The organism is Planomonospora corallina (assembly GCF_042650625.1).
Taxonomy (GTDB): Bacteria; Actinomycetota; Actinomycetes; order Streptosporangiales; family Streptosporangiaceae; genus Planomonospora_B; species Planomonospora_B corallina.
On record NZ_JBHSBM010000011.1, the window covers coordinates 233,659 to 279,724 of the forward strand.

39 protein-coding genes and 1 pseudogene are annotated in these 46,066 nt (G+C 73.5%); 24 read left to right on the top strand and 16 right to left on the bottom strand.

Annotated features, from left to right (window positions below; all coding sequences use genetic code 11):
- Positions 1-366 precede the first annotated feature (366 nt).
- The 8 genes from ACFOWE_RS06000 (at position 367) to ACFOWE_RS06035 (ending at position 13,071) form a co-directional block, all read left to right on the top strand.
- Positions 367-1,377 carry a class I SAM-dependent methyltransferase gene (locus ACFOWE_RS06000; protein WP_377285938.1) on the top strand — a complete coding sequence of 337 codons (1,011 nt, stop codon included), beginning with the start codon at positions 367-369 and terminating at the stop codon, positions 1,375-1,377.
- Positions 1,374-3,344, top strand: a complete 1,971-nt coding sequence (locus ACFOWE_RS06005) for a glycosyltransferase (RefSeq protein ID WP_377285940.1) — start codon at positions 1,374-1,376, stop codon at positions 3,342-3,344. The genes ACFOWE_RS06000 and ACFOWE_RS06005 overlap by 4 nt, the downstream gene beginning before the upstream one ends.
- A 41-nt stretch (positions 3,345-3,385) precedes the next feature.
- Complete coding sequence (locus ACFOWE_RS06010) at positions 3,386-5,017, top strand: glycosyltransferase family 2 protein (protein ID WP_377285941.1); 1,632 nt, start codon at positions 3,386-3,388, stop codon at positions 5,015-5,017.
- A gap of 113 nt (positions 5,018-5,130) precedes the next feature.
- Positions 5,131-8,580, top strand: a complete 3,450-nt coding sequence (locus ACFOWE_RS06015) for a bifunctional glycosyltransferase/CDP-glycerol:glycerophosphate glycerophosphotransferase (protein ID WP_377285943.1) — start codon at positions 5,131-5,133, stop codon at positions 8,578-8,580.
- 237 nt (positions 8,581-8,817) lie between these two features.
- Positions 8,818-9,768 carry a CDP-alcohol phosphatidyltransferase family protein gene (locus ACFOWE_RS06020; protein WP_377285944.1) on the top strand — a complete coding sequence of 317 codons (951 nt, stop codon included), beginning with the start codon at positions 8,818-8,820 and terminating at the stop codon, positions 9,766-9,768.
- 60 nt (positions 9,769-9,828) lie between these two features.
- The gene (locus ACFOWE_RS06025) at positions 9,829-10,884 is read left to right on the top strand and encodes a sulfotransferase family protein (protein WP_377285945.1); all 1,056 of its coding nucleotides are present in this window, start codon (positions 9,829-9,831) and stop codon (positions 10,882-10,884) included.
- Positions 10,885-11,017: 133 nt separating this feature from the next.
- Positions 11,018-12,028: a sulfotransferase family protein gene (locus ACFOWE_RS06030; protein ID WP_377285946.1), complete on the top strand. Its 1,011-nt coding sequence runs from the start codon at positions 11,018-11,020 to the stop codon at positions 12,026-12,028.
- Positions 12,029-12,030: 2 nt separating this feature from the next.
- Positions 12,031-13,071, top strand: coding sequence for a sulfotransferase family protein (locus tag ACFOWE_RS06035; protein ID WP_377285947.1), 1,041 nt, complete (start codon positions 12,031-12,033; stop codon positions 13,069-13,071).
- Here the strand turns inward: ACFOWE_RS06035 and ACFOWE_RS06040 are convergent.
- Positions 13,061-14,353, bottom strand: coding sequence for a glycosyltransferase (locus tag ACFOWE_RS06040; RefSeq protein ID WP_377285948.1), 1,293 nt, complete (start codon positions 14,351-14,353; stop codon positions 13,061-13,063). The genes ACFOWE_RS06035 and ACFOWE_RS06040 overlap by 11 nt on opposite strands.
- Complete coding sequence (locus ACFOWE_RS06045; RefSeq protein WP_377285949.1) at positions 14,350-17,190, bottom strand: bifunctional glycosyltransferase/CDP-glycerol:glycerophosphate glycerophosphotransferase; 2,841 nt, start codon at positions 17,188-17,190, stop codon at positions 14,350-14,352. The genes ACFOWE_RS06040 and ACFOWE_RS06045 overlap by 4 nt, the downstream gene beginning before the upstream one ends.
- Before the next feature lie 267 nt (positions 17,191-17,457).
- Here ACFOWE_RS06045 and ACFOWE_RS06050 point away from each other — a divergent pair, with 267 nt between their 5' ends.
- Both ACFOWE_RS06050 and ACFOWE_RS06055 read left to right on the top strand, forming a co-directional pair.
- Positions 17,458-17,718 (top strand): CopG family transcriptional regulator, encoded by a 261-nt coding sequence (locus tag ACFOWE_RS06050; protein WP_377285951.1) that lies wholly within the window; start codon positions 17,458-17,460, stop codon positions 17,716-17,718.
- Entirely contained in the window at positions 17,715-18,110 is a 396-nt protein-coding gene (locus tag ACFOWE_RS06055; protein ID WP_377285952.1) for a type II toxin-antitoxin system VapC family toxin, read from the top strand. The genes ACFOWE_RS06050 and ACFOWE_RS06055 overlap by 4 nt, the downstream gene beginning before the upstream one ends.
- 7 nt (positions 18,111-18,117) lie before the next feature.
- Here ACFOWE_RS06055 and ACFOWE_RS06060 read toward each other — a convergent pair whose 3' ends face one another.
- The 7 genes from ACFOWE_RS06060 to ACFOWE_RS06090 all read right to left on the bottom strand — a co-directional run bounded on the left by ACFOWE_RS06060 (position 18,118) and on the right by ACFOWE_RS06090 (position 25,280).
- The gene (locus tag ACFOWE_RS06060) at positions 18,118-19,035 is read right to left on the bottom strand and encodes an SRPBCC family protein (RefSeq protein ID WP_377285954.1); all 918 of its coding nucleotides are present in this window, start codon (positions 19,033-19,035) and stop codon (positions 18,118-18,120) included.
- Positions 19,036-19,283: 248 nt separating this feature from the next.
- Entirely contained in the window at positions 19,284-20,198 is a 915-nt protein-coding gene (locus tag ACFOWE_RS06065) for an FAD binding domain-containing protein (RefSeq protein WP_377285955.1), read from the bottom strand.
- Positions 20,195-22,612: a xanthine dehydrogenase family protein molybdopterin-binding subunit gene (locus ACFOWE_RS06070; RefSeq protein WP_377286456.1), complete on the bottom strand. Its 2,418-nt coding sequence runs from the start codon at positions 22,610-22,612 to the stop codon at positions 20,195-20,197. Before ACFOWE_RS06070 ends, ACFOWE_RS06065 begins: the two co-directional genes overlap by 4 nt.
- A gap of 140 nt (positions 22,613-22,752) precedes the next feature.
- A complete protein-coding gene (locus ACFOWE_RS06075) occupies positions 22,753-23,238 on the bottom strand; it encodes a (2Fe-2S)-binding protein (protein WP_377285956.1) in 486 nt (161 codons plus the stop codon).
- 93 nt (positions 23,239-23,331) lie between these two features.
- Complete coding sequence (locus ACFOWE_RS06080; RefSeq protein WP_377285958.1) at positions 23,332-23,775, bottom strand: nuclear transport factor 2 family protein; 444 nt, start codon at positions 23,773-23,775, stop codon at positions 23,332-23,334.
- A 14-nt stretch (positions 23,776-23,789) separates the two neighbouring features.
- Entirely contained in the window at positions 23,790-24,806 is a 1,017-nt protein-coding gene (locus tag ACFOWE_RS06085; protein WP_377285959.1) for a pyridoxamine 5'-phosphate oxidase family protein, read from the bottom strand.
- Between the two features lie 30 nt (positions 24,807-24,836).
- Positions 24,837-25,280 carry a VOC family protein gene (locus ACFOWE_RS06090; protein ID WP_377285960.1) on the bottom strand — a complete coding sequence of 148 codons (444 nt, stop codon included), beginning with the start codon at positions 25,278-25,280 and terminating at the stop codon, positions 24,837-24,839.
- Positions 25,281-25,430: 150 nt separating this feature from the next.
- Between ACFOWE_RS06090 and ACFOWE_RS06095 the strand changes: the two genes are divergently transcribed.
- From ACFOWE_RS06095 to ACFOWE_RS06110, 4 genes are all read left to right on the top strand, one after another.
- Positions 25,431-26,546, top strand: coding sequence for a sensor histidine kinase (locus tag ACFOWE_RS06095; protein ID WP_377285962.1), 1,116 nt, complete (start codon positions 25,431-25,433; stop codon positions 26,544-26,546).
- Positions 26,543-27,205, top strand: coding sequence for a response regulator (locus ACFOWE_RS06100; RefSeq protein ID WP_377285964.1), 663 nt, complete (start codon positions 26,543-26,545; stop codon positions 27,203-27,205). Before ACFOWE_RS06095 ends, ACFOWE_RS06100 begins: the two co-directional genes overlap by 4 nt.
- 193 nt (positions 27,206-27,398) lie before the next feature.
- On the top strand, positions 27,399-27,611 hold the full coding sequence (locus ACFOWE_RS06105; protein WP_377285965.1) for a hypothetical protein: 213 nt from the start codon (positions 27,399-27,401) through the stop codon (positions 27,609-27,611).
- Positions 27,608-28,591, top strand: coding sequence for a hypothetical protein (locus ACFOWE_RS06110; RefSeq protein WP_377285966.1), 984 nt, complete (start codon positions 27,608-27,610; stop codon positions 28,589-28,591). The genes ACFOWE_RS06105 and ACFOWE_RS06110 overlap by 4 nt, the downstream gene beginning before the upstream one ends.
- A gap of 27 nt (positions 28,592-28,618) precedes the next feature.
- On the opposite strand, the gene ACFOWE_RS06115 is transcribed toward ACFOWE_RS06110, so the two are convergent.
- Genes ACFOWE_RS06115 through ACFOWE_RS06125 form a run of 3 tightly spaced genes read right to left on the bottom strand, consistent with a single transcriptional unit; the run spans position 28,619 to position 31,129 of the window.
- Positions 28,619-29,194, bottom strand: a complete 576-nt coding sequence (locus tag ACFOWE_RS06115) for a CGNR zinc finger domain-containing protein (RefSeq protein WP_377285967.1) — start codon at positions 29,192-29,194, stop codon at positions 28,619-28,621.
- A 56-nt stretch (positions 29,195-29,250) separates the two neighbouring features.
- Positions 29,251-29,475 carry a hypothetical protein gene (locus ACFOWE_RS06120; RefSeq protein WP_377285969.1) on the bottom strand — a complete coding sequence of 75 codons (225 nt, stop codon included), beginning with the start codon at positions 29,473-29,475 and terminating at the stop codon, positions 29,251-29,253.
- Positions 29,465-31,129, bottom strand: a complete 1,665-nt coding sequence (locus ACFOWE_RS06125) for a PspC domain-containing protein (RefSeq protein ID WP_377285970.1) — start codon at positions 31,127-31,129, stop codon at positions 29,465-29,467. The genes ACFOWE_RS06120 and ACFOWE_RS06125 overlap by 11 nt, the downstream gene beginning before the upstream one ends.
- A 142-nt stretch (positions 31,130-31,271) precedes the next feature.
- Here ACFOWE_RS06125 and ACFOWE_RS06130 point away from each other — a divergent pair, with 142 nt between their 5' ends.
- Both ACFOWE_RS06130 and ACFOWE_RS06135 read left to right on the top strand, forming a co-directional pair.
- Complete coding sequence (locus ACFOWE_RS06130) at positions 31,272-32,552, top strand: ATP-binding protein (RefSeq protein WP_377285971.1); 1,281 nt, start codon at positions 31,272-31,274, stop codon at positions 32,550-32,552.
- Positions 32,553-32,622: 70 nt separating this feature from the next.
- Positions 32,623-33,261: a response regulator gene (locus ACFOWE_RS06135; protein WP_377286458.1), complete on the top strand. Its 639-nt coding sequence runs from the start codon at positions 32,623-32,625 to the stop codon at positions 33,259-33,261.
- A 75-nt stretch (positions 33,262-33,336) separates the two neighbouring features.
- Here the strand turns inward: ACFOWE_RS06135 and ACFOWE_RS06140 are convergent.
- Positions 33,337-33,465: pseudogene (locus tag ACFOWE_RS06140) on the bottom strand (IS481 family transposase); the annotation flags it as partial.
- 70 nt (positions 33,466-33,535) lie between these two features.
- Positions 33,536-34,093: a TetR/AcrR family transcriptional regulator gene (locus ACFOWE_RS06145; RefSeq protein ID WP_377285972.1), complete on the bottom strand. Its 558-nt coding sequence runs from the start codon at positions 34,091-34,093 to the stop codon at positions 33,536-33,538.
- Between the two features lie 68 nt (positions 34,094-34,161).
- On the opposite strand from ACFOWE_RS06145, the gene ACFOWE_RS06150 reads away from it, so the two are divergent.
- From ACFOWE_RS06150 to ACFOWE_RS06180, 7 genes are all read left to right on the top strand, one after another.
- Complete coding sequence (locus tag ACFOWE_RS06150) at positions 34,162-35,097, top strand: alpha/beta hydrolase (RefSeq protein ID WP_377285974.1); 936 nt, start codon at positions 34,162-34,164, stop codon at positions 35,095-35,097.
- A gap of 215 nt (positions 35,098-35,312) precedes the next feature.
- Positions 35,313-37,109 carry an ABC transporter ATP-binding protein gene (locus tag ACFOWE_RS06155; protein WP_377285975.1) on the top strand — a complete coding sequence of 599 codons (1,797 nt, stop codon included), beginning with the start codon at positions 35,313-35,315 and terminating at the stop codon, positions 37,107-37,109.
- Complete coding sequence (locus ACFOWE_RS06160) at positions 37,106-38,821, top strand: ABC transporter ATP-binding protein (RefSeq protein WP_377285977.1); 1,716 nt, start codon at positions 37,106-37,108, stop codon at positions 38,819-38,821. The genes ACFOWE_RS06155 and ACFOWE_RS06160 overlap by 4 nt, the downstream gene beginning before the upstream one ends.
- Before the next feature lie 184 nt (positions 38,822-39,005).
- On the top strand, positions 39,006-39,689 hold the full coding sequence (locus tag ACFOWE_RS06165; RefSeq protein ID WP_377285978.1) for a helix-turn-helix domain-containing protein: 684 nt from the start codon (positions 39,006-39,008) through the stop codon (positions 39,687-39,689).
- Between the two features lie 170 nt (positions 39,690-39,859).
- Positions 39,860-40,765: a sterol desaturase family protein gene (locus tag ACFOWE_RS06170; RefSeq protein ID WP_377285980.1), complete on the top strand. Its 906-nt coding sequence runs from the start codon at positions 39,860-39,862 to the stop codon at positions 40,763-40,765.
- 146 nt (positions 40,766-40,911) lie between these two features.
- Positions 40,912-41,169, top strand: coding sequence for a WhiB family transcriptional regulator (locus ACFOWE_RS06175; RefSeq protein WP_377285981.1), 258 nt, complete (start codon positions 40,912-40,914; stop codon positions 41,167-41,169).
- 81 nt (positions 41,170-41,250) lie between these two features.
- On the top strand, positions 41,251-42,090 hold the full coding sequence (locus tag ACFOWE_RS06180) for a CPBP family intramembrane glutamic endopeptidase (protein WP_377285982.1): 840 nt from the start codon (positions 41,251-41,253) through the stop codon (positions 42,088-42,090).
- On the opposite strand, the gene ACFOWE_RS06185 is transcribed toward ACFOWE_RS06180, so the two are convergent.
- Both ACFOWE_RS06185 and ACFOWE_RS06190 read right to left on the bottom strand, forming a co-directional pair.
- The gene (locus tag ACFOWE_RS06185) at positions 42,079-42,828 is read right to left on the bottom strand and encodes an ABC transporter permease (RefSeq protein WP_377285983.1); all 750 of its coding nucleotides are present in this window, start codon (positions 42,826-42,828) and stop codon (positions 42,079-42,081) included. The two genes, ACFOWE_RS06180 and ACFOWE_RS06185, sit on opposite strands and share 12 nt — an antisense overlap.
- Positions 42,829-42,935: 107 nt before the next feature.
- Positions 42,936-43,655, bottom strand: a complete 720-nt coding sequence (locus ACFOWE_RS06190; RefSeq protein WP_377285985.1) for a PIG-L deacetylase family protein — start codon at positions 43,653-43,655, stop codon at positions 42,936-42,938.
- Between the two features lie 66 nt (positions 43,656-43,721).
- Between ACFOWE_RS06190 and pcrA the strand changes: the two genes are divergently transcribed.
- Positions 43,722-45,986 (top strand): DNA helicase PcrA, encoded by a 2,265-nt coding sequence (gene pcrA, locus ACFOWE_RS06195; RefSeq protein WP_377285986.1) that lies wholly within the window; start codon positions 43,722-43,724, stop codon positions 45,984-45,986.
- Positions 45,987-46,066 lie beyond the last annotated feature (80 nt).

Genomic DNA, 46,066 nt, shown 5'->3' on the forward strand with positions numbered 1-46,066 from the left:
TCGGCCGATAGATGGGGTAGCGATGAGTCGAACACCTCGGAGCTGCTCATGGAGATTTGCTCGAATTTGGTATTTCTGTTCTGGGCCGCTTGTCGGGAATGAGTGGATGTCTGTTGCGAGTGTGGTTTCCTGGGGCGTTCCGATGTGCGGGCAGAGGGCTAGTTATTGATCGTGAATCGACGTGCCGTCTCATCCCGTCGGGGAGGGGGTTGTGGTGAACTATATTCGATCATTTGTGTCGATGTGTCATACGGGAATGATCGACAATTTGTCTTTGATGGGCATCGAATTATTTTCCGGTCAATTTCTGGGTGATCCTCTCTGTCGTTCGCATGTGCGGGTCGCTAAATATCCACGGAGGCGCCCATGTCATTGAAGGTGTTAAGAAGCAGGAAACACATGGCGGTGGCGCTCTACGGAACGGCAGCGTCGGCGCTGGTGCTGGCCTACGGGTTCGAGGTCGTCGGGGAGCGGTTCTTCGTCCCCGCCTTCTCCGCCGTCTCCGTCTCGGCGGGTCTGCTGGTGTTCCTCCGGATGGACTCCCTTCTCAGGGACTGCCTGCGGAACACGGAACGGACGAGGCGGGTGCGCGGAGAGCTGAGGCACGTCAGGAGAAGGCTGGACTCGCTGGAGAGGGCGGAGGAGAGCCGGCACCACGGACAGGTCAAGGCCGCAGCCGCCTCCCAGGCCCGTATGGAGCGTGAGTTCACCCTGGTGGACAGGAAGTTCCGCGCGCTGGAGCGCACCGTCCGCGACACCTATGCCCAGACCGAGGCGTTCGTCGACCTGCGGGCGCTCATCAGCCCCAGAGCGCCGCTCCCGCCGCTGGTGAACTGGGCGGCCTCCGCCGACGCGCTCCGTCCGATGATCGAGTGGATCCTCCGGACCGAGCCGAAGGTGATCGTGGAGTGCGGCAGCGGATCGTCCAGCGTCTGGATGGGCTATGTCGCGGAGCGCACGGGATCGACGATCATCGCCCTCGAGCACGACCCGCACTACGCGGAGCTGTCCCGCGCTCTCGTCGAGGCCCACGGCCTGTCGGACGTCGTCGACGTGCGGCTCGCCCAGCTGCGGGAGTGGAGAAACGGCGAGGAGAGCTGGCAGTGGTACGCGCTCGACGCCGTGGAGGATCTGGCGGAGATCGGTCTGCTCTTCGTCGACGGCCCGCCCGGCGCCACGGGACCTCTCGCGCGTTACCCAGCTCTTCCGATCCTCCTGCCCCGCTGCGCCGACCAGGTGGCGGTCTTCCTCGACGACACCAGGAGGGAAGAGGAGAGCGCGGTGAGCGACCGCTGGGCGGCGGAGTTCCCGGGGCTGGTCCGCTCCGACAACAGGGGGAACAAAGGGCTGGACATGTTCGTCAGGAGCTCCGGATGAACGGCAGGTCCGTCTGCCCCTCTCTCTTCCAAGGCTGCCATATCGGGTTCGGAGGGCAGGCCGGCCTGCTGACGCGGCTGGCCGGCGATGCCGTCGGGCACTGGACGGACCTGGACCGCGCGGCGACCGACGCACCGCTCGCGCCGGCTGAGACGGAACGCCTCACCCTCATTGCGCGGACGCCCGCCGATCTGCGACGGGCGGTCCCCCTGGCGGGACTCCTGCCCCATGCGGCCACGGTCACCGTGGCCATCGCGGAGTCTCCCGACTGGCGGACGCCGCCGGTGCCGGTCCCCGGCAACGCGCGGTGCTGGAACGGGTTGCTGGACGTCCGGCTCCGCCGCGGGGACGACGGCTCGTGGTGGGCCGAAGTGGGATTCGGCACGCGTGCTCCGGCGGGGGAGGTGCTCAAAGCGGTCTCCCGAGGCCTGACGGGCCGCTCGCTGAGCACGCCGTACATGCCGGTGGTCGCGCTGGCCGGTGCCGGCTCGTGCCACTGGCGGCCGGGAGACCCCAACGTCACACTCGCCTCCCTGCTGGGACCGATCCCCGGCAGGAGAGCGGCACCGGGCTCAGATCTCTTCCTGAGGACGGTGGGAACCGGGGCCCCGCCGTGGCGGATCCCGGACGTTCACCCGATCGACCGGGCAGGCATCCCGGACGGCGTCGCCGGGAATGCCGGGGTGGACGCCCGGAACGGACCGGCGCCCTCGCTCGCTCCGGACGATCTTCCTCCGGTCGACGAGATCTCGATCTGCCCCATCGGCTTCACCTCGGCCGTCGGCGGCCCCGTCGGCGAGATCCACGACGGCGGTGAAGCCTACGAGATAACCGCTCACGGTGACGTCGTCGCCCGCGTTCCCCGGTCCGGGGCATTGACGGAGGTGGACGTCGCCCGGACGCGGGGGCTCCTGGGCGTAACGGTGGATCTCGGTCGGGAGCCGTGCGGGCCATCCGCCGGTCTTGCCCGGATCGTCTGCGGTCTGGCCGCCGCGGGCGTGCCTGTGGTGGCCGATCCCGGGCCGGAATGGCGTGCTGTGCTCGGGCCCGGACTGGTGGAGGCGATGAGCCGCTTCGGTCCGGAGGACCTGGCCGACCCGCTGTCCCGGGAGGAGTTCAGCATCCGGCTGCGGCGCGCGGCGCTGGCGTCGCACGGCACGGTGGCCAGGTGGCGGGCGCTTGCCCGGACGAGGAACGTGCCGGTGCCGGAGCGGCCCGCGGTCTCGGTGCTCCTGTGCACCCGGAGACCGGAGATGGTGGAGTTCGCGCTGGGGCAGGTGGCCCGGCAGCGAGGGGTGGAGGTGGAGGTCGTGCTCTCCCTGCACGGCTTCCCGCGGGATCTCCCCGCGGTCGCGGGGGCGATCTCCTCGTACGGGGGCGAGATCACCGTGATCGAGGAGGACGGGGACCGGGTGTTCGGCGAAGTGCTCAACCGGGCCGCCCGGCGGGCTCGGGGAACGTTCCTGGCCAAGATGGACGACGACGACTGGTACGGCCCTGATCATCTGTCGGACCTGCTGCTCGCCCAGCGGTATTCGAACGCCGATCTGGTGGGGACCGCCTCCGAGTTCGTTTACCTGGATGCCATAGACGTCACCATCCACCGTGAGATCAGGACGGAGACCTACGCCGACCGCGTGGCCGGCAGCTCCATGCTGGTATCGCGGGCGGCACTCGACGAGGCGGGCGGTTTCCGGCCGATCCCCCGGACCGTGGACGGCCAGCTGCTGGAGGCGGTCTCCTCCGCCGGAGGGCGGATCTACCGCACGCACGGGTTCAACTACATCGTCAGTCGCCGACGCATATCGGGCCACACCTGGCAGGAGCCGCTGACCACGTTCCTGGGGAGCTACCGCCGTCAGTGGCGGGGTTTCCACGCGAATCCGCTGATGGAGATGGGCGGCTCCACAGGCGAAGAACGTTCAGTCATGAGCGGCGGTGCCGCCACCAGAGAAGGGCAGCAGTGATGCAGGGTCCGATTACGGATGCGGATGTGATACCCAGGCCGTTGATCCGGCTGAACGACTTCGGCTGCCTGACCCCTCCGGAACTGGGAGCCTGGTCGCCCCGGCGCACGGTGAGCGTCGTGATCCCGGCGTACCGGTGCGGCGACACCCTTGAGCTCACCCTCGCCGGCCTGGCGGCGCAGAGCTACCCGGGTCACCTGACCGAGGTCATCGTCGTCGACGACGGGGACGAGGAGGAACCGCTCCGTCTTCCCGAGTTGGTCCCCGAGAACACGCGTGTCATCCGCCCCCGGTCCGGCTGGGGGATCGCCAACGCCTTCCACAGCGGGGTGGCGGTCGCGGAGGGCGACGTCGTCCACCGGCTCGACGCGGATCTGGTGCTGTGCCGGGAACATGTGGAGGCGCAGATGCGCTGGCATCATCTGGCCGACTACCTGGTGGCCCTCGGGCATCTGCGGTTCAACGACCACACACCCGGCAGCCTGAGCGCCCAGGACGTGCACGCCGCCGTGTCGGCGGGGGCCGTGAACAAGCTTTTCGATGAGGACGAAGGCGTCCCCCAGTGGACCGAGGCGGTGTGGGACCGGACCGGGGATCTCCGCCAGGCCGGCCTGGGTGTCTTCCGGCTCCACGTCGGCGCCACGGTGTCCCTGCCGAGGCGGCTGTACTGGTCGGCGGGAGGCATGGACACCTCGCTGCTGCGCGGCTCGGACACCGAGATCGGTTACCGTCTGGCGCAGGCCGGCGCGGTCTTCGTCGCGGACCGGGAGTCGCACTGCCGCCACCTGGGCAGTTCCACGGTGATGCGCCGCCAGGACGAGGTCAAGCGGTACACCCGGCCCTTCATGGCGGAGAGAGTCCCCTACCGCACTTACCGCCCGCCGAAGTCCTCCGGACGGCAGTACCTCGTACCCACGGTGGAGGCGGTGGTCGCCGCCGAGAACCGCTCGCTGGAGGACGTGCGGGCCACCGTCGACGGTCTCCTGACGGGCTGGATGTCCGACGTGTCCGTCGTCCTCGCCGGCCCCTGGCATCTGCTCACCGACGAGCGCCGCTCCCCGCTGGACGACCCGCTACTGGACCTGCGTCTCGTCAGGGAGACCTATCGGGGGGAGAGCCGGGTCCGTTTCGTGGAGGAGATCACCGAGACGGCCTTCCCCGCGCCGTTCCGGTTCACGTGCCCGGCAGGGTGGGTGCCCGACGCGGACGCTCTGCGGCGGCTTGTCGAGTTCGCCGACGACGGCGCCCTCGGCCTGATCAGCCTGGCGCTGGACGAGCGTGCCGACGTGGTGGCGGCCCGGCTGGAGCGGACCGCGGCCGTCAGGCGCGCCCGGATGCTCGTCTCGCCCGGTGACGACCTGGACGATGTGATCCACCGGGTTTTCGGCACGGTCTGGGAGGACGGCCGGAAGTGGGGGATTCTCCCCGCCGGTGACGAGCGCCTCGTTTCCCCGGCCGAGCTCGTCGCGCGGGCCGAACGGTGGCGGAAGCGGGCGGAGAAGTGGGAGGAGCGCGCCCGGCGGTGGAAGAGGGAGGCGCAGGGGCTGCCGCGGTGGCGGGCCGACCGCTCCGCGAAGCTGCTGCCCCGGGCTTTCGGGAAGGGACTGCGGCTGGTCGGGATAGGCAGGGCCCGCCGTCGGCCAGGGGGATGGAAGGAAGCGGGAACCTCCTGAGGTGTAAGCCGTATCCGGCGACCGGGGCGCGCCCGGCGGCCGGGTCCGGCGGTTGCGCGTATCGGGAACGACACGCGGGACGGGACGGTCTCCGCGGACGAAAGGGATGACCAGTGCCCCTGATCAGCGTCATCGTGCCGGTCTACAACGTCGAGCCCTACCTGCGGGCGTGCCTGGAGTCGCTGGCGGCCCAGACCTGGCGGGACATCGAGGTCGTCATGGTCGACGACGGCTCTCCCGACGCCAGCGCCGGGATCGCCGAGGAGTACCAGGAGCGCGACCCCCGCTTCCGGCTCCTGCGCCAGGCGAACGCCGGCCTCGGCGCCGCGCGCAACGCGGGGCTGAGCCGGGCGTCGGGGGAGTTCGTGGCCTTCCTCGACAGCGACGACCTGCTGCCGCTGCACGCGCTGGAGGCCATGGCCGGCAGCCTGCTGGAGACCGGCTCCGACCTGGTGTCGGGGAACGTCAAGCGGTTCGGCGGGCGGAGGATGCGGCAGCCCCCGATGCACCGGGTGGTCTGCGCCCGCCCGGTCCGGCGGACGCACGTCACCTCCTACGACGCCCTGCTCCGGGACCGCCTGGTCACCAACAAGCTCTGGCGCCGCTCCTTCTGGGACGAGCACGGCTTCGCCTTCCCGGAGGGAGTGCTCTACGAGGACATCGCGGTCGCGCTGCCCGCCCACTTCCTGGCCAAGACGGTGGACGTGCTGACGGAAGACGTCTACCTGTGGCGGGAGCGGGAGGGCGAACAGCAGTCGATCACCCAGGACCGCGCGCAGGTCAAGGGGGCCGAGGACCGGTTCACCGCGGTGCGGTCGGTCCGCGACTTCCTGCTGGCCGGGGGCTTCGCCGGGCACGTCCCCGCGTGGGACCGCACCGTCCTCGACAGCGACCTCGCCCTCTTCCTGAACGTGCTGCCCCGGGGCGACGACGCCTACCGGCGGCGGTTCATGGAACTCGCCGCGGGCTATCTCGACGAGGTCGACCCCGCCGTCCTGGCCGCGCTCCCCGCGCCTCGCCGGGTGCTCTGGCACCTGGTACGGCGAGGCCACCTGGCCGACGTGCTGGCGGGACTCGCCTGGGAGCGCGCGACCGAGCCGAAGGCCGTCCGCCGGGGGGCCCGGTACCGTCTCCAGGCCCCGGTGGACGGCCTGCCCGCCGAGGCGACCAGCCTGAGCGGCGAGCTGACCCTGGTGCAGCGGCTGGACGACGTGCGCTGGGAGGCGGGACGCCTCGTCATCGAGGGCCGGGCCGCCGTACGGTACCTCCGCCCCACCCGGCGGGTGCACCAGCAGGTCTTCGCCTGGCTGGTGAGCTCCGACGGCGGGCGGCGGATCCGCGTCCCGGTCACCGCCGTGCGGGCGGCCCCTGCCGAGTACGCGAGGGACAGCCGCCGGCAGCGCGACTGGGGCGGTTTCCGCCTCGCCGTCGATCCGGACAGGCTGACCGCCGGTCCGGAGGGCTCGGCCTGGCACGTCGAGCTGCTGGTGGTCCACCGCGGCATGGTGCGGCGCGAACGGCTGCGGGCGGGCGGCCGGGACGAGTTCCGGGAGAACGCCTTCGAGGTCCGGCCGGGCCTGCGGGCGGTGCCCGGACGGGCGGGGAACGACGACTTCGTCCTCAGGCTGGAACCGGAGCGCTTCCGGCTCACCGCACGGGAGACGGACGGAGACCGGATCCGGCTGACCGGGCGGGTCTCCGGTTCCCCGGCCGCGCCCGTCCTGGAACTGGTCCGCCGGCCGGGCGGGACGGTCCTGCCCTATCCGGTCCGCGTCGCGGGCGGGTCCTTCACCGCGGAGTTCGACCTGAGGGACGTGCTGCCCGCGCGGCTGCCCCGGCTCGACCCCGCCGGCCCCGACGCCCTGGCCCTGGACACGAAGGTGGAGTGGCGGGCCCGGATCACCGAAGGGAAGACCGGGAAGCCGACGGGGAGGTCGTGGCCGGTCATCGACGGCCTGGACGTGTACCGCCGGGTGCACGGGGACCGGGAGGTCGTCGCGGGTCCGTCGGCGACCGGGGGGTTCGCCCTGCGCGTGCAGCCCCCGGCCGCCACGGTGGAGCACGCCGGGTGGTCGTCCGGCGCGCGGCTGCTGCTCGCCGGGGGCTTCGCCGACATCGGGGAGGCTCCGGAGCGCCTCGTCGTGCTCTCCGCCGACCGCCGCGACGAGTGGTCGTTCCCCGTCCGCCGGGACGGCACCAGGTTCGAGGCCGTCGTCACCTGCGCGGCGGTGGAGTCCCTGGCGGGCACGCTCCCGCTCCCCGAGGGACGGTACGGCCTGGCCCTGCGGACCCCGGCACGCGACCTCCCCCTCGAAGCGGACCTCGGTCCCGTCGAGCACGCGGGCGAGGGACGGGAGTTCTCCCTCGAGAACGACGGCGCCGGGCACGCCGTGCTCGTGGTGGGTCCGGATCTGACGGCGGAGGAGCACGGCGCGAAGAACCAGCGGGAGTTGCGGACCGCGCGCTACCCGGCGTGGCGCCGGGAACCGCTCCGGCGGGCCGTGCTGTTCGACTGCCAGGAGGGCAGGCGCTTCTGCGGTGACCCGAAGGCCGTCTACGAGGAACTGCGGAGGCGGGGGACCGGCCTCGAGTTCCTGTGGGTGGTCCGCGACGGGCAGGTGGAGCTGCCGCCGGGGGTGACGCCCGTCCGGTGGGGCGGCGCCGACCACTACGAGGCGCTCGCCCGCTGCCGCCACGTCGTCGCCGACGCGCACCTGCCGCAGTGGTTCGAGCGCCGGCCGGGGCAGACGGTCCTGCAGACCTGGCACGGGGGCGGGGTGAAGCGCACCGGGTTCGACGCCGCCGGGACGCCGCAGACGGCCGATGAGCAGGAACGGCTGGCCGTACGGGTCGCGCAGTGGGACTACCTGGTCTCGCCCGGTCCGTGGTGCACGCCTCTGCTCCGCGACGCCTTCCGGTTCTCCGGCACGACGCTGGAGACGGGCCGCCCGCGCAACGACGTGCTGGTGCGGCCGGGACGGGAGGAGCTGGCGGAGCGGGTGAGACGGCGGCTCGGCCTGCCTCGGGACAAGAAGGTCGTGCTCTACCTCCCCGCCCGCCGGGAGGACAGACCGGCCGGCCGGGGCCGCTACCGGTTCGACCTCCGGCTGGATCTGGCGCGGATGCGGGAGCGGCTGGGCGCGGACCACGTGCTGCTGGTCCGCAGGCACCTCGACACGGTGGGCCGGGTGCCCGGCGCCGGTGACGGGTTCGTCGCCGACGTGTCGGCCTACCCGGACGTCCAGGAGCTGTATCTGGTGGCCGACGTCCTGGTCACCGACTACTCGTCGGCGATGTTCGACTTCGCGGTGACCCGCCGTCCGATGCTCTTCTACATCTACGACCTGGAGCACTACCGCGACCACGGCCGCGGCCTGGCCTTCGACTTCGCCGGGGCGCCCGGCCCGCTCCTGCGCGGCACGGACGAGGTGGTCGCCGCGCTGGAGGGGATCGACGCGGTCGCCGGGGAGTACGCGGAACGCTACGAGGCCTTCACGGCGAGGCACTGCGGGCTCGACGACGGCGGTGCGGCCGCCCGGGTCGTGGAGGCGGTCTTCGGCTGATCCGGCGGCCACCGCGGGGCCCGCGGAGCGGGTTCCCGGTCGTGCTGTGGCGGTGAGCGCGGACAGTGACGGCGTGCTCATCCGCGGGGCAGGACCGGAGAAGGCGCTTCACGGGCTTCTTCCTGTGTAAAGGCAAATCGGGGCAGCGACCCGTGTTGGTCAAGAAGTGGCATGGAGACCTTCCGGTGGTTACAGACCGTTGATTCCCGGCAGGTCCCGGTAGTCATGCTGGCAGGCATGAGGGCCTACTCACTGGACGACGTCCGCACCACCTGCAAGCAGAAGGACTCATGGTGGACGGTCTTCTTCGTCGATCCGGTGGCGTGCAGGCTCACGGTGGTCGCGGCGAACCGCACGGACGTCACGCCCAACGCGCTGACCTGCCTGTCGATGGTGCTCGGCCTGGGGGCCGCGGCCGCCTTCGCGCTGGGACAGCTCGCGGCGGGGGCCGTGCTGTTCTACGTGAGCTTCACGGTCGACTGCATGGACGGCAAGATCGCCCGGCTCAAGGGCACGGGCACGCTGTTCGGCCAGTGGGTCGACTTCGTGGGCGACCGCGTCCGTGAGCTCTGCTGCGCGGCCGGGCTGGCGTTCGGGCAGTACGCGGCGACCGGTGAGCTGGCCTACGTCCTGCTCGGGGCGGGGGTCGCGGTGCTGGACCTGTTCCGCTACGTGAACTCCTCGCAGATGAAGCGGGTGCGCGAGGCGGTCCGGGAGATCCGGGGACCGCAGGAGCACGCGGCCGGGGAGCACACCGGGCCGTACGCGGCCGGGGGATATGCCGGGCCGTACGCGGCCGGCCTGTCCACCGGGTCGTACGCGGTCGGTTCGCCCGCCGGGGAGTACGTCCCGTACGGTGCCGTCCCGCAGGCCGGGGGGTCCGCCGAGCTGTACGGTGCCGCCCCGCGGTCCTGGCGGGCCCGGGCGCTGGAGGGGTACCGCGCGCTCGGCCGGTTCCTCGCCCGCTACCGGGTGCGCACGCACCTGATGAGCGGCATCGAGTTCCACGCCGCGGTGTTCGTGCTGGCGCCGCTGCTCGGCGCCGGGGCGCTGCTGCCCGTCTCCGTCACGGCGGGTGCGCTGCTCCTGCTGAACGAGGCGTTCCTCGTCTACAAGCTGTGGCGGCTGACCCGGACGGCGGTGCCCGCCGTACCGGTTCCGCGGGGGCCGCAGCGCGTGTCCGTCTGACCGGCGCGTCCGTCAGGCCGGCACACCTGTTCGACCAAATCTTTCACGGGGGTTCGTGTGATGCAGTCCGAGATGCAGTCCGACAGACCGATCTTCGTCATCGGGTGCCCGCGTTCCGGCACCACGATGCTGCAGCTCATGCTGCACGCCCACCAGCGCATCGCGGTGCCGCCGGAGACCCGGTTCATGCTCGCGGCCTACCAGAAGAGGCTCCACTTCGGCGACCTCGACAACCCGGTGAACCGCGCGGAGCTGGCCGACTGGCTGGTGAACCGCCGGCAGAACCGCTTCGAGGACCTGGGGATCGACGCCGCCGAGGTGAGCCGGGAGATCATCGAGGGGCCGGGCACGCTCGGCTCGGCGCTGGGTGTCGTGCTGCGGGCCTACGCGGCCCGGTTCGGCAAGCCGCGCTGGGGCGACAAGCGGCCCTCCTACTTCAAGAGCGTCGACGTGCTGCTCCGGCTCTTCCCGGACGCGCAGTTCGTCCACCTGATCCGGGACGGCCGGGACTGCGTGGCGTCGCTGAAGGAGATGCCCTGGTACAACAAGGAGATCTACCACGCGGTCGCCATCTGGGCCGAGGCGATCGACTTCGCCCGCCACCGCGCGCCGAAGCTGCCCGCGGGCAGTTACCACGAGCTGCGCTACGAGAGGCTGACCGCAGACCCGGAGAGCGAGCTGCGCGCGCTCTGCGCGTTCCTGGGCGAGGAGTTCGACCCGGCGATGTGCGAGCCGAGCCGGGTGGCGGGCGTCGCGGTGCCGGAGCACAAGACCTGGCACGTCAACACCCACCGCGAGGTGACCACGGTCCGGTCCGGCTCGTGGCGGGACCGGTTGAAGCCGTGGGAGGTCTCGCTCTGCGAGAGCGTGCTCGGCGACCGGCTGGAGGAGTACGGCTACGAGCTGAGCGGGGCGCCGAGGCCCACCAAGTCGCAGCTGCTCGCCTACCGGCAGACCGTCGCCGCGCGCCGGGTGACTCGGAGCCGGCGGGCCTTCTCCGACCGGATGGCGCGGCTCCGCGAGCCGAACCCGGTCGCGGCCCGGCTCACCTCCGCCCAGCTGGAGCTGGCCGGCCTGCCGGTCCCGCAGGAGACGCCGGTCCTCGCCGCCCACTGACCTCCGCGGCGCCGGTGGACGGACTCTCCGCCGGTCCCGGACGGTCCTCCCGTCCCGGACGGCCATCCCCGCCGCTCCGGTGGCGCGCAGGCCGATGTTTTCCGTCGCAGACTTCCCACGGGGGTTCGTCGTGATGCAGTCCGATAGGCCGATCTTCGTCATCGGGTGCCCGCGTTCCGGCACGACGATGCTGCAGCTGATGCTGCACTCGCACGCGCGCATCGCGGTGCCGCCGGAGACCCGGTTCGTGGTCCCCGGCTACTACCGCCGGTTCACCTTCGGGGACCTGCGCCTGGAGGTCAACCGGCGCCGCCTGGGCCGGTGGATCGCCGACGACAGGGACACCAGGTTCAGGGAGCTCAAACTCGACGGGGACCGGTTCGTCGAGGACGTCGTCGCCGGGCCGCCCACGCTGGGGTCGGCGTTCGGCATCGCCTTCCGCTCCTACGCCGCGCGGTACGGCAAGCCGCGCTGGGGCGACAAGCGGCCCAGCTACTACCACCAGGTGGACATGCTCCTGCGCCTGTTCCCGGACGCGCAGTTCGTCCACCTGATCCGGGACGGCCGGGACTGCGTGGCGTCGCTGAAGGAGATGCCCTGGTACAACAAGGACGTCTTCCACGCGGTGAACAACTGGGCCGAGGCGATCGACTTCGGCCGCCGCCACGCCAAGAGGCTCCCGGCCGACAGCTACTACGAGCTGCGCTACGAGGACCTGACCGCCGCCCCGGAGGCCGAGCTGAGCAGGCTCTGCGCCTATCTCGGCGAGGACTACGACCCGGCGATGGCCGAGCCGTACCACCTGGCGCGGCTGACGATCCCGCGGCAGAGGTCCTGGCACGGCGGCACCCACGGCGAGGTGACCACCGCCCGGTCCGGGGCCTGGAAGGAGCGGCTGGAGCCGTGGGAGGTCTCGCTCTGCGAGACGGTGCTCGCCGGGCGGCTGGTCGCCTGCGGCTACGAGCTGACCGACGCGCCGAAGGCCGGCAAGGACCACGTCGCCGCGGTGGAGGCGGTCGCGGGCAGGAGGCGCCGGGCCCGCCGGCGCCAGGAGGTACGGGACCGGATCAACCGGTTCCGCGAGCCGGGGCCGGTGGCCGCGCGGCTCACCACCCGGCAGTTGAGCGAACTCACGAGGGCGTGATCATGCAGTCCGACAGGCCGATCTTCGTCATCGGGTGCCCGCGTTCCGGCACCACGATGCTCCAGCTCATGCTGCACGCCCACCCGCGCGTCGCGATCCCGCCGGAGACCCGGTTCATGATCTCCGCCTACCAGCGGCGGCTCCACTTCGGCGACCTCACCGACCCCGCGTGCCGCCGGGAGCTCGCCGAGTGGCTGGTGAACCGCCGCCAGTCCCGCTTCCACCAGCTGGGGCTGGACGCGGCGGAGGTGGCCGAGCAGATCGTCACCGGCCCGCCGACGCTCGGCTCGGCGCTGGGCGTCGTGCTGCGGGCCTACGCGGCCCGGTTCGGCAAGCCGCGCTGGGGCGACAAGCGGCCCTCCTACTTCCAGAACGTCGACGTGCTGCTCCGGCTCTTCCCGGACGCGCAGTTCGTCCACCTGATCCGGGACGGCCGGGACTGCGTGGCGTCGCTGAAGGAGATGCCCTGGCACACCGGGACCGTGCACAGCTCGGTCTCCACCTGGGCCGAGGCGATCGACTTCGCCCGCCACCGCGCGCCGAAGCTGCCCGCGGGCAGCTACCACGAGCTGCGCTACGAGGACCTGACCGCCGACCCGGAGGGCGAGCTGCGCACGCTCTGCGCGTTTCTGGGCGAGGAGTTCGACCCGGCGATGTGCGAGCCGAGCCGGGTGGCGGGCGTCGCCGTTCCGGAGCACAAGACCTGGCACGTCAACACCCACCGCGAGGTGACCACGGTCCGGTCCGGCTCGTGGCGGGACCGGCTGGAGCCGGAGGAGATCGCGCTCTGCGAGAGCGTGCTCGGCGACCGGCTGGAGGAGTACGGCTACGAGCTGAGCGGGGCGCCGAAGGCCTCCGCCGCGCAGCTGCTCGCCTACGAGCGGACCGCGACCATGCGGCGGCTGGCCCGGACCAAGCGGGCCGCCCTGGACCGGGTGGTACGGCTCCGCGAGCCGAACCCGGTGGCCGCGCAGCTGACCTCCGCCCAGCTGGAGCTGGCCGGCCTGCCGCTCCCGCGGTTGGAGCCCGCGCTCACCGGATGACGTGCTCGAAGAGCTCCTCCCAGCGGTCCAGGACCCGCTCCAGCCGGAACTCCCCGGCGCGGGCGCGGGCCCCGGCGCCCAGGCGCCGCCTCCGCTCGAGGGGGTCTCCGCCGCCGTCCGCCGCCGGGAACATCAGTGCGGCCAGCGCCGCCGCGAAGGCGTCCACGTCGGCCGGGGGGACCAGCAGCCCCGTCTCCCCGTCCGCGACCAGTGACCGGACCCCGCCGGAGACGTCGAAGGCGACCGCGGGCACCCCGTGGGAGGCGGCCTCCGCGACGGCCAGCGGGAGCCCCTCGTGCTCGCTGGACAGGCCCAGCAAGGAGCCGCCGAGGTACTCGCGCGCCATCTCCGCCGCGGGTACCGCCCCCCGGAACACCACCCGGTCCGCCACCCCGCACGCCCGGGCGTGCGCCCGCAGCCGCTCCTCCTCGGCGCCCTCGCCGATCAGGTGGAGCTCCCAGCCGTCCGCCCCGCTCCGCGGCGGTTCCGCGGCCCTCCCCGCCGCGGCCGGACCGCCGGGCCCTCCGGTCCCGCCGGGGGCCCGGCCGCCCGCCCTGCCCCCGACGTCCCCGACGTCCCCGACGTCCCCGACGTCCCCGACGCCTCCGACGTCCCTGATGGTCCCGATGGTCCCGCAGGCCAGGGCGAAGGCCGAGATCAGCCGGTCGAAGCGCTTGACCCCCTCCAGCCTGCCGACCCCGAGCACCCGGCGGGCGGTCAGGCCGGCGGTCCGAGCGGGCCAGGCGGGCAGCGGGTTCGGGATGGACCAGGCGTTGGGCAGCCGCGCGTGCTCGGAGAACGACCAGGCGTCGTCCTCGCTGACGAACACCGCCTTCTCCAGGCGGCCGTAGTGGCCGCGGACCGAGCGCAGGTGCCAGGAGCCGCGGGCGTGCTGGTAGGAGCCGTGGTACTGGCCGATCGCCAGCAGGTGCTCCGGGAGCAGGGTCCTGATCCGGGTCACCACGCTCGGCGACGACAGCACCGCGAAGCCGGGGCCCAGCCGGCCGAACAGGGCGGCCAGCCGCCGCCGCTCGCGCCACCGGGCGGGCCGGGAGAGCGAGCCCGCCGGGGTCCGGTGGACGACGTGGCGCCGGTAGGAGGGCCGCTCCACGTAGCGGAACGGGTGCTCGGCCCGGTGCAGCCCGACCACGTGCACGTCGTGCCCGCGCTCGGCCAGGCCCTGCGCCACGGTGTGGGTGACCCGCTGGATCCCGCCCAGGGTGTCGGCGTCCAGGCAGGCGAACACGACGGTGCGCGTCTTTCGGCGCGTCTCCCGGCTCATCTCTCGCTCCCCAGCCGCTCCGCGTCCTCCGTACGGCTCCGGCCGTTCACCGCGGCCGTCCCCTCCGCGGCGGCCCGGGCGGGGGGCCGGGCGGGGACGGCGGGGCGGGGCCGGTCCGGGGGGGCTTCGGGACCGAAGAAGGCGTCGACCACCCGGGCGCTCGCCTCCCCCCTCTCGTCGGCGCACCACAGCTCGCGGAAGGCGGCGTACTTGGCGGCGAACGAGGCGGAGACCGCGTCCAGGTCGCGCAGTGCGGAGATCAGCTCCTCAGTGGTGTTCAGGCACGGGCCCGGTGCGATCGCCGGCAGGTCGTGGTAGACGCCCCGCTCCACCCGGCGGTACTCGTCCCAGTCGTCGATCAGGAAGAGCATGGGCCTGCCGGTGACCGCGTAGTCGCACATCACCGACGAGTAGTCGGTGAGCAGCGCGTCGGAGGCCAGCATCAGGTCGTTGATCTCCGGATAGGATCCGGCGTTCCGCACGAAGTGCCGCAGGCAGGCGGGGACCCGGTAGCGCTCGACCGGGTGGGGGCGGAGCACCACCACCCACTCGCCGGCCAGCGCCTCTGCCATCGCCGCCAGGTCGGCCCGGATCGACGCCCCGGAGAACTTGGACTGGTCCCGGTAGGTCGGCGCGTACAGCAGCACCCTGCGGTCCGGCGGGAGCTCCAGGCGCTCACGGACCCGCCCCACGGCCGCGGGGTCGCCGTGGACCAGCACGTCGCAGCGGGGCGAGCCGTACCGGAGCACCGGCCCGGTGTACTCGTTCGACGGGACGAAGATCCGCTCGAACTCGGCGCTCGGCGCGACCAGCGCGTCCCAGCGGGCCACGGCCGCCCGCCACCGCGCGCGCGGCCCCGGGAAGTCGGCGCGCAGGTCGGGGGAGTTGAAGCCGATCGACTTGATGCCCTGCCCGTGCCAGGTCTGCAGGTAGCGGGTCCGCGGCGGCTTGGGGTAGTCCAGCGGCAGGCCGTGGCTGTCCACCCAGTAGCCCGCCCGGGCCATCGTCCAGACGTAGCGCCAGCTCATCCGGCGCACGAGCCGGGCGCCGGACGGGAAGTTCCGCCGGTTGCGGGCGACCGACCAGACCACGCGGACCGGCGCCCCGCGCCGGCGCAGCTCCTCGTAGACGTAGCGGGGGTGGCCGGTGTAGCCCGCGCCGACGTCGGACTCGAACAGCGCCAGGTCCGGGCGCTGCGGCAGGACCCTGATCAGCCCCTTGTAGACGCGGAGCTTGAGCGCCGGGCTGCCCAGCCTCCTGACGAGGCGGGTCCTGACCCCCGCCAGCCGGGACGCCATGCGCAGCGCGCCCTGCCGCCGCCAGGCCACCCGCAGGACCCCCGCCGGGCCCTCGGACCTGACCGTGACCCGGTGGCCGGGGACGGTGAGCCTGACCGGTTCGGCGGCCGGGTCCGCCAGCAGCACGTCGGAGGTGCTGCGGCCGTCGGGGCGGGTGACGACGACCTTCGGCTCGTGGTGGCCGTCGAAGCCCAGCCGCCCGCCGGGGCGGAGCGCGGCCAGGTCGAGTGCCGCCTCGCTGAGGAGGCCGCCGCCGGGCTGCGCGCGGGGCGTCAGCCGTACCGTGTGCGGGCCGAGCTTCAGCGCGGCCGTCCAGCCCGGATGGGCGGCCAGCACCCCGAACGGGTCGTAGGTCCGGATCGTCAGGGCGAGCCGGGCGCCGCGCACGTCCAGGACCGCCTCGTGCCGGAGCCGGCTCGCGGTGAACGGCAGCTCGGCCATGCGCAGCGCGGTGATGTCCATGCCCGGGGAGGGGACGGAGCCCCAGTAAGTCCGGCCGTCCCTGCGCACGGCGGTGCGCGGCGGGGCCTGCGGGCCGTTGAGGGAGCGGGCGGCGACGGCCAGCTCGCGGGCCCTGCCCTCGAGGATCAGCGAGCAGCAGACCCGTGCGACCGGGTCGAGCCGGTCGAACACCGCCGGGTCGATCTCCGCCAGGTACGGCCGGGCGACGGTGGTGAACTCGGCGACCCAGACCGGGTCCCGCGCGGGCAGCGTGTTGAGGTAGACCCGCAGGTCCTGGCGGAGGAACCGGTGGTGGCGCTCGGGCAGCAGGTGGTCGTGGCCGTGCCGGCGCAGCGCCTCGTCGCTGAGGCGGGCCGCCCGGATGCGCTGCCGGGCGTTGTCCAGCTCCGCGTAGCGCAGCGAGATCGAGGTGGGGGCGGTGCGGGCGCGGGCCCGGTGCCAGTTGTAGACGGTCCACGGGACCACCGCGAACCTCCGGGCGGCGCAGTACAGCTCGGCGCTGAAGACGTGGTCCTCGAAGTGCAGGTCCTCCCGGAACGGGACCCGGCGGAGCAGTTCGATCCGGTAGAGCTTGTTGGTGGCGAAGGAGTCGAGGAACATCTCGGGCTCGGCGGCGATCCCCTCGACGGTCCTGCGCCGGGCGAACAGCTCGGGGTAGTAGCGCCGGCTCCTGCGGCTGCCCTCGTAGTAGCGGGAGATCTGCCCGGTGACGAAGTCGGCGCCGGTCCGCTCGATCTCCTCGAGCAGGCTCTTGCAGGCGTGCCAGGGCAGCCGGTCGTCGCTGTCGAGGAACATCACGTACGGCGCGCGGGCGGCGGCGACCCCGGTGTTGCGCGGCGCCCCGCAGCCGCCGCTGTTGGTCCGCCTGCGCACGTAGCGGACGCGGGGGTCCTGCTCCGTGAGGGCCCTGACGACCTGCTCGGTGTCGTCGGTGCTCGCGTCGTCCACGACGACCACCTCGACGTTGCGCAGCGACTGGCCCAGTACGGACCGCACGGCCCGGGGCAGCCGACGGGCGTCGTTGTAGGTGATGACGACCACGCTGCAGTCCGGCACATTGATCACAGTTTGAGGCATTCCCGCCAATTAAATGCAGGATTGTCCGTCTTATGGATTCATGTCACATTCTTTGCCGGTGCTTTACGGCGGCGCGGAAGGTGCGGATCACTCTGCGCGGGAAAGGAGCACGTCCTCTGGACGAGAGGGAGGGTCGTCCCCGCATCGGGCGGGTCCGGGGCTTGGCGGTGCGAGGGTCCGCGCGGTGCGGGGAGCGCTGGGGGGATCACCGTATCGCCGAGGCGACTTTCTCCTACCATCGGTAGGATAAGTGCTACCGTAGGTGGCATGAGTGGTGGAACCAAGAAGTTCAGCGTCACGATTCCAGAGCATCTCGCTGAGATCGTGCAGGAGCGGATCGGCAAGGGCAGTTTCTCGGCCTACGTCTCCGAGGCGCTCCTGCGGCAGGTCGAGCGGGACAACCTCCGCGAGCTCATCGAGGCGGCCGAGTCTCAGCACGGCCCCGTGGACCGTGCCGAGGTCGAGGCCAAGCGCTCTCTCCTGCGGGCCGACCCCGGCGTGCGGGACGAGAGCGGTTCGGCGGCATGATGCCGGGAACGCTCGTCCTCGACTGCGAAGGCCTGTCCAAGGCAATCCTCCAGGATCCCGGTCTGACCGAATGGCTGGTGGTGGCGGAGGAGGAGGACATCCGCGTGGTCGTCAGCGCCGCGACACTCGTTGAGGTGTCGCATCCCAGATTGAACAGGGCCCGCTATGACTGGACCCTGTCCAGGCTGAACGTCGAACCCGTCACGAAGGAGATCGCCCGTGACGCTGCCCGCCTGCTCGCCGAGGCGGGACTTCACGGCCACAAGTACGCCATCGACGCCATGGTGTGCGCCACGGCGCTCCGATCGCCGGGACCGGTCACCGTACTGACCTCCGATGTCGATGACATCGCGGCCATCGGGCAGCGGCGTCTGCGCACGGTGAAGATATGAGGGTGCGCTAACGGCGGGCGTGCAGCACGCGGCGGGCGAGCCAGGCGAGCAGGGCGAGGCCCGCCAGGACGGCGGCGGCCGGAGCGGCGCGGCGCAGGAGCGGGACCCCGGCGACCTCCAGCAGGTCGAGCGCCTCCTCGTCGGGGGTGCGGGAGGTGCGGGCGGTCCCGCCGGGGTGGGTCTCCTGCCGCCGGTCCTGTGCGGCGGACGCCTGACCCGCCGGGAGGGGCTCCCGGCCGGGGGAGGGCACCGCGGTCAGGTGGCGGACGGGGTGGGCCTTCCCGCCCGGCTCGCCGGGGCCGGCTCCCTCCCCGGGTGATCCGCCGGTCCCGGTGGATCCGGCCGCCGGTGCGGGGGCCGCGACGGGCGCCTGATCCGGTCCGCCGACCGGCCCGGCGGCGGACCCGGCGGGCTCCGCGACGACCCCCGTGACCCCCGCGGCCTCCGCGGGCCGCGCGGACGGCTCCGCGGCGGAGCCCTCCGCCAGCAGATCGGCGAGGGCGGCGGCGAACCGGTCGATGAGCTTCGCGCCGACCTCGGCCATCACGCCCCGGCCGAACTGGGCGGGGCGGCCGGTCACGGCGAAGGACGTCTCCACCGAGACCCGGGTCTCCTCGCCCTCCGGGCGGAGCCGGGCGGTGACCGTGGCGCTCGCCGTGCCGGAGCCCCGCGCCTCCTTGCCGGAGGCCTTCAGCACCGCGGTGTGCGTGTCCTTGTCGACGTCCTCGAACGCGGCCGAGCCCCGGTAGGTGACGGTGATGGGGCCGACCTTCACCTTCAACCGGCCGGTGAAGGAGTCGCCCTCCACGGACTCGAGCGCCGCCCCCGGCAGGCACGGCGCGACCCGTTCGACGTCGAGCAGCACCGCCCACGCCTGCTCGACCGGGACCGGGACCGTGAACTCGTGCTCGAACCGCATCGTCATCGACCTACTCCTTCGACCAGCCGGCCGGGGCCGCTCCCGCGGCGCCTGCGATATCTGTGACAGTACGACTACGGACGGGTCATCGCCAGAGCGAGCGCCGCACCGGCCGGGGCGAGGCGAGGAAGGGGGAGACGCCCCGGCCGGTGGGCGCGGCTCGGACGGGCGCCGGCCGTACGGCACGGCTCTGGACGGACGCGGACCGCACGGCCCACACGGCCCGCGCGGCGCGGACTCGGCCGAGCCCGCACTCAGCCGAGCGCGGACCGCACGGCGCGGTAGGTCAGCACCCGGGCCAGGTGGCGCCGGTAGTCGGGCTTGGCGTGCAGGTCCGCCACGGGTGAGGCGCCCTCGTCCGCCAGCCCGCAGGCGTCGCGGACCGGATCACGGCCCCCGCCGGGGAGCCCGCCGGCGGAACCGCCGCCGCCCGAGCCGGCCGGCGCCGGGGTCGCGCCGCGCAGCGCCGCCTCCGCGGCGTGCGCCCGCACCGGGACGGGTCCCATGTTGGTCAGCCCGATCCGGGCCTGCGCGATGCTCCCGCCCTCGGTCCGCACGGCGGCCGCCACGCCGACGACCGCCCAGGCCTGCGCGGTCCGGTGGAACTTCTCGTAGTGGAATCCCCAGCCGTCACCGAGCTTGGGCACCCTCACCCCGGCCAGGATCTCGCCCGGCTCCAGCGCGGTCTCCAGGTAGCCGGTGAAGAAGGCGGCCGCCGGGATCTCCCGCGCTCCCCGGGCGGAGGCGGTGACGAGCACGCAGTCCAGGGCGAGCGCGACGGCGGGCAGGTCCCCCGCGGGGTCGGCGTGGGCCAGGGAGCCGCCGAGGGTGCCGCGGTGCCGTACGGCGGGGTCGGCGACCGTGGCGGTGGCCAGTGCGAGCAGCGGGGCGTGCTCGCGCACCACCGCCGAACGCAGCACCTCGTCGTGGGTGGTGAGCGCGCCGGCGAACACGTGGTCGCCCCGGTCGTGCACGCCGCGCAGCTCCTCCAGCCGCCCGATGTCCACCACCAGAGCGGGGTAGGCGAGCCGCAGGCGCAGCAGCGGGAGCAGGGACTGGCCGCCGGCCAGCACCTTGACGTCGCCGTCACCGGAGTCGGCGTCGTCGAGGAGCCGGCAGGCCTCGTCCAGGGCCGTGGGACGGACGTAGTCGAAGGGGGCGGGGATCACTGCGCACCTCCGTCGGTCGCGGCCTGCTCCGGGAGGCCCGCACCGGCCCCGTCGGCCCCGGCCCCGGCCCCGGCGCCGGAGCCGGTCTCGGAACGGGCTCCGGGTGGTCCGGCCGTGCCCGAGGCGGCGCCGGAGCGGTTCAGGGCGCGCCAGACCCGTTCGGGCGTGCAGGGCATCGGGACGTCGCGCACGCCGTACGGCCGGAGCGCGTCGACGACCGCGTTGACCACGGCCGGGGTCGAGGCGATCGTCCCCGCCTCGCCGACGCCCTTCACGCCCAGCGGGTTGCTGGTCGCCGGGGTCTCGGTCCGGTCGGTGACGAAGTCCGGCAGGTCGGCCGCGGACGGGATCAGATAGTCGGCCATCGTCGTGGTGAGCAGGTTGCCGCCGGTGTCGTAGACCGCCTCCTCGAACAGGGCCTGGCCGATGCCCTGCGCGATGCCGCCGTGCACCTGGCCCTCGACGATGAGGGGGTTCACCACGCGGCCCACGTCGTCCACGGCCACGTAGGAGCGGATCCGCACCGCGCCCGTCTCGGTGTCCACCTCCACCGCGCACAGGTGGGTGCCGTGCGGGAAGGAGAAGTTCTCCGGGTCGAAGGTCGCGTCGGCGTCCAGCCCGGGCTCGAAGCCGTCCGGCAGGTCGTGCGCGGCGAACGCGGCCAGCGCCAGCTCCTGGATGGTCCGGCCCGCCCCTCCGAGGCCGGTGCCGCGCACCCGGAACGCGCCGCCGGCGAACTCGACGTCGTCGTCGGCGGCCTCCAGCAGGTGCGCGGCGAGCCGTTTCGCCTTCTCCTTGACCTTCTCGCAGGCGGCCAGCACGGCGACGCCGCCCACGACCAGCGAGCGGGAGCCGTAGGTGTCCAGGCCCCGCGGCGAGACCGCGGTGTCGCCGTGCAGCACGGAGACGTCCTCGAACGGCACGCCCAGCGCGTCGGCCACGATCTGGCTCCAGGCCGTCTCGTGCCCCTGGCCGTGCGGGGAGGTCCCGGTGACGACCTCGACCTTGCCGGTGGGCAGCATCCGCACCGAGGCGTGCTCCCAGCCGCCCGCCCCGTAGTTCAGCGAGCCGAGCACCCGGGAGGGCGCCAGGCCGCACATCTCGGTGTACGTCGAGACGCCGATGCCGAGCTGGACCGGGTCGCGCCGCTCGCGCCGGTCGGCCTGCTCGGCGCGGAGCTTGTCGTAGCCGAGCAGGGCCAGCGCCCGCTCGGTGGCGGCCTCGTAGTCGCCGGAGTCGTAGGTGAGGCCGGCGACCGTGGTGTACGGGAACTCCTCGCGGGTGATCCAGTTGCGGCGCCGTACCTCGACGGGGTCCAGGCCCAGCTCGGCGGCGAGCTCGTCGACGGCGCGCTCGATCGCGAACGTCGCCTCGGGGCGGCCCGCCCCCCGGTAGGCGTCGGTCGGCATCTTGGTGGTGAAGACGCCCGTGCAGGTGAAGTCGTAGGCGTCCATCTTGTAGATGCCGCTGTACATGAACGCGCCGAGCAGCGGCACGCCCGGCGTGACCAGCATCAGGTAGGCGCCCATGTCGGCGAGCAGGTCGACCCGCACGCCCCGGATGCGCCCGTCCCGCTCCGCCGCCAGGGAGATCCGCTGGATCTGGTCGCGGCCGTGGTGCACGGTCTGGTTGCCCTCGGAGCGGGACTCGGTCCACTTGACCGGCCTGCCGAGCCGGCGGGCCAGCAGCAGGCTCAGCACCTCCTCGGCGGTCACCTGGAGCTTGGAGCCGAAGCCGCCTCCCACGTCGGGGGCGACCACGCGGAGCAGGTGCTCGGGGATGCCGGTGGTCAGCGCGAGCATGACGCGCAGGATGTGCGGGATCTGGGTGGCCGAGTAGAGCGTGAAGCCCTCGCCCTCGGGGACGGCCACCACCGCGCGCGGCTCCATCGCGGTGGGGATGAGGCGCTGCTGGACGTAGGTCCGGTCGATCACCACGGGGGCGTCGCGGAACGCCGCCTCGGCGTCGCCGCCGGAGAACTTCCAGGTGAAGGCCTGGTTTCCGGGTTCGTGCACGGCCGGCGCGCCCTCGGCGAGGGCCTCCGTCATGTCGAGCACCGCCTCCAGCGGCTCGTAGTCGACCTCGATGGACTCCAGCGCGTCCGCGGCCCGGTAGCGGTCGGTCGCGACCACGCAGGCCACGGCCTCGCCGGCGTAGCGGACCCGGTCGACGGCCATGGGCGGGTGGTCGGGGATGACGACGTCCTCGCTGACCGGCCAGGCGCACGGCAGGCTGCCCTGCTCGCCGTCGAGGTCGCGGCCGCTGAAGGCGGCGACCACGCCGGGCAGGGAGCGGGCGGCCGAGACGTCCACCCGGGTGATGCGGGCGTGCGCCAGCGGGCTGCGCAGGAACGCCACGTAGAGCATGCCGGGGAACTGGATGTTGTCGGTCCACCGGGTCCGGCCGGTGATCAGCCGGGCGTCCTCCCGGCGTCTGCGGGCCCGGCCGACCTCGCGGCCGCCACCCGGGTCCGCCGGTCCGCCGGGCCCGCCGGGTCCGCTGTGTCCGGTGGTCTGCCGGGCGGCGGGCCCGGCGTCGGCGTCGAGCTGCTCGGTCACGGGGCCGGCACCTCCTCGCCGGACATCGCGCGGGCGCCGCGCCGTACCGCGCGGACGATGGTGCAGTAGCCGGTGCACCGGCACAGGTTGCCCTCCAGCCCGGCCCGCACCGCCTCCTCCGAGGGGTCCGGGTCGTCCTTGAGCAGGTCGATCGCGGCCATGATCATGCCCGGGGTGCAGTATCCGCACTGCAGGGCGTGCTCCTCGTGGAAGGCCTTCTGCATGGGGTGCAGCTCGCCGCCCGAGGCGAGGCCCTCGACGGTGACGATGTCGCTCCCGTCGGCCTGCACGGCGAGCACGGAGCAGCTCTTGGCGCTGCGGCCGTCGAGCATCACCGTGCAGGCGCCGCAGTTGCCGGTGTCGCAGCCGATGGGGGTGCCGGTCCTGCCGAGCCGGTCCCGCAGGAAATGGACGAGGAGGAGGCGCGGCTCGACCTCCTCCTCGTAGGTGACTCCGTCGACGGTGACGGTGACCGTGGGCATACGTCCTCCAGTTCACCCCCGGGGGGCAGGAGAAGTGAGAGCCGTTTCACACCGAACGTACGCCTCTGTCGTCCCGGGTCAACCGTCCATCCCTCAGAAGACGGGAAGGACGGAATCGTCACCGGGTGCGCGCGGGCCGAGGATCCGGCGTTCGGACCCGGAGATCCGGACGTCGTTGATGCTGGCCTCCCTGCGCCGCATCAGGCCGCTGTGCGGCCCGTCGTCGGCGAACTCCCACAGCTCGTTGCCGTAGCTGCGCCACCACTGGCCGCCGGCGTCGTGCCACTCGTACTGGAACCGCACGGCGATGCGGTTGCCGCGGAACCCCCACAGCTCCTTGCGGAGCGCGTAGTCCAGCTCCCTGCTCCACTTGCGGGCCAGGAACTCCTTGATCTGATCCCGGCCGACGATGAACTCGTCGCGGTTGCGCCAGACGGAGTCGGGCGTGTAGGCCAGTGAGACCCGCTCCGGGTCCCGGGTGTTCCACGCGTCCTCGGCCGCCCGGACCCTGGCCCGGGCCGTCTCCTCGGTGAACATCGTGCCTCCTCCCCTCATACGCCGGCGGCCGCCGCCACGGGCGGGTTGTGGCGGGAACGGTCCCCGGCGGCCCAGCGGAGCGGGAGCGCGCCGCGGACGTGGACGGCCTCGTCCACGTCGAACCCGACGAGGCGCTGCGCCCCGGGGACGTCGCCCGGGTCCCAGTCCACGCGGGCCCGGCCGGTCAGGTGCAGCGCGTCGCCGCTCTCCCAGTCGAGGAAGAGCAGGCCGCAGCGCTCGTCCAGCTCCAGGTTGCCGAGCGTCATGTACATCATGTTCCCGGGGTAGTCCGGCCAGACCAGCCTCCGGTCGCCGGCGACCCGGACGAACCCCGGGCCGCCGCCCCGGTGGGAGACGTCGGCGCCCAGGCCGGGGGCCCGGGTGGCCACGAAGAAGGTGTCGGCCCGCGCGATCCACTCCTGCTGCCCGGCGGTGAGCGTGTCCGTCCGGGACACCGCCGGGCCCGGCCCGTGCCCCGGCCCGGCGTCCTCTCCGCTGATCTCCCGGACCCGGATGTACTTGGGACAGTTCGCGTAGACCTGGTCGGTGCGGACCACCAGCCGGTCGCCGTGGCGGCGGGCCCGGCCGTTGACCCGCATCCGCCGCCGGGTGGCCGGTTCGATGGCGAGCATCCCGATCTCGTGCCCGGTGTCCGCGCCGTGCCCGGTGTCCGCGCCGGGAGCGGTCTCCGGACCGGGAGCGGTCTCCGCGTCCGTGCCGGGGCCGCGGGCAGCGCCGCGGTCCGGGCGGGGGACGCCCTCGGAGAGCACGGCCAGCGGGTCGTGCCGACCGGGCAGCGCGCGGACCACGACGGTGCGGTCGCCGTCGGGCGCGGCGAAGCCCGCGGGCCCGGACAGCGCGCTCGCCCACACCCGGCCGGAGGCGTCGGCGGCGCCGATGACGACCATGCGCTGCGCGCGCAGGAAGTCGCCCGCCACGGCGGGGATCTCCGCCCGGGCGCGCGCCGATCCCCAGTCTCCGGGCCGCACCCCGGCCCGCCGCTGCACCGCGATCTCTCCCGGGTGCCTCATCACCACTCCCTCCTCGCGGGACGTGCCTTTCTAGAAGAAGCCACAGGTGGGGGCCTCACCGCTGGGGGCGGGGCGGTCCCCGGCGCCGTCGGGCGCGTAGATCTCCAGCCGGATGCCGTCCGGGTCCTCGAAGAAGACGCCGCCGGAGGCCGATCCCTCGCGGTGCGGGACGACGCCGTCGTGGTGGAGCACGGCTCCGAGCCCCCGCACCACCGTCTCGGCCCGCCGTACCGCCTCGATGTCCGGCACCTGGAAGGCCAGGTGGTGCAGGCCGGGCAGACCGGCGGCGAAGCGGCCCTCGCTCTGCTGCCAGAGGGTCAGCACCAGCGTGCCGTCGAGGCCGAGGAAGGCGTGGCGGCGGCCCTCCTCGTGCGACTCGCCGAGCACCTCGAAGCCGAAGACCTTCCGGTAGAAGTCCAGGGACGTGTCGAGGTCGGAGACGTTGAGGCCGATGTGGCCGGTCCGGAAGGTCATCGCGTTTCTCCCATCGCATTCCCTAACGGTCTGTTCCGTTAGGTCTACAGGGAGACCCTAACGGAAAAATTAATTCTTTACCGTTATATTCGTGTGATGTGCATCACATAGTGATCATGATGGAAGGAGGGGTTGTGGGATACTCCCCGCGTGCGCCGTTCGCCCCGCCACCTGCTCCGCCGGGCCGCCGACGTCGCGGTCACACTCGTCGTGATGTGGTTCCTGGTCGCGATCGTGGACGAGAACGCGGCGGCGCACCCGGTCCCGCTGGTGGTCGCCGGGAAGCTCATCGCCGTGACGCAGAGCGTGGTGCTGTGGTGGCGGCGTTCCCGCCCGGTGCCGGTGATGGCGGTCGCGCTCGCGGGCGGGCTCGTCGTCCACCTCCTCGCGCCCCACGGGGTGTTCCCGGTCGCCGGTCTGGTCGCGCTCGGCTCACTGGCCACCGTCCGGCCGCCCCGCTTCTCACTGCCCGCGCTGGCCGCGCTGCTCGCCCTCACCGCGCTGAACTTCCTCACCGCTCCGGTGGAGGACGCGCAGTTCGCGATGGTGTTCCCGATCGTGGTCTGGGCGCTGGGAGAGGCCCTGCGCAGCCGGCGGTCGGCGGTCGAGGAGGCGTCCCGCCGGGCGGCAGGCGAGGAGCAGGCCCGGATCGCCCGGGAGCTGCACGACGTGATCGCGCATAGCGTCTCGGTCATCGTGGTGCAGGCCGCCGCCGCGGACGACGTCTTCGACGAGCGCCCGGACCAGGCCCGTGCGGCGCTGCGCTCGATCGAGTCGGCGGGCCGCGAAGCGCTGGGTGAACTACGCCGTCTGCTGGCCTCGGTACGGCCGGGCGCGGAGGGTGAGCCGCCGCATCCGCAACCCGGTCTGGAGCGGCTCGAGGAGCTCGTGGAGCCGCTGCGCGCCGCCGGCCTGAAGGTCGTGGTCCGGAGGGAAGGACCCGGCGGCGTCCCGCTGCCGGCCGGGGTCGACCTCTCCGCCTACCGGATCGTTCAGGAGGCGCTCACCAACACGCTGCGCCACGCCGCCGCCGACCGCGCCGAGGTGACCGTCCGCACCTCCGCGGAGACGCTGGAGCTGGAGGTCGTCGACGACGGCCGCGGCGCCCCCCGGGAGGGCGGCGGTGACGCCGCCCGCGTCCACGGCCGCGGGATCGCCGGGATGCGCGAGCGTGCCGCGATGCTCGGCGGCACGCTCGACGCCGGCCCGCTGCCCGCGGGCGGGTTCCGGGTGCACGCGCGGCTGCCGCTGGAGGCGGTGCGATGAGCGTCCGGGTCCTCCTGGCGGACGACCAGGCGCTGGTCCGCGGCGGTTTCCGGATGATCCTGGACGCCAGGGACGACCTCGAGGTGGTGGGCGAGGCCGGCGACGGCCGCGAGGCGGTGGCGCTGACCGCGGCGCTCCGGCCCGACGTGGTGCTGATGGACGTGCGGATGCCCGGCGTCGACGGACTGGAGGCGACCCGGCGGATCGCCGCCTCCGGCAGCCCGGCCCGTGTCATCATCCTGACCACCTACGACGTCGACGAGGCGGTGTTCGCCGCGCTGCGCGCCGGGGCGAGCGCCTTCCTGCTCAAGGACGCGCGTCCTGCCGAACTGGTGGAGGCGGTCCGGGTGGTCGCACGGGGGGACGCGCTGCTGGCGCCGTCGGTCACCCGCAGGCTGCTCGACCGCTTCGCCGCCGCGCTACCCGATCCCACCGGGCCCCCGCCCGGTCTCGACGGGCTGAGCGAGCGCGAGGTGGAGGTGCTGCGGCTGGTCGCGCTCGCGCTGTCCAACGCCGAGATCGCCGAGCGGCTGGTGCTCACCGAGGCCACGGTCAAGACGCACGTCTCCGCGGTGCTGCGCAAGCTCGGCCTGCGCGACCGGGTGCAGGCCGTCGTGCTGGCCTACGACCTCGGGCTGGTACGGCCACGCTCCCTCTGAAGTCGGAGCGGCGGGACCGCGTTCCGACGAAAGTCGGGAAACGGATCCGATCCCGCGCCCGATGCGGGGGCGGACCGCCCGGACGTACCGTCGCCGGCATGACCGATCACTCCTTTGCCGACCACTCGTATTCCGTGAGGGCCGCGACCGCCCCCGTGCCCGCGACCACTCCGGCCTCCCCGGCGGGTCCGTCGTGATCGCGCCGGAGTCCCTTGCGCTGCAGGGCTGGCCCGGCTTCCTGCCCGACCTCGGAAACCTTGCGATCAAGGCCGGGATCGTCCTGGTGGTCGCGGTACTCGTCGGGCTGAGCGAGGTCGGCCGGAGGGACCGGCAGGACGGGAGGAACGGCCGGAGACGGGACGGGCTGCGGAGGAACGGCCGGCGCCGGGGAAGGGAGGAGCCGTGACGCGGACGGCGGACCCGGTGCGGCGTCTCGCGCCCGTTGCCGGGCTGTTCCTCCTGGCCCCGCTGGTCGGCGAGTACCTGCTCGGCAACCTTCCCTCGTCGGAGATCCTGGGCGTGCTCTTCCTCGCGCCGATGTACGGCGGCGGGGCGATCCTCGTCCGCGAGGCGGCCCGGCGCACCGGACGCGGCTGGCCCACGATCCTGCTGCTCGGAGCGGCGTACGGCCTGCTGGAGGCGGGCCTGCTCGACCAGTCGCTGTTCAACCCCGCCTTCATCGAGGGCCACGACTTCCAGAAGGAGGCGCCCGTCCCGGTGCTGGGCATCAGCGCCCACAACGCGCTCTCCTTCGTCGCCGGGCACGCCGTCTGGAGTATCGGCGTCCCGATCGCCCTCATCGAGGCCATGACGCCCCGCCGGAGCACCACCCCGTGGCTGGGCGGAATCGGCCTGGCCGTGACCTGCGTCGTCTTCGCCCTGGGCTCGGCCGCGCTGTTCTACGGCCTGTACGAGGAGAGCGGCTTCCTGGCATCGGCGCCGCAGCGGGCCGGCACCGTCGTCGTGATCGCCGTCCTGATCGGCGCCGCGTTCACCGTCGGACGCCGCCCTAGTCCGGTGGCGGACAGGCGGGCGCCGAACCCGTGGGTGGCCGGTGCGACGGGGTTCGTGCTGTCCGGACTGTTCTTCGCCCGTCCCGAGGGCTGGTGGGGCGTGGCCGCGGGCCTCGGACTGCTCGCCGCCGCGGCGGCCGTGGTCACCCGGTGGTCGCGGTGCGACGGCTGGGGCGCGGCGCACCGGCTCGCACTGGCCGGCGGCGCGCTGCTGACCTACTGCTGGGGCTGCTTCGTCCTGCTGCGGATCCTGGACCTGGCGAGCACCGCCAACCTGGTCGGCCAGGCGCTCCTCGTCCTCGGGGCGGTGGCTCTGCTCTGCGCGGCGGGCCGGACCGTCCGCACCACGTCGGGGGAGCCTGGGAAGGCATGAGCACCCGCGGGACGTCTCCCGTCCGGGTCACGCGGTCCTGTGCTGGCGGTAGTGGCGGGCGGCGCGGGCGCGGTTGCCGCAGCCGACCGAGCACCACTCCTGACGGGCGTGCTCCTTGATGAAATACAGCACGCAGGGCGGGGACGGGCAGACGCGGAGCCGCTCGCGCTCGGGCCCGGACAGCAGGGCGATCGCCGCCGAGGCGAGGGCGGCGCGGATGCGCGCGGACACGTCCGCGTCGCCTGAGGGGACCTGCCGCGTGGTGGGAACGCCGCCATCGGGCCACTCCAGCCGGGCCGCCAGCGGTACGGCCAGCGCCGCGGAGTTGACCAGGGCGAGCGCCTCGGCGAACTCCGGCAGCCGGTGGGCGTCCGCGCTGCTCGGCGGGGCGGGCGCCACCGCGCGGGCGAACAGCGCGCGCACGGACTGGCGGAGCTCGACCACCTCGCGCCGGAGCTGCTCGGTGGCGGTGAATCCGGGATCGAGCCCCAGCTCCGCGGCGTGCGCCCGTGCCCATCCGGTCATCCCGGCCACGTCCGCCAGCGTGTCCACCGGCCCGCTCCGCGTGGCGCGGACGGTGCCGGTGAACTCCAGAACCATCATCCTTCGAATCTAACGCCTGCGGCCGTGAGATCCGCCGGCGGACCGCATCCGGCGGCTCAGCGGCGGATCGCGCGGCTGAGGACGGCGACGAAGCCGGCGCAGGCCAGACCGCCCAGCACCACCGGGAGCATGACGTCCGCGGGCAGGTCCGGCACGCTGAGATAGAGGATGCCGACGGTGACGAAGAGCACGCCGCTGAGCAGCGCCATCCAGTCCGTGCGGTGCCAGCGGCTCAGCCGCTCCCGATCGGACCGGGCATCCGGACGGACCTCAGGCCGCACGGCGCACCTCCACGTCTCCGATGCCCATCCTGACGGTCAGCACGACGGTCGCGACCTCACCCTCGGTCTCCACCTCCGGCTCCAGCACTCTCTCGTACCGGACGTCGGGGCCGCCCTGCACCGCGTGGTCGATCTTGACGTCGCCGATCCGAGCGTGTCCGGTCACCTCCGCCCGGACCGTCGGGGGCAGGATGACGGTGAGTTCGCCGACCGAGACCGACGCCTCGACGGTCGTCCGCGAGCCCGGCGGGAACACCACCTCGCTGAGGTCGAGCCTGCCCTCGCCGATGCCCACCGTGTACCCCTCGGCGAGCTGCGCGACCGAGGTGGGCGCCCAGTGGTAGGTGCCGACCTTCCGCGGCACGTCGCTCACCGTCGACCCGATGACCAGGGCGAGCGCGACGACGGTGCCCGTCCCGACCAGGGCGGCGCCGCGCCCGAACCAGGTGGCGACCAGCAGGCCGGCGCCGATGGTGACGAGCACCGAGGCGCCGACGACGGTCATGTTCACCTGTCCGGAGGCGGACTGGACCGTCATGATGATCCCTCCAACGAGCAGAGCCAGGAATGTCGTGATCGTCCCGACGAACGCCCTCGGCCGTCTGGGCCGGGATGCCGGTCGCGCAGGTCGCGCCGGGGGACCGTAGGCGGCCAGGTCGAAAGGGAGGTCGGCGTACGGCGACAATCCTGCGCGGGGGTCCAGCGGCCGGTAGGGGCCGTGGGGGGCGAAGGGCGCGCCCGAGGAGTCGAACGAGGGCAGCGGCCTCGGCCGGGGAACGGCCGGAGGCTCCGTGCCGACGGCGCCCGTGGCCTCCGCGGTCTCCACGGTCTCCGGGGTCTCCACGGTCTCCGTGGCCTCCGGGACCTTCGTGCTCTCCGGGGCCTCCGCGGGCGTCGCGGACGCCTGGGCCGCGGTCATGCGGGACCTCGCCGCGGCGATCGCCTCCTCGACGGTGCGCCGCCGCTCCTCGGGGTCCGGCTCCGCGACCGGCGAGACCGGCGGGGCCGGTGGCTGCGGAGCCGATGGCTGCGGGGCCGGCGGCTGCGCGACCGGCGCGGCCGGCGGGACCTGGTCCGAAGGGGACCGCGGAGTCCACGGCTCCGCGGTCGGCGGGACGTGCGGATACGGTTCGGTGACGGACGGCCGGGGCACGGCACGGCGCGCACGGCGGAGCCCCTCGGGCAGGGAACGCGCCATGCCCAGCAGGTCGACGCCCCGCGAGTGGGCGGTGAGCAGGGCCACGGCGAACAGGGTGCCCACCACGACGGTCGCGGTGCCGATGCCGCCGGAGGTCACGTTGATGAACAGGCCGAAGGCGAAGACCGCGGTCAGCAGGGCCAGTACGGTCTCGCCGTCGAAGTCGCGGCGGGTCCACTGCTCGACGTACCCGGGACCGCCGCCCGCCTCCCGCATCAGCAGGAACGCCGCGACGTAGAGCATGATCCCGACACCCGAGGCGATGACCAGCATCGCGAAGCCGACCCGGAACAGCACCGGATCGATCCCGGTGTGCCGGCCCAGCCCGGCGCAGACGCCGGTCAGGATGCGGCCCTCGTCGCAGCGGAGGAGCCGCCGTCGCCCGTCGGCGGAGGCGGTGGGCGGCGAGTCGGGCGAGGTGCTCGCCGGGTCCTGGGCGTTCCCGGTGTCGGTCATGCTCTCATCGTCGCCCCTGCGCGGGTCCGGCCGCATCCGGGAGGTCCCTGAGCGGTCCCCGAGGAGCGGGCCCCGTCTCAGGGAAGACTCAGGGGCACGCCCGATGCGCCGGGTCTCGCCGCCATGTGACGATGCTGGTGATATGGCTGACGGAAAGACGCCGCGTGGGTCCGCCGCGGACACGACATCCCCGCCCGGCCCGGGCCCTCAGGGCACGGTGCCCGCCTCCGCGCCCGCTCCCGGCGGGGGTCCCGCCGAGTCCGGCCTGCCCCGGCTGGCCCGGCCGGTGGAGGGACGGCTGGTGGCCGGGGTCGCCCAGGGGGCCGCCGCCCAGCTCGGGCTCGACCCGGTCGTGCTGCGGCTGGCGTTCGTGCTGCTCACCGTGCTGGACGGGTTCGGCGCCGTGGCGTACGCGGCGCTGTGGATGTTCACGCCGCGCGCGCCGTACGAGGGCAGGGAGCCGGCGCGCGACTGGAGCCAGATCGCCGCCTACGGGGCGATCGGCCTGGCGCTGCTGGCGCTCGGCTGGCTCACCGGGGCCTCGACGGGCGGGATCGGCGCGTGGCCGATCGCGGTCGGCGGCATCGGCTCGCTGATCCTCTGGCAGCAGGCCGACCCGGACCGGCGCCGGCGCTGGATGGACTCGACCGTCGGGCAGGCGCGCAAGAACCGGGTCCGCACCGTCGCCGGCCTGGTCCTCGTCGTCATCGGCGCGATCGGGTTCCTCGCGGCCAACAACGAGCTGGGCCGGGCCCGTCCCGGCATCGTGTTCACGCTCGTGGTCGTGGGCGGCGTCGCGCTCATCGCCGCCCCGTGGCTCGCGGGCCTGTGGAAGGAACTGCAGCGGGAGCGGCGCGAGCGCATCCGGCAGGAGGAGCGGGCCGAGTTCGCCGCGCACGTGCACGACTCCGTGCTGCACACGCTGACGCTGATCCAGCGCAACGCGCACGACCCCCGCGAGGTGGCGCGGCTGGCCCGCTCCCAGGAGCGCGAGCTGCGCAACTGGCTCTACCAGCCCCAGCAGGACGCCGACGCGTCGGTGGCGGCGGCCGTACGGCGGGTCGCCGCCGAAGAGGAGGACTCCCACGGAGTGCCGATCGAGGTCGTCTGCGTGGGCGACTGCCCGCTGACGCCGGAGCTGTCGGCCATGGTGCAGGCGGCCCGGCAGGCGATGGTCAACGCGGCGAAATACTCCGGAGCGCCGGTAGTGTCCGTCTATGCGGAGGCGGAGCCGGGTGAGGTCACGGTCTTCGTGCGGGACCGGGGCGCCGGGTTCGACATGGGCGAGGTGCCCGAGGACCGGATGGGCATCCGCCAGTCGATCATCGGGCGGATGGAGCGCAACGGGGGCAGCGCCCGCGTGCGCACCGAACCGGGCGAGGGTACGGAGGTCATGCTGACCATGAAGCTGGAGAGCGCGTGAGCGGCGGCAGGGCCGGGGACGTCCGCGCGGGCGGGGCCCGCGAAGTGAACGAGGAGCGGTGGGAGAGCACATGGGCGCCATCAAGGTTCTGATCGTCGACGACCACCGGTTGTTCCGCTCCGGCGTCCGGGCCGAGCTGGGCGACTCGGTCGAGGTGGTCGGGGAGGCCGAGGACGTCGAGTCCGCGGTGAGGGCGATCGCCGAGCTCCAGCCCGACGTGGTCCTGCTCGACGTGCACATGCCCGGCGGCGGGGGCCAGGAGGTGCTCCGCCGCGTCCTGGGCGCGGGCGCGCAGGTCCGCTTCCTCGCGCTCTCGGTCTCCGACGCCGCCGAGGACGTCATCGGGGTGATCCGGGGCGGCGCCCGGGGCTACGTCACCAAGACCATCAGCGGCCGGGAGCTCACCGACGCGATCCGCCGGGTGGCGGAGGGGGACGCGGTCTTCTCGCCGCGGCTGGCCGGGTTCGTGCTGGACGCCTTCGCCTCCACCGAGGCGCCGCCGATCGACCCGGAGCTGGACTCGCTGACCCAGCGCGAGCGCGAGGTGCTGCGGCTGATCGCCCGGGGCTACGCCTACAAGGAGATCGCCAAGGAGCTGTTCATCTCGGTCAAGACCGTCGAGACGCACGTCTCGTCCGTCCTGCGCAAGCTCCAGCTCTCCAACCGCCACGAGCTCTCCCGCTGGGCCACCGCCCGCCGGCTGGTCTAGCCGTTCTACCCCGTGAGGCCGAGTGCGCGGCCGGCGGCCGGCCGGCCGTGCAGAGCGGCCGCGGTGGTGATCTCAGGCGTGCAGCCGCTGCGGGAGCGCCTGGCGACGCTCGGTCTCTGAGGCGTAGGCCCGTTCATCGAGCAGGGCGCGGTTGTAGCGCTCGACCTTGCCGTCGGCCTGAGGGCGGTAGGGACGGGTCCGGCGGCTCCCCCGCCGGATCGCACCCCGGTACCCCGTCCTCCGCGTCCGGGAGCCCCGGCCTGGCCTCACGTCCTCAGCGGAGGAACGGCAGGACCATCTCCACCAGCGCGTCGACGTCACCGTCGACCATCGGCTCGCCGGTCATGCCCATTCGGTGGAGCAGGGTCCCGACGACGACGTCGATGAGGAACAGGACCCGGTGCTCCGGCTCGCCGAGCGCCTCCTGGAGCGCGAGCCGGTAGGGGTCCTGCAGCCGCGAGGAGAGGATCTCGCGCAGCTCCGGGTCGCTGACGCCGTCACTGAACACGCCCGCGAACGCGTCGCCCACCCCCGGCTCGCCGATCTTGCCCGCGGTCCAGCGGATGGCCGAGGACAAGACCTCGGCCCGGCTGCCGCCCTCCAGCGGCACCGGGCCGAACGCGTCGAGCAGGCAGTCCACGATCAGCGCCCCCTTCGTCGGCCAGCGACGGTAGATCGTCGTCTTCGCGATGCCGGCCGCGGCGGCGATGCGCTCCACCGTGGCGCGCGCGTAGCCCAGCTCGTGGACCGTGCTCAGCGTCGCGGCGAAGACCACGTCGTTGATGCCGGAACGCGGGCGGCCGGGCGGCCGGGCGGGTGTGCTCGAAGTCATGCGCACATGATACCGATTTGCGCTACCTTGGGTTTCGAAACCAGAGGTGTCGAAACCTGGGGAGAAGCATGACCGACATCACCGCGATGCGGCCCGCGGAGCCGGACTGGTCCACGGTGACGGCCGAGGAACTGATCGCCTTCCGGGACGCCGAGAACCGCGTCCGGGCGTCCACGGCGGCACGGGTGGTCACCGGGGAGCCGGACCCCGGTGCCGCGATCGGCTGGCAGCAGGTGGCGCTGCCCGGCCGCGAGCTCCCCGTCCGGGTGTACCGGCCCTCCGTCGCAGGCGTCCTGCCCCTCGTCGTCCACGTGCACGGGGGTGCCTTCGTCGGCACGGCCGTGCAGAGCGACTGGGTCAACAGCCACCTCGCCGCCCTCCTGCCCGCGGTCGTCGTCTCGGTCGAGCACCGCCTCCTCGACTTCGAGACCCCGCTGTCCGCCGCCGTCGACGACGGCTGGGACGTGCTCCGGCACGTGCTGGAGCACGCCGGGACGTGGGGCGTCGATCCGGCCCGCGTCGCCGTCTTCGGCGAGAGCTGCGGCGGGCTGATCGGCGCGCTGGCGGCCATCAGGGCCAGGCGGGCCGGCCTGGGGCTGCGGGCGCAGGTCCTGGTCAACCCGGCGGTCGACGTGACCTCGACGGCCTGGACGTACGACTCGGCGACCCGGTACGCGACGACGCCCACCCTGTCCGTGCCGCTGCTGCGGTTCTTCCAGCGGCTGGCCGTCCCCGAGGGCGCCGACGCCCGCGCGCTGTCGCCGCTTCACGCCGACGGCCTGGACGGGCTGGCCCCGGCGCTCGTGGTGGTGCCGACTGCCGACCCGATCGCCGACCACGGCCGCCGCTACGCCGAGCGGCTCCAGGCGGCCGGGACGCCCGCGCGACTCAGCGAGTACCCGGAGGCGGGGCACGCGTTCCTGAGCATGCCGGGCATGGCACCCCAGGCGACGCCCGCCCGGGCGGAGATCCTCGCCTTCCTCCGGGAGTCCCTCGGCGGGTGACGCCCGGCGCAAGCGACCCGGAACCGGCCGTCCAGACGGGCCGGCGCGCTCGTCCGCACCCCGCCATCGGCCGGTACGGCCGGGTCCGTCCGCACCTCGTTCACCGCGACGGCCCCGAGCACGGCGGCACCGCCGGCTCCCGCCACCCGCTCCCGCCACCCGCTCCCCGCCGGGGAGCGCCCCCTGACCACTCGACGCAAGGAAGGACGTTCGGCATGACGATCACCTCCGACGCCGGGCACATCCAGGCCGGGCCGCCGCCCACGCCGCCGCCCGGCCCCGATCCCGCGCACGAAGCCCGCCTGAGCAGGCTGCTGCGCCCGCACGCCTGGAGTTTCGCGGCCGTCGTCGCCTTCCAGGTCATCGGCGCCGTCGCGGGGCTGGCGCCGCTGCTGGCGGTCGCCGAACTCGGCCGGATCCTGCTGGCGCCCGGCCCGGTCGATCCTGGCCGGGTCTGGTTCGTGGTGCTCGCCGGTGCGGCGGGGCTGTTCGTCCGGCTGGCGTTCACCGGAGCGTCGTCCGGGATCGGGCACATCGTGGACGGCGAGGCGCAGCTCGCGTTCCGCCGGCAACTGGCCGCCCGGCTGGGCCGGGTGCCGATCGGCTGGTTCTCCCACCGCCGCACCGGCGAGCTGGCCAAGGTGGTGGGCGAGGACGTCAGCGCCGTGCACCCGTTCATCGCCCACGCCCCCGGCGAGCTCGTCGCGGCGTTCGTGCTGCCGCTGCTCTCGCTGGTCTACCTGTTCACCATCGACTGGCGGCTCACGTTGATCACGCTGATCCCGGTGGTGCTGGCCGTGGCGCACGTCCCGCTGATGATGACCCCGACCCGGCTGCGGGAGGAGAAGCGGTTCGATGCGGCCATGGGGCGGATCGCCGACTCCGTCGTCGAGTTCGTCCAGGGCATCGCGGTGGTCAAGGCGTTCGGCGGTTCCGGGCGCGCCCACCGCAGGTTCCGCACGGCCACCGACGATTTCGTCGGCATCTACCACCGCTTCGTGCGCGGCCTCTCCGTGATCGCCGCCGGAATGCAGCTGGTGCTGTCACCGCCGTTCGTGCTGCTGGTCGTGCTGATCGGCGGCACCGCCCTGATCGTGAACGGCGGCCTGCCCCCGGCGGACCTGCTGCCTTTCCTGCTGCTGGGACTGGGCCTGACCGCTCCGGTGGAGGCCCTCATCGCCCACGGTTTCGACGACCTGCGGGCCGCCAGGCGCGCGGTCGGCCGGATCCGGGACGTGCTCGAGGCGGCGCCGCTGCCGGAGCCCGCACATCCGCTCCCGCCGCAGGGTCACCGGGTGGAACTGCGTGACGTCCGCTTCGGCTACGGAGCCGATCGCGAGGTGCTGCGCGGGATCGACCTGGTCCTCGAACCGGGCACGGTCACCGCGATCGTCGGGCCCTCGGGCAGCGGTAAGTCCACGCTGGTCCGGCTGCTGCCGCGCTTCTTCGACCCGACCCACGGTTCGGTCGCCCTGGGCGGCGTCGATCTGCGCGAGATCGGCAGCCACGACCTCTACCGGACGGTCTCCTTCGTCTTCCAGGACGTGCGCCTGCTGCGCGCATCGGTCGCGGACAACATCGCGCTCGCCGTACCGCATGCCGGCCTCGACGAGGTGATGCAGGCAGCCGAGACGGCGAACATCCATGATCGGATTCTTGGGCTGCCACGCGGCTACGACACGGTGCTCGGGCAGGAGGCCGAGCTGTCGGGCGGCGAGGCGCAGCGGATCGCGCTGGCCCGCGCGCTGCTCGCCGACACGCCCGTGCTGGTCCTGGACGAGGCGACCGCATTCGCCGACCCGCAGACCGAGCAGGCGGTACGGCGGGCACTGGCGGCGCTGAAGGGCGACCGCACGATCCTGGTCATCGCCCACCGCCTGGAGACGGTCGCCGACGCCGACACCGTCGTGATGCTGGACGACGGGTCGATCGTCGAGCAGGGCAGACCCGCCGACCTCCTGGCAGCGGACGGTGAGTTCGCTGCCTTCTGGCACTCCAGGGAGTACCGATGATCCGCATGCTGCTGCGCGTCCTGGGCCGTGATCACGCCCGGCCGGTGCGCCGCACCGTGGCCCTGATGACGATGACCGCGATCGTCGAGGGGCTGTCCTACGCCCTGCTGGTTCCCGTGCTGCGGGCCCTGTTCGGCAGTGACCCCGCGGACGCGCTGCCCTGGCTGATCGCGTTCGGCGGCGCGGTCGCCATCTACGCGGTGCTGCGCTATGTCAGCGACCTGTTCGGTTTCCGCGCCGGGATCACGCTGTTGCAGGGCATGTACCGCCGCCTCGGCGATCATCTGGCCCGGCTGCCCCTCGGCTGGTACAGCGGCGGCCGGGTCGGGGAGGTCTCCGTCCTGGCCAGTCAGGGCGTGCTGGAGACGATGGGTGTGATCGCGCATCTGCTGGCGCCCTACGTCTCCGCCGTCGTCACCCCGCTGACGATCGTCGGCCTGATGCTCGCCTTCAACTGGCAGCTGGGACTGGCCGCGCTGGTCGCCGTGCCGCTCGTGGCGGCGGTCCAGATCTGGACCGGCCGCTCGATGGCCGCGGGCGATGCCGACCGCCACGAACGTGACACCGAGGCCACCGGGCGGGTCATCGAATACCTCCAGGCTCAGCCGGTGCTGCGCGCCGGCGGCCGGAGCGTGCAACGCTTCGCGTTGCTCGACGACGCGCTGCGGGAACTTCAGCGTGCGTCCCGCCGTACCGTGCTGTCGGTGTTGCCCGGCATGATCGGTCTGACACTCGTGGTGCAGGCGATGTTCACCGCGTTGCTGGTTCTGGGCGCCCACCTCGCGCTCGGCGGGAGGATCGGTGCCGCGGAGGTGCTGACGATCCTGGTGCTGGCCTCCCGCTGCGCCGATCCGGTCCTGTCACTGGCGGACATGGGTGGCAAACTCCGCAGCGCGCGCTCCGAGCTGACCAGAATCGAAGCGGTCCTGCGCACCGAGCCGCTGCCGGAGGCACCGGAACCGATCCAGCCGGTGGGTCACGGCCTGGAGCTGGAGTCCGTCGCCTTCCGGCACGGCGACCGCGCGGTGTTCGACGAGCTGTCGTTGTCCGTGCCCGAGGGACGGCGCCTTGCCGTGGTCGGCCCCTCGGGTGCGGGCAAGAGCACGCTGCTGCAGCTGATCGCGCGCTTCCACGACGTGGACGCGGGCGCGGTGCGCGTGGGCGGCGTGGACGTGCGCTCGATGAGCACCGAGACGCTGATGTCCCGACTGGCCATCGTCTTCCAGGACGTCTACCTCTTCGACGGCACGATCGAGGAGAACGTACGGCTGGGCCGGCCCGAGGCCACCGAGGCCGAACTGCGGGCGGCGGCGAGCGCCGCGCGGCTGGACGAGGTGATCGAGCGGCTTCCCGGGGGATGGGCGGCGAACGTCGGCGAGGGCGGCGCCCTGCTGTCGGGCGGCGAGCGCCAGCGCGTCTCGATCGCGCGGGCTCTGCTGAAGGACGCGCCCATCGTGCTTCTGGACGAGGTGACCTCCGCGCTGGACCCGGTGAACGAGGCGGCCGTCCACGAGGGCATCGAGCGCCTGATGGCCGGCCGGACGGTCGTGATGGTCGCTCACCGGATGCGGACGGTCCGGCGCGCCGATCGCATCGTCTTCCTCGAGGGCGGCCGGATCGCGGAAGAAGGACGCCACGACGACCTGCTCCGCCGCGGCGGCCGCTACGCCGACTTCTGGAACGCTTCCCTGACACCGGCAGCGCATGACTGAGCCGGTGAGTCCTGGGCGGGCTCCTTCGGAGGGCGTTTCCCGTCCATCGCCGCACCGGTGATCCGGATGTCGGGAACCGAAGGTCATCCGGCACCGAGATGACCGGCCGCGCGGACACAGGGTGGCGACGGCCGCTCAGCGCTCCTTCGCAGTTGATGACGCGGATCCGAGGGGAGGGCCAGGAATGCCGCGTGGCGAGCGGGCGCGGGCGGCCGGTTGGGCGGGCACGGCCACGGCGGCCCCGGGCCTGCTCGCCTTCACCGGCGCGATCATCCCGGCCGGTGCCCGGCACGAGCTGCGGGCCGCTTCCGGCGCCCATGGCCTGCTGGCCTACCTCGATCCGGCCCATCCGGCCGGGCGCGCGGCCGGCGCCCGCATCGCCGCGGCCGGCGACGCGGGCACCGTGAGCACCTGGCAGGTCGCCGCCCGCCCGCCGGCCACCACAGCGGTCACCGGCGAGATCACCGCACCGGCGGCTCTGCCCGGCGTGCTGCGCTCGATCGGACTCCCCGCCGACGGACTCTCCGCCGACACGAGGAGACCTCCCGCCGTTCTGTCCCGGGCACTGGAGACGGTCCCCCGGCTCATCGACGGGCCGCTGCTGCTGAGCGAGATCGCCGCCCGGGTCGGGGTGTCGGCCAGCCGGCTGGGGCATCTGTTCGCCGAGCACCTGCGGCTGCCGTTTCCTGCCTGGCGGCGCTGGGTCCGCCTGCTGCACGCGATGGAGGCGGTGCGTGGCGGCGCAACGCTCACCGAGGCCGCGCACGGCGCGGGTTTCGCCGACAGCTCCCACCTGACCCGCGTCTGCCACGAGATGTTCGGTCTGGCCCCCTCCCGCCTGATCCACCTCGTACGCCCCACCGCCTGAGGCCGGTCGCCCGCTGTCCGACGCCCGGCCCAGGACGCCGTCCGGAGCGTGACCCCGGAACGGCGTCAGCCGATTCCGGCCTGTCGCCGGGTAGGACCGGCACGGCCTGGTCCGCAGCCCAGCGGATCCGTCCAAGCCCGAGAGGGCCGGCGGCCGCGACGCTGATGCGCATGCTGAAATCTGTCGTCCGATACGGCTACGTGCCGTTCATGCTGCTGGGCGTCGACGGCGCCGCCATCGCCCTGGCCGCCTCCGGAGCCTCCAAGCTGTGGCTGATCGGCCTGCTGCTGGCCGCGATCGGCTGCTCGTTCGCCGCCGAACGAGCCCTGCCGGACGAGGCGGAGTGGAACAGCCCGGCCGGGGACGGCGGCCGTGACGTCGCGCACGCCGGCGTCAACGAGCTGCTACTGCTCATCAGCGTGGGCGTCATCCCGGTGCCGGCCGCCACCGTCACCGTCGCCGACGTGTGGCCGCACTCCTGGCCGTTCGTGCTGCAGGTGCTGGTCGCGGTCTCGATCGCCGACCTGGGCATCACGCTGACCCACTACGCCAGCCACAGGATCGGCCTGCTGTGGCGTTTCCACGCCGTCCACCACTCGATCAAGCGCTTCTACGGCTTCAACGGCCTGATGAAGCACCCCCTGCACCAGACGCTGGAGATGGGCGCCGGTGTCGCCCCGCTCATCCTCATCGGGCTTCCCGCCGACGTGGCCGCCGCGCTGGCCGTCGCCGTCGCGGTGCAGCTGCTGCTGCAGCACTCCAACGCCGACTACCGCGTCGGCGCCCTGAGGTACGTGCTCGCGCTCAACGAGGGGCACCGCTTCCACCATCTGAAGTGGGCCGGCGTCGGCGACGTCAACTTCGGCCTGTTCACCCTGGTCTGGGACCACCTGCTCGGCACCTTCTCCTACGACCCGGCCCGGCGTTTCACCTCCGAGCAGCTGGGCATGGCCGCCGAACCCGACTACCCCACCGCCTATCTGGCCCAGCTCGCCGAACCCTTCCGCGCCTCCGGCGCCTGCCGGGCGGAACCCGCCGGGCATGAGCCCGCCGCCCGGGAACGGGCGGTGAGGTGACCGGGCCACAACGCCGGGCCCCTCGCGAGCCGGCCGTACGTCGCCGTGGTGACGCGCCGATCCACCGGAAGGCTGATGTCGCGCCGGAGCCGCCCGCCTAGTCTGAGGGCCGGTAACCCGAGGCAGGGGGTGGTGGGGTCATGCGGATGACGGTTCGTGAGATCGGCTGGGCCGGGCGGGGCGCCTGCCGGGGGAGCGACCCCGAGCTGTTCTTCCCGGTGGCGCCCTCGCTGGACCAGGAGGCGCGGGCCAAGGCCGTCTGCGCGGGCTGCCCGGTGCTGGAGGAGTGCCGGGCCTACGCCGTACGGGCCGCGGAGCCGGAGGGGATCTGGGGCGGCCTGACCGTCCGGGAACGGCGCGGGCTGCGCTTCCCCGCGGGATGGCGGGGGCGCGCCGCCGGATGACGGCCGGGGACGGCGTGGCCCGCGCGGCACGGCCGGGGACGCCGTAGGGTCGGACCCGGGTCCGGCAGGCGGGAGGCGGTCGTGGACGGGAGACGGACGGCGGTGCTCGCCGGCGCGGTGGGCGTGCTGGCGGCGGCCAACGTGCTCAACAACCGCCTCGCCCCGCGCCTGGCCCCACTGACCTCTGTCGCGGCCACCGGCGCGCTGCTGGCGCTGGCCCGTCGCTCGGGCCTGTCCTGGGCCGAGCTGGGCTTCACCGAGCGGCGGCGCGGCCTGCGGATCGGCGGAGCGCTCGCCGCGGCCGTCACCGCGGCCTACGGGGCGGGCGTGACGATGCCCGTGACCCGCCGCTTCTTCCACGACGAACGGGCGCTGTCGCTGTCGCGCGCCCGCGTGCTGGAGGAGGCCCTGCTCCAGGTGCCGGTCGGCACGGTCCTGCTGGAGGAGGTCGGCTTCCGCGGGGTGCTGTACGGCCTGCTCGCCCGCTCCTGCGGCGTGCCCGCGGCCACCGCCGTCTCCTCGGCCCTGTTCGGGCTCTGGCACGTGCTCCCCTCCATGGACATGGCCGTGGCCAACCCCGCGCTCAGCGGCCTGGCCACGGGGGAGGGACCCGCGCAGGCCCCGGCGGAGGGCGTCGCACGGGAGGACGCGCCGGGGAACGCACGGGAGGACGCGCCGGGGAGCGCGACGCCGCCGGACGCGGCGCTCCTGGCCCGGGTGGTGGCCGGTTCCGTGGTCTCCACGGGGCTGGCCGGGGTGCTCTTCTGCGAGCTGCGCCGCCGGGGCGGTCTCACCGCCCCCGCGCTCCTGCACGTCGCCACCAACTCGCTGGGCTACCTGTTCGCCCGCCTCGCCGCGCGCAGGAGCGCCGCCGCCCGGCGGAGGGCTCCGCACCCGGCGGGTCCGGGGTCAGGACGGTAGGCCCGCCCCGGAGAAGCGCCCCCGCGCGGCCAGCTCGACCGTGATCAGCACGGCCACCGCCTCGGCGGCCAGCAGCGCGACCAGCACGACGAGCTGGACCACGCCGGCGTGGAGCGGGTCGGCCCCGCCGAGGAGCATGCCGACGAACGCGCCCGGCAGCGTGACCAGCCCCACGGTCCGCGTCTGGTCCAGCGCGGGCACCAGCGCCTGGGCCGCCGCCGGGCGGCAGATCTCCAGGGCGGCCTCCCGGCCGGAGAAGCCCAGCGCCAGCGCCGCCTCGACCTCGCCGCGCCGCTGGACGAGCTCGTCGACCGCGCGCCGCCCCGCCAGCGCGGTGGCCGTCAGGCAGCCGCCCAGCAGGATGCCCGCGACCGGGATCAGCGTGATGGCGGCGGTCGGCACGGTCCCGGTGCCGACCAGTACCAGGAAGACCGGCAGGCTCCCCGCCCCGACGGGTACGGCCGCCCAGCGGGCCGCCGCGCCCCCGGTGATCCTGCGCCCCGCCGTCACGCTCGCCACGCCGTACATGACCAGGACGAACGCGCCCGCGGCCAGAGGGCGATCGACCGCCCACAGGATCACCAGCGAGACCGCGCCGAGCTGGACCGCGGCGCGCAGGCAGGCGGACAGGACGGCCCGGCCGTGGCCGAGCCGGCCGAGCAGGGCGACCGCGGCCCCCGCCAGAGCGAGGAGGACAACCGCGGCGGCGGTGGCGGGGGACAGGACGATGACGCTCACCGCACGAGCATGACCCACCCGCCGATCGCCTCCGGCGGCCGACCCCGACGAGTGGCTCCGGCGCCCGGCCCCGGCGCCCGGCCCCGGCGCCCGGCCCCGGCGGGCGGTCAGGCGGTGATGACCCGTTTGAAGGCCTCGGCGTAGCGGCCGGGGCCGAACCCGGCCCGCTCGGCCATCCGGGAGAAGTGCTCCCGGATGGAGTCCTCGAAGCCCTCGACGTGGCCGGTCTGGCTCGCGTGGGCGCGCAGCGCCGCGAGCTTGCGCTCGAAGGTGCCGGTGACGTCCACGTAGTGGTCCGGCGTCTCGTGCCCGTCCAGCCACATCTCGCGGACCGTCCACGCCGCGAGCCCCTCCTCGCGCAGCAGTTCGGGGAAGGCGTACGGATTGCGGGCGTCGGGGTAGACGGCGTCGATGGCGGCGCCGCCGACGGCCCGGTGGTCGGGATGGCTGGGGGCGACGAAGGAGTAGTTGCGCTCGGGGCTGTGGGTGATCACCAGGTCGGGGCGGACCTGGCGGACGACCCGGGCGATGTCGCGCCGCAGGCCCAGGCTCTGCTCCACGACCCCGTCCCGGTAGCCCAGGAAACGCAGGTCGCGCACGCCCACCACCTCGGCGGCGGCCCGCTGCTCGTCCCGGCGGAGCCCGGCCATGCCGCCGCCGTCCGTCTCGCGTTCGAAACCGCCGGCGTCGCCGTCGGTGACGAGGCAGTAGACCACCTCGGCGCCCCGGTCGGTGAAGCGCGCGACGGTGGCCGCGGCGGCGAAGTCGACGTCGTCGGGGTGCGCGACCACCACGAGCACCCGGTCGATCTCGTTCTCGGCGAGCATGTGGCCCTCCCTGATTCCTTCCGGCCGTGGACCCGGCTGTCGGCGGCCCGCCCTACCCTAGGGAGCGTGCCGATCCCAGCCGATTCCCTGACCCACCATCCACTGCTCGACGGGCTCAACCCCCAGCAGCGCGAGGCCGTCGTGCACCACGGCAGCCCGCTGCTCATCGTGGCGGGCGCCGGCTCGGGCAAGACGCGGGTGCTGACCCACCGGGTCGCCTACCTGCTGGCGGAGCGGGGCGTGCAGCCGCAGGAGATCCTCGCGATCACCTTCACCAACAAGGCCGCCAAGGAGATGAAGGAGCGGGTCGACCGGCTGGTCGGGCCCCGCTCGGCGGCGATGTGGGTGATGACCTTCCACAGCGCGTGCGTGCGGATCCTGCGCCGCGAGGCCAGGCGGCTGGGCTTCCCCTCCGGCTTCTCCATCTACGACCAGGCCGACGCGCAGCGGCTGATGGCCATGGTCTGCCGGGAGATGGAGCTCGACCCCAAGCGCTACCCGCCGCGCTCCTTCTCCGCCCAGGTCAGCAACTTCAAGAACGAGCTGGTCGACTACGAGACGGCGGCGGCGCAGGCCGCCACGCACCTGGAGCGCACGCTCGCCGAGGCCTACAAGAACTACCAGCAGCGGCTGACCGAGGCCGGCGCGATGGACTTCGACGACCTCATCATGACGACGGTCACGCTGCTGCAGCTCTTCCCCGACGTGGCCGAGCACTACCGCCGCCGCTGGCGGCACGTCATGGTCGACGAGTACCAGGACACCAACCACGCGCAGTACATGCTGATCAGGGAGCTCGTCGGCTTTCCGGAGCTGCGCACCGCCGACGGCGAGCTGGTCCGGGAGGGCTCGTCCGGGATCGACCCCGCCGAGCTGTGCGTGGTGGGCGACGCCGACCAGTCGATCTACGCCTTCCGCGGCGCGACGATCCGCAACATCCTGGAGTTCGAGCGCGACTACCCGGACGCGAAGACGATCCTGCTGGAGCAGAACTACCGCTCCACCCAGACGATCCTGTCCGCGGCCAACGCGGTGATCTCCCGCAACGAGAGCCGCAAGCCCAAGAACCTCTGGTCCGACCAGGGCCCCGGCCCGAAGATCGTCGGCTACGTCGCCGACGACGAGCACGACGAGGCCATGTTCGTCGCGCAGGAGGTCGACCGGCTCACCGACACCGAGGGCGTGGTCCCCGGCCAGGTGGCCGTGTTCTACCGGACCAACGCCGCCTCCCGCGTCTTCGAGGAGACGTTCATCCGGACGGGCCTGCCGTACAAGGTGGTGGGCGGGGTGCGCTTCTACGAGCGCAAGGAGGTCCGCGACCTGCTGGCCTACCTGCGGGTGCTGGCCAACCCGGGCGACGTGGTCTCGCTGCGCCGCATCCTCAACGTGCCCAAGCGCGGCATCGGCGACCGGGCCGAGGCGATGGTCGAGGCGTTCGCGGCGCGTGAGCGCATCCCGTTCGCCGAGGCGCTGCGCCGGGCGGACGAGGCGCCGGGCATGGCCACCCGCTCGATCAAGGCGGTCAAGGAGTTCGTCGCGCTCCTGGACGAGCTGGCCGCCAAGGCGGAGAGCGCGCCCCCGTCGGCGCTGGCCCAGGAGGTGCTGGAGAGCACCGGATACCGGGCCGAGCTGGAGAACTCCGAGGATCCGCAGGACGCCGGGCGCCTGGAGAACCTCGAGGAGCTGATCTCGGTGGCCTCGGAGTTCGAGGAGGCCGACGCCGAGGGCGGGGCGGGCAAGCTCGTGGAGTTCCTGGAGCAGGTCTCGCTGGTGGCCGACGCCGACCAGATCCCGGAGGCCGAGGGCGGGCAGGGCGTGGTCACGCTGATGACCCTGCACACGGCCAAGGGGCTGGAGTTCCCGGTGGTCTTCCTCACCGGTCTGGAGGACGGAGTCTTCCCGCACATGCGCTCCCTCGGCGAGCCGAAGGAGCTGGAGGAGGAGCGCCGCCTGGCCTACGTCGGCATCACCCGGGCGCAGCAGCGCCTCTACCTGTCGCGGGCGGCCGTGCGCAGCTCGTGGGGATCGCCGTCGTTCAACCCGGTCTCCCGGTTCGTCGCGGAGATCCCGCAGGACCTCCTCGAGTGGCGGACCGACCCGAAGAAGAACGCCTGGACCGCCGCGACCCGCCGCGAGCCCTCCCGCGCCGCCTCCGCCGCGCGCAAGGGCGGCCGGAAGATCCCCGACCTGCGGCCCGGCGACCGCGTCACCCACGACCAGTACGGCCTGGGCACGGTCGTCTCGTGCGACGGCGACAAGGCGAAGGTCGACTTCGGCAGCGGCGGCGAGAAGACTCTGGTGCTGGCCTACGCGCCGCTGGAGAAGCTCTAGAGGGCCGTGCCGGGTCCGGCCCTCCGCACCCTGAGGCGCGGGACCCGAAGCGCCGCCGGGCCCGTCCGGGGACGTCCCGG

Bases quoted from the DNA above. Each gene is read 5' to 3' on its own strand.
- ACFOWE_RS06000 (WP_377285938.1), top strand. From the start codon at position 367: ATGTCATTGAAGGTGTTAAGAAGCAGGAAACACATGGCGGTGGCGCTC.
- ACFOWE_RS06005 (WP_377285940.1), top strand. From the start codon at position 1,374: ATGAACGGCAGGTCCGTCTGCCCCTCTCTCTTCCAAGGCTGCCATATC.
- ACFOWE_RS06020 (WP_377285944.1), top strand. From the start codon at position 8,818: ATGAGGGCCTACTCACTGGACGACGTCCGCACCACCTGCAAGCAGAAG.
- ACFOWE_RS06025 (WP_377285945.1), top strand. From the start codon at position 9,829: ATGCAGTCCGAGATGCAGTCCGACAGACCGATCTTCGTCATCGGGTGC.
- ACFOWE_RS06030 (WP_377285946.1), top strand. From the start codon at position 11,018: ATGCAGTCCGATAGGCCGATCTTCGTCATCGGGTGCCCGCGTTCCGGC.
- ACFOWE_RS06035 (WP_377285947.1), top strand. From the start codon at position 12,031: ATGCAGTCCGACAGGCCGATCTTCGTCATCGGGTGCCCGCGTTCCGGC.
- ACFOWE_RS06040 (WP_377285948.1), bottom strand. From the start codon at position 14,353: ATGAGCCGGGAGACGCGCCGAAAGACGCGCACCGTCGTGTTCGCCTGC.
- ACFOWE_RS06045 (WP_377285949.1), bottom strand. From the start codon at position 17,190: ATGCCTCAAACTGTGATCAATGTGCCGGACTGCAGCGTGGTCGTCATC.
- ACFOWE_RS06050 (WP_377285951.1), top strand. From the start codon at position 17,458: ATGAGTGGTGGAACCAAGAAGTTCAGCGTCACGATTCCAGAGCATCTC.
- ACFOWE_RS06055 (WP_377285952.1), top strand. From the start codon at position 17,715: ATGATGCCGGGAACGCTCGTCCTCGACTGCGAAGGCCTGTCCAAGGCA.
- ACFOWE_RS06060 (WP_377285954.1), bottom strand. From the start codon at position 19,035: ATGACGATGCGGTTCGAGCACGAGTTCACGGTCCCGGTCCCGGTCGAG.
- ACFOWE_RS06075 (WP_377285956.1), bottom strand. From the start codon at position 23,238: ATGCCCACGGTCACCGTCACCGTCGACGGAGTCACCTACGAGGAGGAG.
- ACFOWE_RS06080 (WP_377285958.1), bottom strand. From the start codon at position 23,775: ATGTTCACCGAGGAGACGGCCCGGGCCAGGGTCCGGGCGGCCGAGGAC.
- ACFOWE_RS06085 (WP_377285959.1), bottom strand. From the start codon at position 24,806: ATGAGGCACCCGGGAGAGATCGCGGTGCAGCGGCGGGCCGGGGTGCGG.
- ACFOWE_RS06090 (WP_377285960.1), bottom strand. From the start codon at position 25,280: ATGACCTTCCGGACCGGCCACATCGGCCTCAACGTCTCCGACCTCGAC.
- ACFOWE_RS06100 (WP_377285964.1), top strand. From the start codon at position 26,543: ATGAGCGTCCGGGTCCTCCTGGCGGACGACCAGGCGCTGGTCCGCGGC.
- ACFOWE_RS06115 (WP_377285967.1), bottom strand. From the start codon at position 29,194: ATGATGGTTCTGGAGTTCACCGGCACCGTCCGCGCCACGCGGAGCGGG.
- ACFOWE_RS06125 (WP_377285970.1), bottom strand. From the start codon at position 31,129: ATGACCGACACCGGGAACGCCCAGGACCCGGCGAGCACCTCGCCCGAC.
- ACFOWE_RS06130 (WP_377285971.1), top strand. From the start codon at position 31,272: ATGGCTGACGGAAAGACGCCGCGTGGGTCCGCCGCGGACACGACATCC.
- ACFOWE_RS06135 (WP_377286458.1), top strand. From the start codon at position 32,623: ATGGGCGCCATCAAGGTTCTGATCGTCGACGACCACCGGTTGTTCCGC.
- ACFOWE_RS06145 (WP_377285972.1), bottom strand. From the start codon at position 34,093: ATGACTTCGAGCACACCCGCCCGGCCGCCCGGCCGCCCGCGTTCCGGC.
- ACFOWE_RS06150 (WP_377285974.1), top strand. From the start codon at position 34,162: ATGACCGACATCACCGCGATGCGGCCCGCGGAGCCGGACTGGTCCACG.
- ACFOWE_RS06155 (WP_377285975.1), top strand. From the start codon at position 35,313: ATGACGATCACCTCCGACGCCGGGCACATCCAGGCCGGGCCGCCGCCC.
- ACFOWE_RS06160 (WP_377285977.1), top strand. From the start codon at position 37,106: ATGATCCGCATGCTGCTGCGCGTCCTGGGCCGTGATCACGCCCGGCCG.
- ACFOWE_RS06165 (WP_377285978.1), top strand. From the start codon at position 39,006: ATGCCGCGTGGCGAGCGGGCGCGGGCGGCCGGTTGGGCGGGCACGGCC.
- ACFOWE_RS06170 (WP_377285980.1), top strand. From the start codon at position 39,860: ATGCTGAAATCTGTCGTCCGATACGGCTACGTGCCGTTCATGCTGCTG.
- ACFOWE_RS06175 (WP_377285981.1), top strand. From the start codon at position 40,912: ATGACGGTTCGTGAGATCGGCTGGGCCGGGCGGGGCGCCTGCCGGGGG.
- ACFOWE_RS06190 (WP_377285985.1), bottom strand. From the start codon at position 43,655: ATGCTCGCCGAGAACGAGATCGACCGGGTGCTCGTGGTGGTCGCGCAC.